At 65.7% G+C, this 54,725-nt stretch carries 61 protein-coding genes and 1 pseudogene; 21 read left to right on the forward strand and 41 right to left on the reverse strand.

Features of this window, described 5'->3' with window-relative positions; all coding sequences use genetic code 11:
• Positions 1-30: 30 nt before the first annotated feature.
• From MFM001_RS01070 to MFM001_RS01085, 4 genes are all read left to right on the forward strand, one after another.
• On the forward strand, positions 31-846 hold the full coding sequence (locus tag MFM001_RS01070) for a MarR family transcriptional regulator (protein ID WP_116372694.1): 816 nt from the start codon (positions 31-33) through the stop codon (positions 844-846).
• A gap of 6 nt (positions 847-852) precedes the next feature.
• Positions 853-1,593, forward strand: a complete 741-nt coding sequence (locus tag MFM001_RS01075; RefSeq protein WP_116372696.1) for a glucose 1-dehydrogenase — start codon at positions 853-855, stop codon at positions 1,591-1,593.
• An 80-nt stretch (positions 1,594-1,673) separates the two neighbouring features.
• Positions 1,674-2,798, forward strand: a complete 1,125-nt coding sequence (locus MFM001_RS01080; protein WP_116372698.1) for an NDMA-dependent alcohol dehydrogenase — start codon at positions 1,674-1,676, stop codon at positions 2,796-2,798.
• 13 nt (positions 2,799-2,811) lie between these two features.
• Positions 2,812-3,528, forward strand: coding sequence for a pirin-like bicupin family protein (locus tag MFM001_RS01085; protein WP_116372700.1), 717 nt, complete (start codon positions 2,812-2,814; stop codon positions 3,526-3,528).
• Between the two features lie 7 nt (positions 3,529-3,535).
• Here the strand turns inward: MFM001_RS01085 and MFM001_RS01090 are convergent, their stop codons facing one another.
• Positions 3,536-3,814, reverse strand: a complete 279-nt coding sequence (locus tag MFM001_RS01090; protein ID WP_116372702.1) for a GlsB/YeaQ/YmgE family stress response membrane protein — start codon at positions 3,812-3,814, stop codon at positions 3,536-3,538.
• A gap of 115 nt (positions 3,815-3,929) precedes the next feature.
• Here MFM001_RS01090 and MFM001_RS01095 point away from each other — a divergent pair, with 115 nt between their 5' ends.
• Together MFM001_RS01095 and MFM001_RS01100 are read left to right on the forward strand one after the other, a co-directional pair.
• On the forward strand, positions 3,930-5,237 hold the full coding sequence (locus MFM001_RS01095) for a YhgE/Pip domain-containing protein (protein WP_116372704.1): 1,308 nt from the start codon (positions 3,930-3,932) through the stop codon (positions 5,235-5,237).
• A 112-nt stretch (positions 5,238-5,349) separates the two neighbouring features.
• Positions 5,350-6,441, forward strand: a complete 1,092-nt coding sequence (locus MFM001_RS01100) for a phosphodiester glycosidase family protein (protein ID WP_116372706.1) — start codon at positions 5,350-5,352, stop codon at positions 6,439-6,441.
• A gap of 95 nt (positions 6,442-6,536) precedes the next feature.
• On the opposite strand, the gene MFM001_RS01105 is transcribed toward MFM001_RS01100, so the two are convergent.
• The 6 genes from MFM001_RS01105 to ltaE all read right to left on the reverse strand — a co-directional run bounded on the left by MFM001_RS01105 (position 6,537) and on the right by ltaE (position 9,473).
• Entirely contained in the window at positions 6,537-7,076 is a 540-nt protein-coding gene (locus MFM001_RS01105; protein ID WP_116372707.1) for a GNAT family N-acetyltransferase, read from the reverse strand.
• Positions 7,077-7,218: 142 nt separating this feature from the next.
• On the reverse strand, positions 7,219-7,455 hold the full coding sequence (gene brnA / locus MFM001_RS01110) for a type II toxin-antitoxin system BrnA family antitoxin (RefSeq protein WP_116372709.1): 237 nt from the start codon (positions 7,453-7,455) through the stop codon (positions 7,219-7,221).
• Complete coding sequence (locus MFM001_RS01115; protein WP_238158878.1) at positions 7,445-7,627, reverse strand: BrnT family toxin; 183 nt, start codon at positions 7,625-7,627, stop codon at positions 7,445-7,447. The genes brnA and MFM001_RS01115 overlap by 11 nt, the downstream gene beginning before the upstream one ends.
• Positions 7,578-7,709: a hypothetical protein gene (locus MFM001_RS25065; protein WP_255421927.1), complete on the reverse strand. Its 132-nt coding sequence runs from the start codon at positions 7,707-7,709 to the stop codon at positions 7,578-7,580. The genes MFM001_RS01115 and MFM001_RS25065 overlap by 50 nt, the downstream gene beginning before the upstream one ends.
• Positions 7,710-7,810: 101 nt before the next feature.
• Entirely contained in the window at positions 7,811-8,332 is a 522-nt protein-coding gene (locus tag MFM001_RS01120) for a DinB family protein (protein WP_116373537.1), read from the reverse strand.
• 136 nt (positions 8,333-8,468) lie between these two features.
• On the reverse strand, positions 8,469-9,473 hold the full coding sequence (gene ltaE, locus MFM001_RS01125; RefSeq protein WP_116372711.1) for a low-specificity L-threonine aldolase: 1,005 nt from the start codon (positions 9,471-9,473) through the stop codon (positions 8,469-8,471).
• A 27-nt stretch (positions 9,474-9,500) separates the two neighbouring features.
• Here ltaE and MFM001_RS01130 point away from each other — a divergent pair, with 27 nt between their 5' ends.
• Complete coding sequence (locus MFM001_RS01130; RefSeq protein ID WP_116372713.1) at positions 9,501-9,977, forward strand: PPOX class F420-dependent oxidoreductase; 477 nt, start codon at positions 9,501-9,503, stop codon at positions 9,975-9,977.
• Here the strand turns inward: MFM001_RS01130 and MFM001_RS01135 are convergent.
• Positions 9,974-10,783: a helix-turn-helix domain-containing protein gene (locus MFM001_RS01135; protein ID WP_116372715.1), complete on the reverse strand. Its 810-nt coding sequence runs from the start codon at positions 10,781-10,783 to the stop codon at positions 9,974-9,976. The two genes, MFM001_RS01130 and MFM001_RS01135, sit on opposite strands and share 4 nt — an antisense overlap.
• A gap of 155 nt (positions 10,784-10,938) precedes the next feature.
• On the opposite strand from MFM001_RS01135, the gene MFM001_RS01140 reads away from it, so the two are divergent.
• Both MFM001_RS01140 and MFM001_RS01145 read left to right on the forward strand, forming a co-directional pair.
• The gene (locus MFM001_RS01140) at positions 10,939-11,340 is read left to right on the forward strand and encodes a hypothetical protein (RefSeq protein ID WP_116372717.1); all 402 of its coding nucleotides are present in this window, start codon (positions 10,939-10,941) and stop codon (positions 11,338-11,340) included.
• Positions 11,337-12,710 carry an NAD(P)/FAD-dependent oxidoreductase gene (locus MFM001_RS01145; protein ID WP_116372719.1) on the forward strand — a complete coding sequence of 458 codons (1,374 nt, stop codon included), beginning with the start codon at positions 11,337-11,339 and terminating at the stop codon, positions 12,708-12,710. Before MFM001_RS01140 ends, MFM001_RS01145 begins: the two co-directional genes overlap by 4 nt.
• An 80-nt stretch (positions 12,711-12,790) precedes the next feature.
• Here MFM001_RS01145 and MFM001_RS01150 read toward each other — a convergent pair whose 3' ends face one another.
• The 16 genes from MFM001_RS01150 to fadD5 all read right to left on the reverse strand — a co-directional run bounded on the left by MFM001_RS01150 (position 12,791) and on the right by fadD5 (position 30,416).
• Complete coding sequence (locus tag MFM001_RS01150) at positions 12,791-13,462, reverse strand: class I SAM-dependent methyltransferase (protein WP_116372721.1); 672 nt, start codon at positions 13,460-13,462, stop codon at positions 12,791-12,793.
• A gap of 29 nt (positions 13,463-13,491) precedes the next feature.
• Positions 13,492-14,796, reverse strand: coding sequence for a cytochrome P450 (locus MFM001_RS01155; protein ID WP_116372723.1), 1,305 nt, complete (start codon positions 14,794-14,796; stop codon positions 13,492-13,494).
• A gap of 60 nt (positions 14,797-14,856) precedes the next feature.
• Complete coding sequence (locus MFM001_RS01160; protein ID WP_116372725.1) at positions 14,857-15,546, reverse strand: YoaK family protein; 690 nt, start codon at positions 15,544-15,546, stop codon at positions 14,857-14,859.
• A gap of 13 nt (positions 15,547-15,559) precedes the next feature.
• On the reverse strand, positions 15,560-16,387 hold the full coding sequence (locus tag MFM001_RS01165; RefSeq protein WP_116372727.1) for a mammalian cell entry protein: 828 nt from the start codon (positions 16,385-16,387) through the stop codon (positions 15,560-15,562).
• On the reverse strand, positions 16,354-16,968 hold the full coding sequence (locus tag MFM001_RS01170) for a mammalian cell entry protein (protein ID WP_116372729.1): 615 nt from the start codon (positions 16,966-16,968) through the stop codon (positions 16,354-16,356). The genes MFM001_RS01165 and MFM001_RS01170 overlap by 34 nt, the downstream gene beginning before the upstream one ends.
• Positions 16,965-17,942, reverse strand: a complete 978-nt coding sequence (locus MFM001_RS01175; protein WP_116372731.1) for an RDD family protein — start codon at positions 17,940-17,942, stop codon at positions 16,965-16,967. The genes MFM001_RS01170 and MFM001_RS01175 overlap by 4 nt, the downstream gene beginning before the upstream one ends.
• Positions 17,939-18,598: a hypothetical protein gene (locus MFM001_RS01180; RefSeq protein WP_116372733.1), complete on the reverse strand. Its 660-nt coding sequence runs from the start codon at positions 18,596-18,598 to the stop codon at positions 17,939-17,941. Before MFM001_RS01180 ends, MFM001_RS01175 begins: the two co-directional genes overlap by 4 nt.
• Positions 18,568-20,133 (reverse strand): virulence factor Mce family protein, encoded by a 1,566-nt coding sequence (locus MFM001_RS01185; protein ID WP_116372735.1) that lies wholly within the window; start codon positions 20,131-20,133, stop codon positions 18,568-18,570. Before MFM001_RS01185 ends, MFM001_RS01180 begins: the two co-directional genes overlap by 31 nt.
• Entirely contained in the window at positions 20,127-21,272 is a 1,146-nt protein-coding gene (locus tag MFM001_RS01190) for a virulence factor Mce family protein (RefSeq protein ID WP_116373539.1), read from the reverse strand. Before MFM001_RS01190 ends, MFM001_RS01185 begins: the two co-directional genes overlap by 7 nt.
• Positions 21,273-21,280: 8 nt before the next feature.
• On the reverse strand, positions 21,281-22,930 hold the full coding sequence (locus MFM001_RS01195) for a virulence factor Mce family protein (RefSeq protein WP_116372737.1): 1,650 nt from the start codon (positions 22,928-22,930) through the stop codon (positions 21,281-21,283).
• Positions 22,927-24,528: a virulence factor Mce family protein gene (locus MFM001_RS01200; RefSeq protein ID WP_116372739.1), complete on the reverse strand. Its 1,602-nt coding sequence runs from the start codon at positions 24,526-24,528 to the stop codon at positions 22,927-22,929. The genes MFM001_RS01195 and MFM001_RS01200 overlap by 4 nt, the downstream gene beginning before the upstream one ends.
• Positions 24,525-25,565 (reverse strand): virulence factor Mce family protein, encoded by a 1,041-nt coding sequence (locus tag MFM001_RS01205; protein ID WP_116372741.1) that lies wholly within the window; start codon positions 25,563-25,565, stop codon positions 24,525-24,527. The genes MFM001_RS01200 and MFM001_RS01205 overlap by 4 nt, the downstream gene beginning before the upstream one ends.
• Positions 25,562-26,872 carry an MCE family protein gene (locus tag MFM001_RS01210; RefSeq protein WP_116372743.1) on the reverse strand — a complete coding sequence of 437 codons (1,311 nt, stop codon included), beginning with the start codon at positions 26,870-26,872 and terminating at the stop codon, positions 25,562-25,564. Before MFM001_RS01210 ends, MFM001_RS01205 begins: the two co-directional genes overlap by 4 nt.
• A gap of 17 nt (positions 26,873-26,889) precedes the next feature.
• Complete coding sequence (locus MFM001_RS01215; RefSeq protein ID WP_116372745.1) at positions 26,890-27,759, reverse strand: ABC transporter permease; 870 nt, start codon at positions 27,757-27,759, stop codon at positions 26,890-26,892.
• On the reverse strand, positions 27,756-28,562 hold the full coding sequence (locus MFM001_RS01220; protein ID WP_116372747.1) for an ABC transporter permease: 807 nt from the start codon (positions 28,560-28,562) through the stop codon (positions 27,756-27,758). The genes MFM001_RS01215 and MFM001_RS01220 overlap by 4 nt, the downstream gene beginning before the upstream one ends.
• A gap of 213 nt (positions 28,563-28,775) precedes the next feature.
• Positions 28,776-30,416, reverse strand: coding sequence for a fatty-acid--CoA ligase FadD5 (gene fadD5 / locus MFM001_RS01225; RefSeq protein ID WP_116372749.1), 1,641 nt, complete (start codon positions 30,414-30,416; stop codon positions 28,776-28,778).
• A gap of 97 nt (positions 30,417-30,513) precedes the next feature.
• Between fadD5 and MFM001_RS01230 the strand changes: the two genes are divergently transcribed.
• On the forward strand, positions 30,514-31,206 hold the full coding sequence (locus tag MFM001_RS01230) for a GntR family transcriptional regulator (protein ID WP_116372751.1): 693 nt from the start codon (positions 30,514-30,516) through the stop codon (positions 31,204-31,206).
• On the opposite strand, the gene MFM001_RS01235 is transcribed toward MFM001_RS01230, so the two are convergent.
• Positions 31,203-31,646 (reverse strand): SRPBCC family protein, encoded by a 444-nt coding sequence (locus tag MFM001_RS01235; protein WP_116372753.1) that lies wholly within the window; start codon positions 31,644-31,646, stop codon positions 31,203-31,205. The two genes, MFM001_RS01230 and MFM001_RS01235, sit on opposite strands and share 4 nt — an antisense overlap.
• 82 nt (positions 31,647-31,728) lie before the next feature.
• A complete protein-coding gene (locus MFM001_RS01240) occupies positions 31,729-32,199 on the reverse strand; it encodes a thioesterase family protein (RefSeq protein WP_116372755.1) in 471 nt (156 codons plus the stop codon).
• 14 nt (positions 32,200-32,213) lie between these two features.
• Here MFM001_RS01240 and MFM001_RS01245 point away from each other — a divergent pair, with 14 nt between their 5' ends.
• The gene (locus MFM001_RS01245; protein WP_116373541.1) at positions 32,214-33,314 is read left to right on the forward strand and encodes an alcohol dehydrogenase catalytic domain-containing protein; all 1,101 of its coding nucleotides are present in this window, start codon (positions 32,214-32,216) and stop codon (positions 33,312-33,314) included.
• Here MFM001_RS01245 and MFM001_RS01250 read toward each other — a convergent pair.
• The 9 genes and pseudogenes from MFM001_RS01250 to MFM001_RS01290 all read right to left on the reverse strand — a co-directional run bounded on the left by MFM001_RS01250 (position 33,304) and on the right by MFM001_RS01290 (position 41,246).
• Positions 33,304-34,191 (reverse strand): alpha/beta hydrolase, encoded by an 888-nt coding sequence (locus MFM001_RS01250; RefSeq protein WP_116372757.1) that lies wholly within the window; start codon positions 34,189-34,191, stop codon positions 33,304-33,306. The genes MFM001_RS01245 and MFM001_RS01250 overlap by 11 nt on opposite strands.
• The gene (locus MFM001_RS01255; RefSeq protein ID WP_116372759.1) at positions 34,188-35,651 is read right to left on the reverse strand and encodes an NAD(P)/FAD-dependent oxidoreductase; all 1,464 of its coding nucleotides are present in this window, start codon (positions 35,649-35,651) and stop codon (positions 34,188-34,190) included. Before MFM001_RS01255 ends, MFM001_RS01250 begins: the two co-directional genes overlap by 4 nt.
• Complete coding sequence (locus MFM001_RS01260; RefSeq protein WP_116372761.1) at positions 35,633-36,361, reverse strand: SDR family NAD(P)-dependent oxidoreductase; 729 nt, start codon at positions 36,359-36,361, stop codon at positions 35,633-35,635. The genes MFM001_RS01255 and MFM001_RS01260 overlap by 19 nt, the downstream gene beginning before the upstream one ends.
• Positions 36,358-37,107, reverse strand: a complete 750-nt coding sequence (locus MFM001_RS01265; RefSeq protein WP_116372763.1) for an HpcH/HpaI aldolase/citrate lyase family protein — start codon at positions 37,105-37,107, stop codon at positions 36,358-36,360. Before MFM001_RS01265 ends, MFM001_RS01260 begins: the two co-directional genes overlap by 4 nt.
• Complete coding sequence (locus tag MFM001_RS01270; RefSeq protein WP_116372765.1) at positions 37,104-38,072, reverse strand: zinc-binding dehydrogenase; 969 nt, start codon at positions 38,070-38,072, stop codon at positions 37,104-37,106. Before MFM001_RS01270 ends, MFM001_RS01265 begins: the two co-directional genes overlap by 4 nt.
• A gap of 1 nt (position 38,073) precedes the next feature.
• The gene (locus tag MFM001_RS01275; protein ID WP_116372767.1) at positions 38,074-39,285 is read right to left on the reverse strand and encodes a cytochrome P450; all 1,212 of its coding nucleotides are present in this window, start codon (positions 39,283-39,285) and stop codon (positions 38,074-38,076) included.
• A 41-nt stretch (positions 39,286-39,326) separates the two neighbouring features.
• Positions 39,327-39,488: pseudogene (locus MFM001_RS01280) on the reverse strand (NIPSNAP family protein); the annotation flags it as partial.
• Positions 39,488-40,006, reverse strand: a complete 519-nt coding sequence (locus MFM001_RS01285) for a hypothetical protein (protein WP_116372769.1) — start codon at positions 40,004-40,006, stop codon at positions 39,488-39,490. The gene MFM001_RS01285 and the pseudogene MFM001_RS01280, both read right to left, overlap by 1 nt.
• A gap of 70 nt (positions 40,007-40,076) precedes the next feature.
• Complete coding sequence (locus MFM001_RS01290; RefSeq protein WP_116372771.1) at positions 40,077-41,246, reverse strand: CaiB/BaiF CoA-transferase family protein; 1,170 nt, start codon at positions 41,244-41,246, stop codon at positions 40,077-40,079.
• A gap of 83 nt (positions 41,247-41,329) precedes the next feature.
• Between MFM001_RS01290 and MFM001_RS01295 the strand changes: the two genes are divergently transcribed.
• From MFM001_RS01295 to MFM001_RS01305, 3 genes are read left to right on the forward strand one after another with little or no spacing between them, the layout of a single operon-like run.
• The gene (locus tag MFM001_RS01295) at positions 41,330-42,433 is read left to right on the forward strand and encodes an ecdysteroid 22-kinase family protein (RefSeq protein WP_238158831.1); all 1,104 of its coding nucleotides are present in this window, start codon (positions 41,330-41,332) and stop codon (positions 42,431-42,433) included.
• Positions 42,430-42,930 carry a TetR/AcrR family transcriptional regulator gene (locus MFM001_RS01300; protein WP_116372773.1) on the forward strand — a complete coding sequence of 167 codons (501 nt, stop codon included), beginning with the start codon at positions 42,430-42,432 and terminating at the stop codon, positions 42,928-42,930. The genes MFM001_RS01295 and MFM001_RS01300 overlap by 4 nt, the downstream gene beginning before the upstream one ends.
• Positions 42,927-43,607 carry a DUF427 domain-containing protein gene (locus MFM001_RS01305; RefSeq protein WP_116372775.1) on the forward strand — a complete coding sequence of 227 codons (681 nt, stop codon included), beginning with the start codon at positions 42,927-42,929 and terminating at the stop codon, positions 43,605-43,607. Before MFM001_RS01300 ends, MFM001_RS01305 begins: the two co-directional genes overlap by 4 nt.
• Here the strand turns inward: MFM001_RS01305 and MFM001_RS01310 are convergent.
• A complete protein-coding gene (locus tag MFM001_RS01310) occupies positions 43,596-44,477 on the reverse strand; it encodes an acyl-CoA thioesterase II (protein ID WP_116372777.1) in 882 nt (293 codons plus the stop codon). The genes MFM001_RS01305 and MFM001_RS01310 overlap by 12 nt on opposite strands.
• A gap of 68 nt (positions 44,478-44,545) precedes the next feature.
• Here MFM001_RS01310 and MFM001_RS01315 point away from each other — a divergent pair, with 68 nt between their 5' ends.
• From MFM001_RS01315 to MFM001_RS01325, 3 genes are read left to right on the forward strand one after another with little or no spacing between them, the layout of a single operon-like run.
• Positions 44,546-45,010, forward strand: coding sequence for an SRPBCC family protein (locus MFM001_RS01315; RefSeq protein ID WP_116372779.1), 465 nt, complete (start codon positions 44,546-44,548; stop codon positions 45,008-45,010).
• A complete protein-coding gene (locus MFM001_RS01320) occupies positions 45,007-45,819 on the forward strand; it encodes an SMP-30/gluconolactonase/LRE family protein (RefSeq protein ID WP_116372781.1) in 813 nt (270 codons plus the stop codon). Before MFM001_RS01315 ends, MFM001_RS01320 begins: the two co-directional genes overlap by 4 nt.
• Positions 45,820-45,829: 10 nt before the next feature.
• On the forward strand, positions 45,830-46,642 hold the full coding sequence (locus tag MFM001_RS01325; RefSeq protein ID WP_116372783.1) for a thioesterase family protein: 813 nt from the start codon (positions 45,830-45,832) through the stop codon (positions 46,640-46,642).
• Here the strand turns inward: MFM001_RS01325 and MFM001_RS01330 are convergent.
• On the reverse strand, positions 46,639-47,247 hold the full coding sequence (locus MFM001_RS01330; protein WP_160117982.1) for an SDR family NAD(P)-dependent oxidoreductase: 609 nt from the start codon (positions 47,245-47,247) through the stop codon (positions 46,639-46,641). The two genes, MFM001_RS01325 and MFM001_RS01330, sit on opposite strands and share 4 nt — an antisense overlap.
• 96 nt (positions 47,248-47,343) lie before the next feature.
• Between MFM001_RS01330 and MFM001_RS01335 the strand changes: the two genes are divergently transcribed.
• Positions 47,344-47,874 carry a TetR/AcrR family transcriptional regulator gene (locus tag MFM001_RS01335; protein WP_238158833.1) on the forward strand — a complete coding sequence of 177 codons (531 nt, stop codon included), beginning with the start codon at positions 47,344-47,346 and terminating at the stop codon, positions 47,872-47,874.
• Here the strand turns inward: MFM001_RS01335 and MFM001_RS01340 are convergent.
• Together MFM001_RS01340 and MFM001_RS01345 are read right to left on the reverse strand one after the other, a co-directional pair.
• Entirely contained in the window at positions 47,858-49,186 is a 1,329-nt protein-coding gene (locus tag MFM001_RS01340) for an FAD-binding oxidoreductase (protein ID WP_116372789.1), read from the reverse strand. The genes MFM001_RS01335 and MFM001_RS01340 overlap by 17 nt on opposite strands.
• Entirely contained in the window at positions 49,177-50,973 is a 1,797-nt protein-coding gene (locus MFM001_RS01345; RefSeq protein WP_116372791.1) for an acyl-CoA dehydrogenase, read from the reverse strand. Before MFM001_RS01345 ends, MFM001_RS01340 begins: the two co-directional genes overlap by 10 nt.
• Positions 50,974-51,030: 57 nt before the next feature.
• Between MFM001_RS01345 and MFM001_RS01350 the strand changes: the two genes are divergently transcribed.
• Entirely contained in the window at positions 51,031-51,921 is an 891-nt protein-coding gene (locus MFM001_RS01350) for an alpha/beta hydrolase (protein WP_116373545.1), read from the forward strand.
• Here MFM001_RS01350 and MFM001_RS01355 read toward each other — a convergent pair.
• On the reverse strand, positions 51,918-52,694 hold the full coding sequence (locus MFM001_RS01355; protein ID WP_116372793.1) for an SDR family oxidoreductase: 777 nt from the start codon (positions 52,692-52,694) through the stop codon (positions 51,918-51,920). The genes MFM001_RS01350 and MFM001_RS01355 overlap by 4 nt on opposite strands.
• An 89-nt stretch (positions 52,695-52,783) precedes the next feature.
• Here MFM001_RS01355 and MFM001_RS01360 point away from each other — a divergent pair, with 89 nt between their 5' ends.
• Positions 52,784-53,254, forward strand: a complete 471-nt coding sequence (locus MFM001_RS01360; protein ID WP_116372795.1) for a GbsR/MarR family transcriptional regulator — start codon at positions 52,784-52,786, stop codon at positions 53,252-53,254.
• Positions 53,251-54,060 (forward strand): class I SAM-dependent methyltransferase, encoded by an 810-nt coding sequence (locus MFM001_RS01365; RefSeq protein ID WP_116372797.1) that lies wholly within the window; start codon positions 53,251-53,253, stop codon positions 54,058-54,060. The genes MFM001_RS01360 and MFM001_RS01365 overlap by 4 nt, the downstream gene beginning before the upstream one ends.
• On the opposite strand, the gene MFM001_RS01370 is transcribed toward MFM001_RS01365, so the two are convergent.
• Positions 54,023-54,679 (reverse strand): TetR/AcrR family transcriptional regulator, encoded by a 657-nt coding sequence (locus MFM001_RS01370; RefSeq protein WP_116372799.1) that lies wholly within the window; start codon positions 54,677-54,679, stop codon positions 54,023-54,025. The two genes, MFM001_RS01365 and MFM001_RS01370, sit on opposite strands and share 38 nt — an antisense overlap.
• Positions 54,680-54,725: the final 46 nt, after the last annotated feature.

A 54,725-nucleotide genomic window follows, 5' to 3' on the forward strand; every position in this document is an offset into this window, starting at 1 on the left:
ACGGTCAAATCGCCGCCGACCGGCCGCGTCATGGATGTCCTTGCCGCACTGGCAGATTCGCCCGATGGGCGCACCTCGGCGGGACTGGCGAAGTGTTGCGGCATCAGCACGTCGACGTGTGCGCTGGTGCTGGCCGAATTGGAGCGGCGCAGCTGGGTGGCCCGCCGCGACGACCGCCGCTACGTGCTGGGTAGCGGCCTGTTCGGCCTGGTCCACGGACTGCGCACACAATTCCCCCTGCTGGACCGCGGCCGCGACGCGCTCACATTTCTGCACCAAACCCTGGGCGCCGGCTGCTCGATGTCGAAGATCGGCGAGCGGCATCTGACCACCGTGGACACGGTGGGCCACGGCACCGACGGCGAACACGCTGTCGGCCAACGCTTTCCAATCGACCCGCCGTTCGGCCTGGTGGCGATGGCATGGCGCGACGACGACGCCGTCGACGCGTGGCTAAAGCGGGTCATGCCGCGGCTGACCCCGACCGATATCGCGGCGCATCGACGGGTGCTCGCCGACATCCGCCGGCGCGGCTACGGCGCCTGGCGGTTCGACGACGCCCACGCCTCGCTGCACGATCGGCTGACCAAGGTGCTGGCATCGCTGGAACCGACCGCCCAAGTGACCCGTCAGCTCAGCACACTGATGACGATGGTCACGCTGCACTCCGTGACCGACACGCTCGAAACCGAATTGGCCTCAACGGAATTCGTCGTCTTGCCGATCTTCGGCAGCGACGGCCAGCCGGCGTACCAGATCGAAATCCACCTGAGCCGGCCGGAAAAGCTGACGCTCGCCCAACTCGACAAGGCGCTCAAGCATGCGCAAACGCTGCTGTTAGCGTGACCGGCCATGGGACGCGTAGACGGAAAAGTTGCACTGATCAGCGGTGGCGCCCGCGGTATGGGCGCCGCACATGCGAGGGCATTGATCGCCGAAGGGGCCAAGGTGGTTCTCGGCGACATCCTTGACGACGACGGCAACGCGCTGGCTGAAGAACTCGGGAATGCGGCCCGCTTCGTGCATCTCGACGTCACCCAGCCCGATCAGTGGAAGGCCGCCGTGCAGAGCGCGGTCACCCAGTTCGGCACGCTGAACGTGCTGGTCAACAATGCCGGCATCGTCAACGGCAACACGCTGCAGAATTTCCCGCTCGCCGACTGGCAGCAGATCATCGACATCAACCTCACCGGCACGTTTCTGGGCATGCAGGCCGCGGTCGAACCGATGATCGCCGCCGGCGGCGGTTCGATCATCAACATCTCCTCGGTCGAAGGTCTGCGCGGCAGCCCCGGGCTCTACGGCTACGTCGCATCGAAGTTCGGGGTGCGGGGCCTGGCCAAGGCCGCGGCGCTGGAGCTGGCGCCGCACAACATCCGAGTCAACTCCATCCATCCGGGCATGATCCGCACCCCGATGACGGCGGGCATTCCGGAGGACTTCTTGCAGATCCCGCTGGGCCGGGCCGCGGAAGCCGGCGAGGTGTCGGCTTGCGTCGTCTACCTGGCTTCCGACGAGTCGTCGTACTCCACCGGAGGAGAGTTCGTCGTGGACGGCGGGCTGACGGTGGGCGTGCCGCACAAGAGTGCATAGGCACACATACCGGCAGGTCACATCACTAGCGACGGCCCGTTTTGTAACGCGTTACCGCAGGGTGGTTAAGATCGCGAGGCATGAAGACCAAGGGCGCTCTGCTGTGGGAGCTGAACTCGCCGTTCCGCGTCGACGAGATCGAGGTGGGCGATCCCGTCCAGGACGAAGTCCAAATCCAGGTGCATGCCGCCGGCATGTGCCACTCCGACTACCACCTGACCACCGGGGCCACCCCGATCGGGCTGCCGGCGCTGGGCGGCCACGAGGGCGCCGGCGTCGTGACCAAGGTCGGTAAGGGCGTCACCGGACTGCAAGAGGGCGACCACGTCATCCTGGCGTTCATCCCGGCCTGCGGGCAGTGCCCGCCGTGTCTGAAGGGCTTCCGCTCGCTGTGTGACCGGGGTGCCGTGCTGCTCGGCGGCAAGGCGATCGCCGACGGAACCAGCCGAGTGCGCGCCGGCTCGCACGACGTCTCGCCGATGAACCTGCTCGGCACGTTCGCGCCCTACATGACCGTGCACAAGGATTCCGTCGTCAAGATCGACCCCGACGTCCCGTTCGAGTCGGCGGCCATCATGGGCTGCGCGGTGCCTACCGGCTTCGGCTCGGCCACCAACGTCGCTGAGGTCCAGCCCGGCGACACCGTGGCGATCGTCGGCGTGGGCGGCATCGGGATGAGCGCGCTGCAGGGCGCGGTGCTCTCCGGCGCCAAGCACGTCATCGCAATCGACCCGGTGGACTTCAAGCGTGAGCAGGCCGTCAAATTCGGCGCCACCCACGTCTACCCGTCGACGGCGGAGGCCATCGCGCCGATGATCGACCTGACCTACGGGCTGATGGCCGACAAGACCATCATCGCGGTCGGCGAGATGCGCGGGGAGATGATCGAAGAGGCGATGGCGCTGACTGCCAAGACCGGCACCTGCGTGGTCACCGGCATGGGCGCGATGACCGACGTCGACGTCAAGCTCAACCTGTTCTTGTTCACCATGTTGCAGAAGACGTTGAAGGGCAACATCTTCGGCGGCGGCAGCTCACACGTGGAGACACCGCGGCTGGTGGGCCTGTACAAGTCCGGTCTGCTCAAGGTCGACGAGATGGTGACCAACACCTACCGGCTCGAAGACATCAACGACGGCTACCAGGACATGCTCGACGGCAAGAACATCCGCGGCGTCATAAAATACACAGACGCCGACTGGTAGCTACTCTGGAGTCATGGGTGCTCTCGTCGACGTCCGGCGTGCACAAGACCGGGCCGTCACCACGACGTCGTGGCTGAAGTCCAGGCACTCGTTCTCGTTCGGCGATCACTACGACCCAGACAACACGCATCACGGTGTGCTGTTGGTCAACAACGACGACATCGTCGCGCCCGCTTCGGGTTTTGACACCCATCCGCACCGCGACATGGAGATCGTGACGTGGGTGCTGGACGGGTCGCTGGCGCACCGTGATTCGGCCGGCAACAGCGGCGCAATCTATCCCGGTCTGGCTCAACGGATGTCGGCCGGCAGCGGCATCATGCACTCCGAAAAGAACGACTCCGCCACGGAGCCAGTGCATTTCGTACAGATGTGGGTGGCGCCCGACGAGACCGGGATCACCCCGGGCTACCAGCAGCACGAGATCGGCGACATGCGTGGGCTCGTGCCGATCGCGTCAGGGCGGCCCGGACAGGACGCCGCAATCACGATCCACAACGGCTCCGCCGCGCTGTACGCCGCCCGGCTCGAGCCGGGTGCGGCCGTGGAATTACCGGCGGCGCCCTATCTGCACCTCTTCACGGCGCGAGGCCGGGTCGACGTCGAGGGCATAGGCGATCTGACCGAGGGAGACGCTGTGCGGTTCACCGATTCGGACGGCCAACGCGTCACCGCGACTGCGCCATCCGAGATCCTTGTCTGGGAGATGCACACGGCACTCGGCAGGTAGACCACCGCTACCGCTGGATCTGGCCCCGCCGTCCGGTCAGCCCCAGGTAGATCGCGATCAGGACGACGGCGACGATGATGCCCACCAGGAACGGGATCACCGCCCAGCCGCCGTTCGCGTTCTTGTAGCCCACGCTGTACGTCAGCCACGACCCGAGAAATGAACCGAGCGCGCCCAGCACGATCGTCATGATGATGCCGATGTTCTGCTTGCCCGGCATCACCAGTCGGGCAAGCGCCCCGACGATCAGCCCGACGATCAGGGCGCTGAAAATGGTTCCGATCATTGTTTCTCCTGTGTTCGGGAGGCGCCCGCCGGCGCCGTCAATCCTCAGAGTGCCCGCTTAACCGCCGCGCCTAACTTTTTCGCGGTTAGGGTGAGCGCGACGAAGAGGAGCCGGTATGTCTGATACACAACCGCGGCACGCAGCGCCCGACCCCAAGGCCGGCGTCAGAGCCACCCGCACCGTGCGCTTCTGGGTGGTTCCGATTGTCATCACGGTGGCGGTGTTGTCGGCGCTCGCCGCTTTCTACCTCGGCGGCATCTTGAATCCGACGACCAACCTGCGGCATTTTCCGATCGCGGTGGTCAACGAGGATGCGGGGCCGACAGGCGACCAGCTCGTCAACGGTCTGACGTCCGGCTTGGACAAGGACAAGTTCGACGTCCGCGTGCTCTCCCGCCAAGACGCCATGCGTCAGTTGGACACGGCACAGGTGTACGGGGCGGTGGTCATCCCGCCCACCTTTTCGTCGAAGCTGCAGGACTTCGCCCGCAGCGCAGTGGCTTTGGGACCCGTCGATCGGCCGGCCGTCCACGTCATGACGAATCCACGGGCTGGCACGTTGGGGTCCAGCATCGCCGGCCAGACGCTGTCGCAGGCGATGACGGTGGCGAATCACCGTCTGGGCGAACGGCTTTCCCAAGAGGTGGCGGCGCAAACCCAGGGAGCACCGATGGCCGGCGCCGTGACGGCGATGCTGGGCAGCCCCATCGATATCAAGACTGAGGTCTACAAACCCTTGCCCGACGGCACCGGTAACGGCCTGTCCGCGTTCTACTACGCGCTGTTGCTCTTGTTGGCCGGCTTCACCGGCAGCATTGTGGTCAGCACCCTGGTGGACTCGATGCTTGGCTACGTGCCGGCAGAATTCGGCCCGGTCTACCGGTTCGCCGAGCAGGTGAGAATCTCGAGATTTCGCACGCTGCTGATCAAGTGGGCGTTGATGGGGGTGTTGGCGCTGTTGACGTCGGCGGTCTACATGGCGATAGCCAGTGGGCTCGGCATGCCCATCGACCGTAGTTGGCCGCTGTGGCTCTACGGGGTGTTCGCCATTGCCGCGGTGGGTGTCACGTCGACGTCGCTGATCGCGGTGCTGGGCACGTTGGGTCTGCTGGTCAGCATGTTCGTCTTTGTAATTCTCGGATTGCCTTCTGCGGGCGCCACGGTTCCCTTGGAGGCGACGCCGCCGCTGTTCGGCTGGCTGGCCAAATTCGAGCCGATGCACCAGGTCTATTTGGGGGCGCGCGCCTTGCTCTATCTCGATGGGCGGGCCGATGCCGGGCTGTCACACGCGCTGGTGTTGACGGCTATAGGGCTGGTGATCGGGCTGCTGCTCGGTGGCATTGTCACGCGCATCTACGACCGGCGGGGCTATCACCGGATCCCGGCGGCGTCCGCAGCGGAAACTGTAATCGCAAGTAGCTGAACGTAATTCCGCCGCAGCCAAAGCGTCACCCGACCGTTATGTAAGTTGACTGTGTTACTGGCGTGGCTAATGTTGTGCTTGTTGTACTGACTTCCGCGCCGAAAGGTCACCCGTGTCGACTCTGGCTGTCGTCTTCCGGCGCGTGACAGCCTGCTGCGCCGTGCTGGCGTCATGTGTCGCGCTGACGACCGGCATCGGACAGCCGGTTGCGCGCGCCGCCGAGGCTCGCGAGCTGCTAGCTAATGCGATTGCCAACACCCGCGGTTCCTACCTGGTCTACAACTTCGGCGCCGGCCATCCCGCGCCGATGCTCAACGCGGGCGGCAGTTGGTACGACGGGACGAGCGGCGGCCATCTGATGATCATCAAGGCTGCCTCGCAACGACTTTCCCCGCATCTGTTGGTGGACAGCCACCGTGGATACCAGGCCCGGTGTGAACGAAACCCGGGGGCCCGCACGAGCGACGGACTCCTGCAGGCGTCGGAAACCTATGCCCCGGTGCAGGCGTGGCAGGTACTGGGCCAGCCGACCATCGCCATCAACGCCAACTTCTTCGACGTGCGTGGGCAGAAGGGCGGATCGTGGCGGTCGACGGGCTGCAGTTCACCGCTGGGTGCCTATGTCGACAACACCCGAGGGCAGGGCCGCGCCAACCAGGCGATCACCGGCACCATCCCCTACGCCGGCAAGCAGGGCCTCTCCGGTGGGAACGAAAACTGGAGCGCGTTGGCCACGATGATCCTGCCGACTCGCGGCGCACCGTATGTGTTGTGGCCCAACGGAGGTCGTGACGGCAACGACTACAACGCTGCAACCCAAGTGGTCACAGGATTGGTGGACAAGGGTGAGCAGTTCGTCGCGGTGAGCGGGTTGGGGTTGTTGTCGCCCGGGAGCACCGGCCAGCTCAACGACGGCGGCCCCAGCGCCGCCCGGACCGCGCTCGCTTACTCGAAGACCCGCGACGAGATGTATGTGTTCCAGGGCGGCAGCTACACGCCGGACAACATTCAGGACCTGTTCCGCGGATTAGGCAGCGACACAGCCATTTTGCTCGACGGCGGCGGGTCGTCGGCGATTGTGCTTCGCCGCGACACCGGCGGCATGTGGGCCGGCGCCGGGGTGCCGAAGGGATCCTGCGACACCCGTCAGGTGCTCTGCGACTCCCACGAGCGGGCATTGCCAAGCTGGTTGGCGTTCAACTAGGCCGAACAGCTGACAAGTGCGACCGAGTGTGCGGTTTCATACGCGACACGCCGCTGCGGGCGTACGGAATCGCACACTCGACAAAAGGCAGCGGGCTAAATAATTGGAGTTGGCGGTCCGCCGTCTTCAGCCACGCCAAGCAGATCCACCTGCATCCATGCGACATCGTGCCAGCGGCCGTGCTTCCATCCGACGCGCCGGTACAGACCCGCCTGCTCGAACCCGAAAGATTGATGAAACGCGTTGCTGGCTTCGTTCGGCTGGGTGATTCCCGCGAAGGCGCGCCGATAGCCGCGCTCGGTGAGCCGCCCCAGAAGGTGCGTATAGAGTTTTCGGCCGCCGCCGAAGCGGTAATGGTGAGCCGCCACATAGATACTCGTCTCCACCGACCACTGGTATGCGGCGCGGGGGTTGAACGCGTGCGCGTAGGCGTAGCCGACGATCTGGTGATCCTGTTCGAGGACGAGCCATTCGTGGCTCTCCCGAGCCGCGGCGATGCGCGACGCCATCTGCTCGGTCGTCGGGACTTCGGTTTCGAACGTGATTGCCGTGTCCTCGACGTAGGGGCGGTAGATCGCGACGCAAGCCGCCGCATCCACTGACGACGCCGGCCGCACAGTGCTGGTTTCGGTCATACGCATAGCCTTACCCTCGGCGCCATCTACGTCCTCTTATTGAGGTGAGAATTGAGCCGTGGCATTCGAAGACTCGTCGACAGGCGCTGAAGAATAGCCCATAGCAGGTCAGCCGCTGTTGGTCACCAGGACAACCGATCGGTCAGGCGACGGGGGGGTCTCCACGGTCAAGTTTTTCAGCGATCCAGACCTTGATGAGTGACTGGCGAGTGACTCCGAGTCGGGTGGCTTCGCGGTCGAGTTCAGCGATCATCCATGCCGGGAAGTCGACGTTTACACGCCGCGGTTCCTCGCCGGGCCGCCGCGTCCGCGCCGTATCCAGAGTGGCGGCCATGTCCTCACCGGCATCGAACCGCTCGTCGAACTCTTTAGCCTTCATAGATCGCTGCCTCGCTTTCCCGGGAGCGGCGGACCGAGATGATCCGGACGTTTTCGCCGCGATAGGTCACCACTGCCGACCAGCATCGGCCGTCAATCTGACCGATCACCACCCACCTCGGCTCATCTGTCGTGCGTGCCGGAACCTCGATGCGGCGCGGATCCCGCCAAATGGACTGCGCCCGCAGTGAAGTCGATGTCGTGCTTGGCCAGGTTCGCCGCGCTCTTGGCCGGATCAAACTCGAACTCAGGCATGTATAGAAATCATACCATAATTACTCAACTATCTTCTTTGGGTGGGCGCCCTCAATGTCACGCTCCGGGCCGTCATTCATCACCCGCGGTTCTCGCAGTGCTCACTCAGAGGCATCGGCCGACGATTGGACGGCCGCCTGGATCTGCTCGGCGAGGATGTCGGCGTGACCGGCGTGCCGGGCGGCTTCGGCGATCATGCCCAGATAGATGAACCGCAGGCTCACGGTCCCGACCAGGTGGTGTTCGACAGTGTCGTCCAAGTCATGGTCGGCAGCCAATTCGTTAGACCGTCGACACGCCGCAACATATTCCTCGATCACCTCGGCGAGGGTTTCGTCGTCGGCGACGCTGAAGCTACCGTCGCCGCCCGTTGCGTGGCGGTCGCATTCGTCGATGCTCAACCCCGCCAGTGTTCGTTGGAACCAGATGCGTTCGGCCGCGGCGCAGTGCTTGATCAGTGAGATGGGCGTTGTCAACGAGGGGACCAGCTTCTCGCGGGCTTGGGTGTCGGAGAGGTGTTCGACGGCGCGCACAAGCTCCGTCCGGTTCAGTTCGAGGGTGTTCTCCAGCAGCTCGCGTTCGCTGCCTGCAAACGGGCGACCAGGGTCGAGTGCGGCGGTCATGCTGAACTCCTTTGTGTAGCTGGCAGTTTTGGATATTCGGTGATGGCACAGTTCGAAGTCTGTTGGCTCGGTCCACACGGCCGAAATCTCGCTGCGGCGAATGCCAAACGGGTGTACGGCGAATCAGGGCCGCCCCTCAACGCGTGAAGTACTCCTGCACCGCCGCAACGAATGTGTCGACATCCTCAGCGCTCACGTCGAGATGCGTCACGAACCGCGACGAGTACAGCATCTGCGTCAGAATCCCGCGCTCCTTGAGCCACGCCTCCAGAGGCGCGCACTCTGCCTCCGGGAACTCCGCGAAAACCATATTGGTGGCGTGCGATACCGCTTTCACTTCGTCGATCTGCGCCAACCCCTCGGCGAGGCGCGCGGCGTTCGCGTGATCCTCGGCTAGCCGCGCCACGTTGTGATCAAGCGCGTAAAGGCACGCGGCCGCAAGCACTCCCGACTGACGCATGCCACCGCCGAGCACCTTGCGCCAGCGGTGCGCCACCTCGATCAGCTTCTTGCTGCCCAGCAGCACCGAACCCACCGGCGCGCCAAGGCTTTTCGAAAAGCAGATCGAGACCGTATCGAAGCCCTCGGTCAGCGCCGCGAGAGGCTTGTTCGACGCGACCGCCGCATTGAACAGGCGTGCGCCGTCCAGGTGCGTCGTGAGCCCGCGGCTGTGCGCGCACTGCGTGGCTTCAGCGACGTAGTCCGCCGGCAGCACCTTGCCGCCGATAGTGTTTTCAAGGGCCAACAGGCGCGTCCGGGCGAAGTGATCGTCGACCGGCTTGATCACGGCCTCGACGCGCTCGAGCGGAATGGTGCCGTCTTCGGCGTTGTCCAACGGCTGGGGCTGGACGCTGGCGAGCACCGCCGCGCCGCCGCCTTCGTATCTGTACGAGTGCGCCGCCTGGCCGACGATGTATTCATCGCCGCGCCCGCAATGCGCCATCACCGCCGCCAGGTTGCTTTGCGTGCCGCTCGGAAAGAACAGCCCGGCCTCCTTGCCCGCCTCCTCGGCCAGACGCGCCTGTAGCCGCAATACGGTCGGGTCGTCACCCCAGACGTCGTCGCCGGTCTCGGCGCGGGCCATCGCCTCGAGCATGCCCGGGCTGGGACGGGTGACGGTGTCGCTGCGCAGGTCAATCATGCGAAGGAGTCCTCATAGACTCGGTACATGGCAACGTCCTCCAAGTCGGCTGTCACCAAAGTTACCGACTTCTTCTACGAGAAGATGCGGCACAAGGCCGCCTGGTCGGCAGCAGATGCCGAACCGACTTCTGGCTTCGCTTCGCTCGCGGGTCACAAATACGCCCTTCTGATCACCTACCGCAAGAACGGCCAAGGTGTTCCGTCACCGGTGTGGTTCGGCTGCGACGACGCAGATCGGGTGTATTTCGACACCGAGGAGGCGGCCGGCAAGGTCAAGCGCATCCGCAAGAATCCAGAGGTACGCCTCGCCGCATGCGACGTGCGTGGCAAGCCGCTCGGTCCTCCGGCAGTGGGCATCGCGCGCGTCCTTGACCCCACCGAAACGGACCACGCGGAGCGCACGATCGCCGCCAATTACGGTCTCGGACGCAAGCTTTACCACGGTGCGTCAAACAGGCTGCCCGTACCGACTGTCTACGTTGAAGTGCAGCCTAAGCCCTAGTCCTCGTCGCGATCTCGAGCCAGGGATTCAAACACGTCCGCAGTCGTGCGATCGGCGGGAAAGAGCAACTCGATCGCCAGTTCGGAGATCGTGACTTCGAACGGCATCTCGAAGGTGCCGAATATGCCAAAGAACGACCATTCGCCGCCGTCAGGCGCCCGCACTCTGACCGGACCGAGGTTCTGCGCGAAGTCGGATTTGCTTGCCGTATCGAGCTCCTCGTAGCGGCGTAGGTAGTTCTCAAACTCCTCAAGGAGTTGTGCGAGCTGCTCGTCGGCGGTGGCAGCGAGCTGGCGCTCAACGCGATCACGAAAGTAGGTCATGACCTCGCGGGCGTTGATGATCTGCGGAATCAGTTCCAGGCCGACGCGCAGGACGTTCACAGGCGGGTTTAGCAAGGCGGGATCAATGGTCGCGACGAGAGGTTGTATGGCCTCGTTCGCGGCCACCAGGTTCCAGTGGCGGTCGAAGACGACCGCCGGATAGGGCTCGTGACTTTTCAAAATCCGCTCCAGTGTCTCGCGGACCGGGGCGAGTTCGGGTGCGCCGAACGGGTGCTCGGGGAATGCGGGCGCGTGCCCAGCGGTCAGCAGCAGCCGGTTGCGCTCACGGAATGGAATATCGAGCCGTTCACCAATCCGAATCAGCATGTCTCGCCCGGGTTTTGAGCGGCCAGTCTCGACGAAACTGAGATGGCGCGCCGATACGCCCGCATCGAGCGCGAGCTCTAGCTGGGTTAGCCGCCGCCGCTGACGCCACTCCCGCAGCAGCGGCCCGACCTGAGAAGCGGAGCTGGTGGTCGCCATCCGCACTGACTGTAGCTGCACACGGTTCGTGACTCGATTACCTCGAGGTAATCGACAGTACGACCCCTGACCGGGACGATCCCTGGTAGGACCGTTAGGAGGACGAGATGACTACATTGCTACGACGGCTGGTCTGCGGCGCAGCTGGCGCCTCGATGATCGTCGCATTGTTCTTGCCGTGGGCCCAGGCTCAGGACGCCGATCGCGGTGGGTGGGACTTGTGGAAGCTAACTTTTCCGCTCTGCGTAGTCGTCGCCGTGTGTGCGTTGACCACCGCGATCACCGGCGGACAGTTCGGCCTGAACAGGCCGGATGTTTCGATTATCGGCGCGACCGACCTTCTTGGTGTAATCACCACAATAACGCTGGCGTGGCTGCTGTTTTACGACTTCCCTGCCCACGCCAGCCGTCAGCCAGCCCTCATCCTGGCGTTGATATCGGCAGCTGCCGCAGCCTTTGCAGCCGCTGACTACCGCCCGCTGCGGGGAGCACCGCTATTTCCGCAAATGGTCGATCAGGGCAGCGATTACAGGGAGCGTGTTAGAGGTCCTGCATGAGCCAGCGTCGGGAAAACGCGGTTGTCTGCGGTGCCAGTATGGGCGGGTTACTCGCCGCCCGAGTGTTGTCGGAATTCTATGGGTCCATCACGCTCGTGGAGCGTGATGTGTTGCCCAAGGCAGCGATTCAGCGACGAGGTGTATCACAGGGGCGCCATTTGCACGGATTGTCAAGCCGCGGTTATTTGGTGTTGGCCGAGTTGTTTCCGAAGCTGTTCGACGAGCTCATGGCTTCGGGCGCGAGCGTCGTCGACTTCGCCGATCCCTCGCTGATCTATGTGCGGGTCGGCGACCACCAGCTCAACCAGGCGGGAGAAATGTCGCAGCCTGAAGCATTGGTCACTTGTGTCGCTAGCCGGCCCCTGCTGGAAGCTCATGTGCGCCGGCGGGTGCGTGCGATCGAGAATGTAGCGTTTCTTGAGGATCACGATGTCATCGAGCCGGTCTTTGGACAACCCGACCGCGTCACCGCGGTGCGTGTAGTCAACCGCACGACCAACCAGGAGCGGGTACTGGGCGCTGACTTGGTGATTGACGCGACAGGTCCTTCGGCGCGCACGCCAACCTTCCTTGAAACACATGGCTACGCCCGTCCGCCCGAGCAAAAGTATGCCGTGAAGCTGAACTACTCGAGCCAATTCTTTCGTGTGCCGGATGGCACTCTGGCCGAGAAAATCGTTCTCGTCGCCCCGACAATCCAAAGATCCACCGGCGCGGGCCTCTTGGCATACGAAAACAGCACTGCAATCCTCACCCTGATTGGCGTGGCCGGACACAAGCTACCCACGGATCTACCGAACGTAATCGCGCTTGCGGCCGAACTGCTCCCCAGCCAGATCACCGCCGCGTTGCGCGCAGCCGAACCGCTTGGCGATGTCTCAGCACGGCACTATCCCGCGAGTGCGTGGCATCGATACGACAAGTTGAATCGATTCCCCAAGGGGCTTCTCGTCATTGGCGATGCAGTCTGCAGCTTCAACCCTATCTACGGTCAGGGCATGTCGTCGGCAGCGCTGCAAGCGCAAGCCCTGCGTGACTCTTTGGCCGACGGCGACACCGATGGCTTGAGTCGGCGCTATTTTCGCAGCGCAGCCAAGAGGCTTACGCCGATTTGGCAGGTCAACCGACTCAATGACTTCGCCGTCAGTCCTGTCGACGGTTGGCGTTCGATACCGCAACGGCTCCTCAACTGGCAGATCGACAAGCTGATGGCCGCGGTGGCCAACGATATGGTGCTGAACGAGGCGTTCTTTCGCTCGCTGCAGCTCCTTGACCCTCCCGGTGAGCTGCTGCGGCCCTCCAAATTGATTCGCGTCATAAAGGGAAAACGCCGAAGCAGCTCAACGACCGTCCCAAGCTCGTTGAGCTGATTCGGATAACTCGAGGGCAGTGAGGGATGCACGACCGGAAGGCGGAAGCGGTCGCGCGCCGCCGCCGAAGGTGCTGAGAGTCAAGTCGCTTTGCGGCCATGGAACTGCAGAATGGGAAGGCCGGGCAGACGACTGACTTCGACGTCGGTGAGCGGCAGTGCAGCTACCAGGGCCCTGGCGTCCTCCAAATCGATCGACAAGCCGCTGACATAGGTGCGGAACAGCATCACTCGGACGGGCCCCAGGAATCGTAACCCGTTGCGCAGAGCGAAGAATCGCTTGACGTCGTCGATGGTGCATCCCCGGTCTACCTCGCCCACAGCCAGGAGACCGCCGGGTCGCAGAACCCTCACCATTTCGGCCAAGCCGCCGGCTTGATCCTGCCAGTGTTTGATCGCGCCGCCGCTCATGACGGCAGCGAACGTGTTGTCTGCGAAAGGTAGGTTCTCCGCCGGCGCGTGGTGGATTTGGACGCGTTCACCGAATTGCGCGAGCCGTGCCTTCGCCCGCTGGACTTGCGCCGCAGAATAGTCGATGCCGTGTAGGGATGCCTCGGGGCGGCTGCGAGCGAGCGCCTCGAGGAATTGTCCACCGCCGCAACCAACATCGAGGAGAGGGCCGTTTGCCGACTCGGCGCCGATAACGTCGACGAGATGGGCGGACGCCTGTGCCGCCACCTCGGCAATGAAGGTGTCATAGAACCAGGACTCCAGGCGTGTATAGCCTCCCGTGAAGCCGCTGAGGAGTGACATGGTTGGGTCCCTTCTGGTCACGGCGGTTATTAACTCCCGATGCCAAGTGACACCGGTAGATGTTTGACTCCGTGCAATCCGATGGTGTCGTTGAAGGTCGGTTCACCGGCCAGAGCTAGCTGCGGGAAGCGCTCGAACAGCGACTGCAGGCCGACGTGTAGTTCCATGCGCGCCAGCGCCGCGCCGAGGCAGGCGTGCATCCCGGTACCGAAGCTGATGTGCTCGCGAGCATTGGCGCGGGTGACGTCGAAGATGTCCGGGTGTTCGAACACCGCCGGGTCGCGGTTGGCGCCACCCACCAGAAGTAACATCGCGTCCCCCGCCCGTACCGGATAGCTTTGGAGCTCAAGGTCTTCGGTGGCGACCCGCGGCACTATTTGAGCGGTGGCGTCATAGCGCAGGATCTCCTCGATCGCGTTGGGCCACCCGTCGGGGTGGGCAGCGAGCGTCGCCAGTTGATCCGGGTGGCGAACGAGCGCCACGAGGCCCTTGCCCAAGACGTGTGTCGTGGTGACGAACCCCGCGCCAAGCAGCAGCCCCGCCAGCATCCTGATCTCAACATCGGTGAGATCGCCGTTGCGTACGACGTTGGAGAGAATGCTGTCGGCGGCATCGTCGTGGCGTAGCCGCTCGATATGCTGCGCGAGGTACTGGTCGAACTCGCGCAGCACGCTCATCGCCGCCCGAAAATCGCGCCAGGAAGCGGCGCTGGTGCCGATCATTTTCGTTGTCGTCTCGCCGATGACAAGAAGTCGGCGAGTCTCATCGCTTGGAACTCCCATCATCTCGGCGATGACCGCGACGGGGATTCGGGACGTGTACTCCGCGACCAGATCGCACTCGGTCCTGCCCTCCAGACCACGGAGCAGTTCGTCGACGACTTCGTGAATGCGGATGCGGAGTCCCTCGATTGCCCGCGGCGTGAACGCCCGCGAGACCAGGCGGCGTAGCCGTGTGTGCTCGGGCGGATCGGTGACCAACATCGAGGGTGGTTCGATGGGGCTCAGTACACCGGGGTCAGTTTTGGCCAGTATCCACTGGACGATACGAAACGGTGAGCGGTCCCGCTGTTTGATGGTCCTGAACCGGCCGTCGCGCAGTACGTCACGAACAATCTGCGCGTCAGCGGTGACCCAGCCGGTCATGGTGACGCGACACATGCGTCCGCGCTTGCGAATTTCCTCGATGATCGGATAGATATCAGCGCCCGGATCGATGTCGATTCTGACCAACCGCGCCAACGGATCGCCCCGCCGGGCTTGCAGTTTCCACACCGGACGCAGCACTCCATAGCCTGCCGCCCAATGCGTCCATTCCCGGACGAGCAGCGCCATGTGCCCACACTCCCTGGCAATCGGCTCACCATCAGCCTAATGCCATGCCGCCGCGTCGACCTACCCCCTAGCCGGCTCTCTCGGCTTGCCGAAGCGGAAGATCAGCATGCTGACCCCGATCACCGCGGCCGCCAGTGCGATCACCGGCGCCACGGTAATCCGCGACAACGTCGCGCCGACAATGGCGCCGCCGCACATCGCCGCAATCACGCTGTAGCGCAGCTTTTCCCGCTCACCGGTGCCGCCGGCCAGCCTGCTGTCGAACCCGATGCCGACGATCGTCGAAGTCAGCACCGTCGTGCTGAGCTCCTGGATACCGAACTGGCGTGCCGCAACGTTCTGCGCACCGAAAGTCATTGCCAGCCCGGCGATCAGGATGAGCTTCGTGTTGTCGTGATAGCCCAGCACACCGGTGCCGGCCAGGACCGACAGCACTACCAGCATGCCGACCTCCAAACTCAGCGCCACGGTGAGCCACCATCGGGTCTGCTCGCCGAGCATCCGGGTCAGTCGGCCGCCGAGCACCGTGCCGCATAGGAAGCCCAGGAACGCGACGACGGCGGCAGTCAGGTCGATCCCCGCGCCGGGGACGAACCAGAACCCGAGGAAGATGACGTTGCCTGTCATGTTGGCGACGAACACGTGGCCGAGTACCAGTACGCTGATCGCGTCGACCAAACCGGTCGCAAACGTCAGCAGCAGCAACGCCACGACAGTGAGCCGATCGGACACCGGCGAGGCAACTGCCATGGGGCCCAATACCTTACATCTGTGGTGTCAAATCCAAGGACGTGATGGTCGTCATCTTGGTCACCAGCCAGCGGGCATGATCGCGTTTCATGGTCAGCCGGTAGGACAAATACCTCAGCGCCGGAACATTTTTCGACAGCGGGCTGGTCGACGTCGTGTTGGTGTACACGATCGCGGTGGCGTCGTTCGCATTCAGCGATTCCACCGCCGCCCCGGTGACTTCGGTGGTGTTGGTGATCTGGGCCTGCTTGTTGGGCGCCACGATCGCGTCAATGTACTTGCGGTACTGCGCTTCGAAGTCACCGCTGAGGTATTGCGCCGCCCGGTCGGCCAGCTTGTCCATGTTGTCCGGGTTGTAGGTCCACAAGGTCGTGATCGCGTTGGCTGCGGTGCTCGCGATTCGCAACTTGGTTACCACGGTGGCCCGGTCCTTCACATAGGGCTGCACCATCGCGCCGGCGAACGCCGCGGAGCCTACGAACAGGACGGCCGCGACCGCAACCGCGATGGCCAGCCGCCGGCCCACCGGTTTCCTGCCGGCGTCGGCCTCGGTCTCCTCGGCATCCTGCGCCTCGTCGACGACGGTCTCGGCAGGCTCGGGAGCTTCGTCAGACTCGCTGGATTCGGCTGTGTCCGTGTCACTTTCAACAGCGTCTTCTGCAGGCGATTCAGACGCCTCGGGTTGCTCTTCGGCGGTCTCAGGCTCGTCGGAGGCCGCCTCGACAGCCTCGGCTGGCGCAGCCGCGGATTTGTTGCGCGCACGGCTCGGCCACCAGCGGCGCTTCCGCGCTGGCTGCTCGGCCTCGGTCAGATCACCTGTTGCAGGCTGCTGATCTTCCACTGGTCGCCTTCCCGCTGAGCGGTTAACACCCAACGATTTGTGCTCTCGATTGTCTGCTTGCCGTCGGGAGTCTTGTAGGTGACTTCGGTTGCCACCAGCACGCTTGCGCTGCCGTCGTCGTTCCACCTTTCCACCCCAGCGTCGAGAGCGGTGCCTTTGGTAGGCTCCGCCTGCGCGACGTTGAGGAGGACCTCGTTCACCTTGTCGCGGTATTGCTTGGCGAAATCGCCTGTGCCATTAGCCAATATCCGATCGACATAGGCGTTGGCGTGAAATGGATCCAACGACGTGAACGTCGTCATGAACGATCGAGCGAACCCGAGCACGTCGACTTCCTTCATCGCCAACTCGTGATGTTTGCGATGGTTGACCAGGATGAACGACGACGCCGTAATCGCGCCGGCGGCGACCAGCACCGCGATGGTCATCGCGATCGGCATCACCCACTGCCGTGACGGTTTCCACCACTGACGCGGTAACTTCAATCGCCGCAACGACATCCGCGACCACAGCGACGATTTCGGTATCCGCTCGGATAGCAGCGGCTGCTCACCAGGCTGGACTCGACGGCGGGGGCTCATTTTTGTCCCTGCGCTGGTTTGGGTTTGGTCACCACGGTCAGGTCGTCGACGAGCCAGCGCGAGTCCGGCCCCTTGACGAACGCAACCCGGACGGTGGCGGTGATGAACCGTTGCTGGTTCTCCCCGCCGCGATGGCCCTGCAGAAACAGCAGCATCTCCGCCGTATCGGGTGTCGCGGACTTGACCGCGCTGTTGGTCACCCAGTACTCGTTGACCACCGGCTGGCCCTTTTGCACGACCTCCTGTTGTTTGGCGAGTTGGTCACGGTATTTATCCGTCGTCAGCGACCGGGCTCGCGCGAAATCGTCCTTCAGCGTCTTCGGGTCGTAGGTGAGCATCTCGGCGACGATCTTCGGGCCTTGCGTTTGAATTGCGGTGCGCGTCTGGTCGGTGGCGCGCTCGTGCAAGAACACCACCGTGAAGCTCAGCGCAGCACCGGCGGCGCACAGCACCGCCGCGGTCGCCACGACGATTGCGGTGAGTCGGCGTGCGATCGCGGGCCGTTGATCCGCTTCGACGCGGCGCACCTCGGTGCGCAACAGCATGTCGGCGAAGGTCCGGCGATGCGAATCCCACAGCGGCCAAAGCCAACCCACAAATACAGCGATGGTGTCCAGCAGGTGGGCGAGGTCTCTCAGTAGCAATCGCCCCACGCCGGCGGACGTCCCGTCGCGGCGTACGACGGTAATTCCCATCAGCGCACGGCCGAGGCTCCAGCCGCGGTTCGCCGGCCACACCGTCCGGTTGATCAAGGTCAGCAGTATCACGGTCGCCATAACCGCGATGCAGAGCGACCACCACGCGCTGCCCACCGGCACCGCCAACCAGCCCAAAATCATCGTCGCCACCACGGCGACGCTGGGCACCACGTCGACCACGAACGCGGCCGCGCGGATGTGCCAGCGCGCCAGGCTATCCGGCGCTGCCGTTTCGACTGCTGGCGTGGTGTCGGTCTCGGCGACCACTGCCGTCACTTGGCCACCTGGTCGAGCTTGGCAATCCGGTACTGCCCTTCATCGGGTGCCATCTTTGCCCGCAATCGGTAGCCGATTTCTCGGTTCTGCGTTTCGGTATTGGACATCTTGACGCGCAGTGCCACCAGGACATCGAATGACCCGTCCGGATTGTGCCGTTCCGCCGCCGCACGCAGATCGGACACCTGGACCTGGACGTTGGCCACCTGATAGGCCTGGACGAACAGGCTGCTGTAGAGCACTGCTTGGGAACGGAAATCTCCGGTGCTGCAGTCGATGATCTTCTGGGCTCCGGCGGCCATCGCCTCGACGTCTGGCGCCTGGGTTGCCGCGATGCAGTCCTTCGCGGCCGCCACGGCCTGCGCTTCGTGGCGCGCAATGGCCTGGCTCTCTTGATTGGAACGCAGGGCGAGATAGCCGCCGGTACCGATGCCCGCGGCCACCAGCAGAAGCGCCGCGGCGATGCCGATCCACCATTTGCGGCCCAGGCGCGACGGGCGCCGTTCGCCAACAGGAGCGTCTTCCGCTGCGGCCTCGTCCTCGACTTCAACCTCCGAAGAGGAATCTTCGGCCGTCACCTCGGTATCGGTCTGGTCTGACGACGAATCGTCTGTTTCGGCGGGGTTCAGCCGGCTGGCGCCAGCATCTCCTTCCATCCGTCGTCTCCTGTGTTGCTCGAGTTGTTGACGGAGTATTTAACGCCGTCTGGGCCCGTCACCTCACCGCTCTGCGGACTATAGACCGCGGTGGGCGGTCCGCCCGGGGTGTAGATGCACGGGTTGGGCTGTTGCCCGTTGCACTGGACGGTACCCGACCCCGGCCGCTGCAGCGGGTCGCTGATGGGCGGCGGTGTCTGCCCTCCGGGCGGGAGCTTACTGGCGGGCAGCGGGTTCAGTCCGTTGTTGATCGACGGTGCCTGTCTCACCTGACCCGGGTTCACCGGCTGGTCGCAGCGGGCACCGGGCGCCGGGCAGTTGAGGATCTGGTTCGGGTCCCCGTACCAGGGGTTGGTACCGGCTGGCTCGTAGGGCTTGTTGCTGCGGCACTCCTTCGGCGTCGCCGCGCGCTTGCCCGGGACGTCGACACACGGAATGTTGCGCGCTCCGCGAACCACGTTGGCGGGGGTCTCCTGCGGGATCTTGCAGTACGCGCCTTCCGGCAGGGGCGCAAGGCTGACGTCTGCCGGCGACCGCCACTCAGCTGCAGCAGGCCATCCGGTCAAACATGGCGGCGGCTGGTTGATCGCCACGCCGAGGTCCAGCACCGCGTTGTGCTCTTTCTCGTACGGAGTGGAGATCGTCTGGATGATGGAACCGGCCTGCGGCAACAGCACCAGCACCTGCTCGACGCCCGCGTGGTAGCGCTTGAGCATCTCGATCACGACCGACAGATTGGCCAGAGTCTGCGGCAGCGAATCCCGGACGTCGTTGAACACCGCGTTGAGATCGTCGGCCGTCGGCGCCGCCTTCGGGAGCAGGTCCCTGAGGTTCTGGTCCTTCTCGGCGGCTTGGGCGCCCAGGACATTCAGGTTGCGTGCCCAGCGCTCGATCTGCGGGCTGGATGTGGCCTGGCTGTCCAGGATCGGCGCGGAGTTCTGGATGATGTCGTCGACGTCGCGGATGTTCGTCCTGAAATCACCGACGATCGCCTGAGTCGAGTCGACCAGCCGCTGCAGCGCCGGGCCTAATCCGCCGACGGATTGCGCTGTCTCGTCGAGCAGCTGACCGATCTTCTCCTTCGGCAGGGCTTCCAACCCGCGGTAGGCGGTGTCCAGAGCCGGCCCGATCTCGCTGGGCACCGTGCCCTTGGTGATGGTCTGCCCGGGCGAGAAGAACTTGCCCGGATTGCCCGGCGACACCAAGTCCAGGTATTGCTCACCGACCGCCGACACCGAATGCACGTTCGCCGACGCATCGGCCGGGATCTTGTAGCGGCTGTCGATGCTCATCGTCGCCTGCGCGCCGTGCTCGGTCGGCTCGACGTCGGTGACCTTGCCGATCGTGATGCCGCGATAGGTGACGTTGGCCGTGGGGTACAAGCCGCCCGACGCCGGCAGGTCCGCCTTCAGTTGGTACTGGCCGATACCGACCAACGTCGGAATACGCAGGTAGTACCAGCCCAGCACCACCAGCGCGACCACGGTGATGATGCTGAAGAGGACCAGCTGGCGCTTGATGAACCGAGTTAGCATGTCGCCCTCTCCACCAGTGGTCCGCCGGGGGCGTCGTTCGGGTTCGGCGTGTAGCGAACGTCGGGAATCATCGTTGCCGGATCACGACCGTATGACTGCTCGAGTGCCCGCAACCAGCCGGACAGCCCGGTTCCGGTGAGGAACGCGTTGTCGACGGTCGACAACGTCGTGTCCAGGTTGAGCGACGCGTTCATGAAGTCGCCTCGAATCAGCTTGGGCGCCGTGTCGATGTCGAACGGGATGGTGGCGAGAATCTTCAGCGTGCCGAGCAGGTACGGCGCGGCGCGGCCCAATTCCTTCAACGGGCACTGCAGCAGCTGCAGGTTCTGATGCAGCGGGCCCCGCGTTTCCGAGAGGTACTGGTCGGCGGCCAGGCTGAGCCGGCCCAGCGCGTTGGTGGCGTCGATCAGCAGTTGCTGCTTTTCGGCGAAATGCTTGATCAGAGGCGGGAATTCGGTCAGCACCCGATCCAGGACGTCCGCTCGGTTGCCCACGTATGCCAGCAGCCGGTTGGTGGAATCGATGGCGTGGGTGATGTCGTCGCGCTGTTGGTTGAGTTCACGGGTGAAGGTGTCCAGCTTGCCGAGGAACGCGCGGATCTGCGGCCCGCGACCGCTCAGGATGTTGTTGACCTCGTTCTGGATCACCTCGAGGTTCGAGATACCGCCGCCGCGCAAAATCATTGCGAGGCTGGCCAACGTGCGCTCGATGTTGGGCCACGCCGACGAGTTCTTCAGCGGAATGGTGTCGCCGTCCTTCAGCAGTTGCGGCGACGGGTTGGGCGGCGCGGCCAGCTCGATGTGCTGGGTACCCAGCAAGCTGGTCTGCCCGATCTTGGCGGTGGCGTTCTTCGGTAGCTTGACGTTTCCGTCCACCCCCAGCGTCAGCGTGGCCACCCAGTTCTTCAGCTGGATGTCGCGAATCTTGCCGACGAACACGTCGGCCACCATCACCTTGCTGTTGCCGTTGATGGCCAGCGTGTCCGGCACCTGCACGTAGAGCGTGTAGGCGCCGGCTCCGCTGCCCGGGCCACCGGGCAGCGCCACGTTCGCGATGCCGCGCCAGCCACACGAGCTCAGCATCACCGCAGCCACCAGCAGCACCAGCCCTTGCCAGGACCGGTGGCGGACCAAGTGCATCACGCGGCTCACGAGCCCCCTCCTGTCGAAGAGGCTGCCTCAGCGGGCAGCGGTGGTCCGCCAGGCACCTGCGGGCTGACCGGACCGGAGACCGGTGCCGGCGTCGGCGCGACCGGGCCGGGGACCACCTCGGGTCCCGGCGGTGGCGGTGCTATCGGCTGGGGATTGCCGGGCACCCCGACGAACGGCAGCGGACCGGGCTCCTCGTTGTACGCATTGGGCGGACCCGGCGGGGTTTGGTACTGGGATTGGACCGGCTCGATGTTCGGGCCACCCATCAACTCGGCCAGCGATTCCGGAGTCAGCAAGCCTTCCGTGATCGGACCCACCTTCGTTCCTTGCATTCCGGGCGCGACGATCCAGCCCGGCTGCGTGTTGCGGTGCGAGGTCGGTGTGTCGGGCACCCAGATCCCCGGCACGGTGGTGTCCTTGTATCCCGGTGGCGGCTGCAGCCGCGGCTCGGAGTAGGCGACCTCCTTGGGCAGCGTCGCGGCGGTGCTGAAGAAGTTCAACCCGAACGGGATGTAGTTGAACTTGATCGCGTCCAGAATCGGCGCCAGATACTGCGCACACAGTTCGGCGGATTCCTGGTAGCCCGCCCGGCTGAAGGCCTGAATCGTGCTACAGATCAACTGCATTGGGTTCGCGAAGCCGATGCCGCCGAGCAGTGACACCGGCTGGCTGACCACGGCGCCGATCGCCGGGTGATAGATCTGGTTGAGGTTCGCCAATGCCGTCGGCGCCACGTGCAGCACGGTTTCCAAACCGTTCAGTGGATCGGGCTGCAGCAGCGTGTTCGTCGCAGTCGCGAGGTTGTTGACGTCGTGCGTCAGCACCTCACGGTTCTTGGCCAGGAACGGCCGCAGCGTCGTCAGCAAACTGTCGAACTGCTGGATGGCGTTGGCCAAGTCGCGGTCCGAGCTGGCCAGGCTGTCGGTGAACTGTGCCAGGTTCTTGTTGAGCGCGACGAACTTCTGGTCGTCTTCGTGCAGCGCGTTGACGAACAGCGCCAGGCTGCGCACCACGGCGAAGAAGTCGCCGCGGCCCTCGTTGAGCGCGTTCAACGATCGCGACAGGGCGTCCAGGGTGGTGTTGATCTTCTTGCCCTTGCCGGCCAGCCCGTTGGCGAACGACTCGATGATGTCGCCGAACGGTCCCTTGGGCTGCTCCTTGGTGGGGCCCAGTTTCGAGATGATGTTGGTGACCGTGTTGCGCAACTGGTCCCACTCGGTCGGCACCTGGGTGCGCTCGATCGGGATCACCGCGTTGTCGCCCAGCACCGGGCCGCCCTTGTAGGGCGGGTCCAACTGGATGTAGCGCGACGCCACCAGCGTCGGGTTGAGGATCTCCGCCGAGGCGTTGGCCGGCACCTTGTACTTGTTGGCGTAGTGGAAGGTCACCTTCATCTTGTCGCCGGCCGGCTCGATCTTGTCGATCGAGCCCACCGGCACACCCATGATCCGGACCTCGTCGCCTTTGTATAGCGCGTTGGCCTCGGGGAAGTACGCGACGACGGTGTTGTTGGTCAGCTTCTTGAAGAGCTGGATCCCCACGTACCCGGCGACCAAGGCAAGCACGATCACCAGCGAGCCGATGATGACCGCCGCCCGCGACAGCTTGGGTAGCCGCAGGTTGCGGATGTCGAAGACGGTGCTCAACCTTCTCTACCTCCCAAGCTTCCTCCCCCACCGCCGGGCTGGCTGTTGCCGCCTTCACCCGGCGGGATGAACGGCGCCGGCAACTGGTTTCCAGGTCCAGGCGGTGCGGGCGGGACAGCCATCGGTGGCGGTGGAGGCGCCGCCGCGGGATTCGCCGGAGCCGGACCCGCCACGGGTCCGGGCGGCTCGCTGCGTCCCCCGGGCGGACCCGGTGCGATCGGCACCGGTGTGCCCGGCACGTCGGGTGCGACCTCGCCCGGTCGTCCGCCGATCGAGATCCCCGGAGTCGGCGGCAGGCCGTTGGGGTTCGGCGGCGACGACAACACGTCGGGCAGCGCCGGGTACGGCCCGTTGGGCCCGAACGGACCCATGTTCTGGTCGACGCCCGCGCACGGCATCGGGTTCCACGGCCGCGGCAGCAGGTCCGGCGTCGGCGCGTACGAACACGGCGAGCCGGGCGCCACGGCCGGTCCCGGATGATCCGGGGTGCCCTCCAACACCGGCGGCGCGGGCGGCGGCGCGCCGTTGGGGAACCGGGTGCCGTTGGGGTCGGGGAACCGGAACGCCGGCAGCCCCGCGCTGCGCCAGAAGTCCTCCGGATCGAGGCCGCGCTTCTTGAACGCCGCATCCACCCACGGCTGCAGGATCCAGCCGGGCGTCAGCAACCAGTTGGCCAGCGACACCTTGAAGTACGGTCCCGACGCGACGGTTTCGTTGAACGCGGCGATGGTCTTGGAGAGCAGGGTGACTGCGGTAGCCAGGTCGTCCTTGCGCGCCACCAGCAGGTCGCTCACGGTGCGCAGCTGCTCCAGCACGTGGTTCAGGTTGGGGTTGTCGTTGATGACGCCCTGCAACTGCGTCGAGAGCGCGGAGACGTTGCCCAGCAGCGCGCCGATCGCCCGGCTTCGCTGGTTGAACGCGGCCAGCAGCGTGTTCGAGTTCACGAACAGGCGGTCGATCTGATCGCTGCGGTCACCGAGCACACTGGCCACCTGGTTGGCCTGCTTGAGTAGGTGCGTGATCTGTTCGTCGCGCTTGCCGATGGTGTCGGAGAACTTGGCCACGCCATCCAGGGCCGCACTCAGGTGCGGGTAAGTCTCGTCGATGGTCTCCGACAACACGTTCAGCGACCGCTTGACGGTGTCGATGTCCCAGCCGGCGGCGGCCTTGGTGACGTCGAAGAACGCATCGTAAATCTGGTACGGGGTGGTGCTTTGGCCCAGGGGCAGTGTGCCGTTCGGGCGCAGCTGCTGGGTGCCTCGCGGGTCGATCTCGAGCACCTTGCGGCCGAGGATGGTGTCGGTCTTGATCGCGAGTCGGCTCTCGGTGCCGATGGTTTGGGTGCCGGTCGAGAACTTCATCACGACGTGGTCGCCGTCGATCTTGATTCCCTCGACCTTGCCGACGTTCATGCCGGCGATGCGCACCTTGTCCCCCTTGTTCAATCCACCCGAATCGGGGAACTGCGCAAAGTAGATGGGGCTGGCGAAGATCATCGGGACACTGGTCAAGGTCTGGCCCACGCCGACGACGAGCAGCGTGACCACGATGCCCATCAGGCCGATCCGAAGCCGGTTGGCAGGTTCGAGCGTTCTCATTGCGGCGTGCACCTACCCGTCGGCTGCTGCCAGATCTTGACCGTGCGAACCGGCCCGCCAGGCTGTAACCCGTTGGTCTTCAGCGTCAGATCACACAAGTAGAAGTTCACCCAGTCTCCGTAGCTGCCGACGGCGCGGCCCACTGTGTTCACCCCGACCGGCGCGCGGCGCAGCAGGTCGTCGTACTGGTCGCGCTGATCGATGATCGCTTGCTGGATCGGATCCAGGTAGTTGATGGTGTCGTGCAACAGCGACCGGTTCTCGGCCAACAGGTCGGCCACCGTCCCCGCGGCGTCACTGATGTGCGCGGTGTTGGCGGCCAGCGCATCACCGTGGTTGTTCAACCCGCTGATCAGTTTCTCGAAGTTGTCGACGGTCTCGTCGAACTGCTTGCGATGCCGGACGGTGGTGTCCAGCACGATGTTGAGGTTCTTGACCACCTCGCCGATGGCCTGGTCCCGCTCGGCGATGTGAGAGGTCAATTGTGCGGTCTGGTCGAGGATGTCGTTGATGGTGCCGCCCTGACCCTGGAAGACCGTGATGATCGACGACGCAATGTTGTTGACCTTGTCCGGGTCCAGCGCCCGGAACAGCGGCTTGAAACCACCGATCAACGCGTCAAGGTCCAGGGCCGGCTGGGTGCGCGACAGCGGGATGAATCCACCGGGCGGCAGCACCCGATCGGAACCTTCGCCCTCGCCGCGCTTGAGCTCCAGGTAACGGTCACCGATCAGGTTCAGGTAGCGGATCTGAGCGGTCGTGGACTGGTACAGCGGCACCCCGCGGTCGACGTCGAAGTCCACATGCACCTTGTGGCCGTTGTCGACCAGCTTGATCTTCTTGACCTTGCCGATCTCCACCCCGGAGGCGCGGACGAACTGCCCGTTGCGTAATCCGCTGGCGTTGCTGAATTCCGCCGAGTAGCTGTAGGTCCGGTCGAAGCGCATCTGTCCGAACACCACAACGAGGAGCGCCGTGAATGCCAGCAGCACCGAACCGATGATGCCGAGCTTGATGACAGTGCCTCTGATACTCATGGGTTGATCGTGTTGTCCCCTACTTGGCGGCCCCAGACGTACTCGATTGCGTACGGCGAGCCGACGTCCACATGGTTGTACGGCGCCAGGCTGACACCGGTGTCCACCACCAGATACGGCGCCGGCCACAGCTCACGGGTGATCTTCTGCCAGCAACCCGGCGCACCGCCCGGCCCACCGCGAGCGTTGATGCGCGGCAGGTTCTCCGGGTAGATATAAGGGTTCGGCGACCCGCCGACGAGTCCGGCCAACCCTGCGAGTCCCATCGTGGCCGCCGTGATGCCCGCCCCCGGAAGAGACGCCAACATTCCCAACCCGGACAGCAGTGCGACGTTGGTGCGCAGCTCGTAGCCGCCGAAGCCACCGGTGAACGCGGCAACCTTCGGTTCCGCCTCGCTGATGTTGCGGACGGCGCAGTAAACCTCCGGGGCGTAGGTGTGCAGCAACTCGGCGCTGGGCACCAGATCGGCGGCGCCGCGTGCCAGATACGGCCCGCCCCGGTTGACGACGTCGGCGCCGGTGTCGCCGAAGCCCGTCGCCGCCAACAACGCTTGATCCAGGTTCTTTTCGTTTTCGTGCAGGGTGCGTGCCGTGACGACCGCGTTGTTGAGGAAGTCGAACAGGTCCGGCGAGGCGTTGGCGTAGGTGTCGCCGAGTGTGGCGAGCTGTTGAATGTCGTGGCGGATGGTCGGCATCCGCGGATTGACGTCGTCGAGGATGGCGTTGCCGTTGACGATCGACTGACCGAACTTGTCGCCCAACCCGTTCAATGCCTCCGCGGCCGCGGAGAGCGTCAGGTTCACCTTGACCGGATCGACCTTCTCGGAGAGAGACATGATCGTCTGGAACAGGGTGTTGAATTCGGTGGTCACGGACCTCGCGTCGATTACATTGTGCGGCGTAATCCGTTGCGGCATCGGGTTTTTCGGCGACGTGAGCGCCACGTACTTCTGGCCGAACACGGTGGTCGCCTTGATGTTGGCGTCCACGTTGGCCGGGATCAGCCGCAGATAGCGCGGGTAGACGTCCAAGGTGAACTTGGCTGCCGGCCGACCGTCTTTTTGGATCTCCGAGATGCTGCCCACCCGGCCGATCTGCACGCCGTTGTAGGTGACCTTCGCGCCGGGATCCATCACCAAGCCCGCCCGGCCCGACAGCATTGTCAGCTGTGTCTTCGGCGTGAAATTCCCCTTGTACTGCATGTACACCAGCCACAGCACCAGCGCAGCGACCAACGCCACCACCACACCGGCCACCCGGTACGGCTGGGCCGGTGGTTTGTTGACCTTGCCCCGCGGAGTCGTCATTGGTGTATCCCCTTGCCTTACACCGTGAATGCGAAGTTCGGGTCGACGCCGTAGAGCGCCATTTCGGCCAACAACATGACGACGGGCGTCGAGACCAGCGAGAAACGCATCGAGCGGCCGACCGCCTCACCGACCCCGACCGGACCGCCGCTGGCGTTGTACCCGTAATAGCAATGGGTGAGCATCACGACCCCCGCGATGATGATGACCTCCACGAATGACCAAAACACGTCGTTGGGGCGCAAGAACGTTCGGAAATAGTGCTCGTAAGTACCCGAAGACTGTCCGTACAACACCGTCGTCAGCGCCTGCGGAGACAGGAACGACAGGATCAGGCCCACCGAGTAGAGCGGGATGATCACGACCAGTCCGGCCAGCGCCCGGGTGGACACCAGGTACGCCATCGACTTGATGCCCATGACCTCCAGCGCGTCGATCTCTTCACTGATGCGCATGGCGCCGAGTTCCGCGGTGGCGCCGGCGCCGACCGTGGCCGCCAGCGCGATGCCCGTGACGATGGGGGCGACGAGACGCACGTTGATGAACGCGGCGAGGAATCCGAGCAGGGTCTGAAGGCCGATGTGGCCCAGCGACGCGAGACCTTGAATGGCGACCAGCGAGCCGGCGGACAGCGACACGAACGCGATGATGACCGCGGTCCCGCCGACGACGGCCATGGCGCCGGTGCCCATGCCGATCTCGGCGATGAGCCGCAGGATCTCCTTGCGGTAACGCGTGACGGCCCAGGCCATGTCGCGCCCGCCGATGACCGCGAACCAGCCCAGCCTGCCGGCTTCGTCGAGTGGTCGAGTGACACTGCCGCTGTAGCGACGAAGATTCGCGGATGCCCGCGGGAAACGGGTCCGCAGCACTTGGGCCATGCTCATCCCAGGGCCCCCGTTCCGAATCGAACACCGATGGTGGTCAGCACCACGTTGACCGCGAACAGCGCGACCACGCACAGGACCACGGTCTCGTTGACCGCGGTGCCAAGGCCCTTGGAACCGCCGCGCACCGTCAGCCCGCGATAGCAACCCACTAGTCCCGCAATGAGTCCGAACGTCAAGGCCTTCACCGTGGCGATGACGACCTCCGGCAGACCGGTCACCAGGGTCAGCGAGGACAGGTAGGCGCCAGCCGAGATGTTTTGCATGTAAACGCCGAAAAGGAAGCCGCCGACCAGGCCGACCATGCACACCAGGGCGTTGAGCAGCATCGAGGCCAAGGCGCAGGCCAGCACGCGGGGCACCACCAACCGGTGAATGGGGTCGATGCCCAGCACCTCCATCGCGTCGATCTCTTCGCGGATGGTGCGCGCCCCCAGGTCGGCGCAGATTGCCGTCGACACCGCACCCGCGACCACCAGCACCGTGTTGATCGGACCGATCTGAGTGATCACCGCGATTCCGGCGCCCGCGCCCGAGATGTCGGCGGCGCCAACCTGAATCAGCAGGATGTTGAACGTGAAGATGAAAAGCGCCGTCACCGGGATAGAGACGGCCATTGTGGGCAGCAGCGCGACCCTCATGATGAACCAGCACTGCAGGATGAACTCACGCCACTGAAATGGCGTGCGGAACAAAGCTTTTCCGGTTAGCGTGCACATCCGGAAGAAACCGCCGACAAGCACCAGCGGTGGACCGAGTTGGTCGCGAACATAATCGTGGAGCCGTGGCTGAGTCGTCGTCATCGGAGCCCCCTCACGACGGAACCGCGTGCCTTGCGACGTCGCGGCGGATCATGTCGCACGCCTCCTCCTTGCCCCATCCACGTGTGTGACCGCCGCCTCGTTACCCAGGGGTAGTAAGCGAGACCACAGGACCATACCCGATGGCGCGCTCCCTGCGCACCGCATCCGCACTATTGACCTTTCGTCAGTTTGACCTGGGACCTTATTGTTATGTCAGCCTCCTGCGCCGGTCGCAGAATCTCTTGATTCAGACGCGGTTTCGGAGGCTATCGTGGCGCCGTATCGGGCCCGCAGTTCCGTCTTGAGCACCTTGCCCGCGGGGTTGCGCGGCAGCGCGTCGACGATCTCGAGACCTTTCGGGTGCTTGTAGCGCGCGAGTCGTTCGGTGAGGAACTCGTCGAGGTCCTTGAGGCTCAAGTTGTTTTGCGGACCCTCCGCCGCGACCGCGGCCACCGCGATCGGCACCTCTCCCCACTTCTCGTCCGGGCGGCCGATCACGGCGACTTCGACGATGGCGGGATGACTCGCAAGGACGTTCTCCACCTCGGCGCAGTAAATGTTCTCGCCGCCGGAGATGATCATGTCCTTCTTGCGGTCGACTACCCAGACGTAGCCGTCCTCGTCCATCCGGACGAGGTCACCGGAGTGGAACCAGCCGCCGGCAAACGCCTCCGCCGTGGCCTGCGGGTTGTTCCAGTAGCCGCTCATCAACGTCGGTGCGCGGTAGACAATTTCACCGACTTCGCCTGTCGCCACGTCGTGCATGTTGTCGTCGACCACCCGCGCGGCAACGGTCGGGATCACTTTGCCGACCGATCCTCGCTTACGAATCGCGTCGTCACCGAGCAGCATGCAGGTGACCGGGGACATCTCGGTCTGGCCGAACGCGGCCAGTATCTGGGTTCCCGGGAACGTTTCCGACATCTGGCGCAGCAAAGTGTCCGACGCAGGCGCAGCACCCCACGACATCACCCGTAATCGAACGTCGCGCGGATTCGCCTGCTGCGCAGCGCAAACCGCTTGCCATTGGGCCGGCACCAGGAAAATCCCGGTCACCTTCTCTGCGGCCAGGACGTCGAGCAGTTGCCCTGGATCGAATGCGCCCAGTGGATGGATCACCGTGGGAATGCCGAGCAGCATCCCGGTCAGCATGTTGCCGACCCCGGCGATGTGAAAGAACGGCACCCCGATGAATCCGACGTCGTTGTTGAGGTCTGCGCCGCTGGTATACAGGGCCGTCATCGTCTGCCCGGTGAGATTGGTGTGGGTCAGCACCGCGCCCTTCGGTCGCCCGGTGGTGCCGGATGTGTACATGATCAGCGCCGGCGAGTCGTTGGGAATGTCGACCGGTTCGTGTGGATCGCCGGTCTCGTCGATCAGCTCTTCGTAGCCGACGACGCCGTCGTCACCGGCCGCCTCGGCCACGACGATCATGTCGAGCACCGGCGTGACGTTGCGGACGCCGGTGGCCACGGCGGCCAGCACCGGTTCGGTGATCATCACCCGCGCCTCGCAGTCCTCGACCAGGAATGCGAGCTCGGTCGGCGTGAGCCGGAAGTTCACCGGCACCGCGATGGCGCCGAGCATGTTGGCCGCCAGCACCGACTCGACGAACTCGGGCCGGTTGAGCATCAAGATCATCACCCGGTCCCCGAAGCCGAGCCCGCGGCGGCTCAGGGCGCCGGCCAGCGCGGTGACGCGGCGGTGAAGGTCGGCCCAGGTGATCGTGCGGCCGAGGAACCGCAACGCCGTCGCGCCCGGTTGCATCAGCGCGTGGCGCTCGAGTTGATTCACCCAGTTCTGCCGGCGGGACAGGTAGGGCTGCTCGGTGGTGGCGGTCAACTGCGCGGTCAACTAGCGGTTCCCTTCGTCTGGTGGCGAAGTTGATATTTGATAAAACTTGGTGTTGTCTGGGTCACATTATGGTCTTGGTGCCGCGAAGACAAGCCCCGTGAACGCGCCCACTTCCGCGCATCCGCGCAGTCGGCTGCCGCTGCGACGTGCCCAGTTATCCGACGAGGTCGCAGGTCATTTGCGGGCCGCGATCATGTCGGGCGCACTGGCGCCCGGGACGTTCATCCGGCTCGACGAGACCGCTGCCAAACTCGGCGTCAGCATCACCCCGGTGCGGGAGGCGCTGCTGAAGCTCAGCGGCGAGGGCATGGTGCAGCTCGAGCCGCATCGCGGTCATGTGGTGGTACCGCTGACCCGCCAGGACATCGACGACATTTTCTGGCTGCAGGCCACGATCGCCAAGGAGCTCGCCGCGACGGCCGCACAGCAGATCACCGATGCGGAAATCGACGAACTCGAACGGATCAACCAGTCGTTGGCGGCGGTCGTCGCGGCCGCCGACGTCGAGGCGATCGCAACCACTGAGTTCGCGTTCCACCGGGCCTTCAACCGCGCCACCGGCCGGATCAAGCTGGCGTGGTTTCTGTTGCATGCCGCGCGCTATATGCCCCTGCGGGTGTACGCGGCGGATCGGAGTTGGGGTGAGGCAGCGGTCGAGAACCACCGGCGGCTGATTGACGCGTTGCGCCGTCGCGACGCCGCAGCCGTCATCGAGCACACCAACTGGCAGTTCGTCGACGGCGCGCGTCGGCTGAGCGAGAAGTTGGACGAGAGCGGGATCTGGGGTTAGCGGTTGGCGGCCAGTTGCTCGGCGCGCTTTTTGAGGTTCTCCGCCAGATAGTCCAGCACGTTGTTGGCCATCGACTTGACCATCGGTTTGGGCACCGACATCTCGGTCTCGACATCCATATCGACCGTCAGCAGCGACGTCGAGCCCATCTCGACCACGGAAAACAACTGCTCTTGTTTGGTGAACAGGTTGCCCTGCTGCATGACGGTCTGAATCTGGTTGGGACTCGGGTAATACACCGCCTGGATATAGGTGCCCTCGATGCCTTGCCATGCGGCGTCGAGCCGTAGCTGGCTGGGCCGGCCGTCGTCGTAGCGGGCCAACACCCACAGACCTTTGATCTCCTCGTTCCACTGGGGATACGACTCGAAGTCGGCGACGATGCTCATGATCGAGGCCGCATCGGCGGCGACTTCGACGGTCTTGCTCACGATCGGCATTGGGCTAGGTTATCCGACGCGAAACAGAAGCCATGGTCGTGATTTCGCAGGGTGTACAGCCGTGGCTTCTGCTTGGCGGTGGCTACTCGACGCAGGCCGTCGACAGCAATGTCCGAATGGAGTCGGGAATCGGGTGCGGTTTGCGGCTGGTCCGGTCGACGTAGACGTGCACCCAGTGGCCGAGCGCGGCGACCGCCTGATCTTCGCCGTCGGCGAGTTCTTCGCCGGCGCGGAAGATGCCCAGCCGATAGGTGACGCTGCTGCGGCCCAGTCGAGTCACCGCCAGGCCGACGACCAGACGCTGCGGGAAGTGTAGTTCGGAGAAGTAGCGGCAGCCTGACTCCGCGACGATGCCTTGCACCGGGGTGGCGACGGGATCCACGTTGACGTTGGTGTTGATCCAGGCGTTGATCGCGGTGTCGAAGAGTTGGTAATAGACGGCGTTGTTGAGGTGGCCGAACATGTCGTTGTCGGCCCATCGGGTAAGCACCGGCCAGAGCACCGGAAAGTCGCGGCTGGTCAGGTTGTCCGGTGTGGGCGGGACTGGCGTCATGGTTGTATTCGAACATGCTGCAAATCCGGGGCGCCGTGCTGGAGCGCATCGGATCGCCACGCCCTTACGCGCAATCCCGGCCGATCAGTGTCACCGAGGTGGACCTGGCACCGCCCGGCGCCGGCGAACTGCAGGTGCGCATCGAGGCCGCCGGCGTATGCCACTCCGACCTGTCGGTGGTCGACGGCAATCGGGTGCGGCCGGTGCCGATGCTACTGGGGCACGAGGCGGCCGGGATCGTCGAACGTGTCGGCGACGGCGTTGGCGACGTGAGCGTCGGCCAGCGGGTGGTGATGGCGTTCCTGCCGCGCTGCGGTCGCTGCGCGGCGTGCGCCACCGAGGGCCTGACGCCGTGTGAACCGGGCAGTGCCGCCAACACCGCCGGGACCCTGCTGGGCGGCGGCATGCGGCTGCGCCGCGGTGGCCAGCCGGTGTATCACCACCTGGGTGTGTCGGGGTTTGCGACGCATGCGGTGGTCCATCGCGCCAGTGTCGTTCCGGTGCCGGATGATGTGCCGCCCGATGTGGCGGCGCTGCTGGGGTGCGCGGTGCTGACCGGTGGCGGGGCCGTTTTGAATGTCGGTGTGCCGCAACCCGGCCAGACCGTGGCCGTCGTCGGTCTCGGCGGCGTCGGCATGGCTGCGGTGCTGACCGCGCTGGCGCACGACGACGTCCGCGTGGTCGCCGTCGACCAGGTGCCCGAGAAGCTCACGGCTGCACGGGATCTCGGCGCCCACGAGACGTACACCCCGGAGCAGGCAGTCGGGGTCAAGGCGCCGATCGTGGTCGAGGCAGTCGGCAACCCCGCCGCGCTACAGACGGCTATCGAGTTGACCGCCCCGGGCGGCCGGACCATCACGGTCGGGCTGCCGCCGCCGGATGCCCGAATTACTGTGTCGCCGTTGGGTTTTGTCGCCGAGGGCCGGTCGCTGATCGGCAGCTACCTGGGCTCGGCGGTGCCGTCGCGTGACATTCCGCGGTTCGTGGAGCTGTGGCGGGCGGGCCGGCTGCCGGTGGAGGCGCTGGTGTCATCGCAGATCACCTTGGACGACATCAACGAGGCGATGGATCGGCTTGCCGACGGCACCGCGGTGCGTCAGCTGATCACCTTTTGAACGCGCGGCCCAACGCCGCGCCTTGCAACTCGAACAACCGCTGCGCCACGTCCCAGTCGGGCAACAGCGAATCGAAGCCATGGCACGTTCCGGGAAAGACGTGCAATTCGGTGGCGACGCCGGCCCTTAACAGACGCGCGGCGTAGTCGAGCGCTTCGTCGCGAAGCGGGTCGACCTCCGAGCAGGTGATGAAAGCCGCTGGCAGCCCGCCTAATTCGGTGTGTCGGGCGGGCACGGCATCGGCCGACGGCGGCGTCGGCCCCAGATAGTGCCGCCACATCAGCTCGGTGGCGGGGCCGTCGAACGCCGGCGTCGTTGCGAATTCGTCCTTCGACGGGGTGGGCCGGTCATCGAGTACCGGCTGGTGCAGCAATTGGAACATCACCACGTCTCCGGCTCGTTGCGCGAGGCACGCCGCCAGCGCGGCACCCGCGCTGTTGCCGGCGACCGCAACACGCGACGGGTCGACATCCAGTTCGGCCGCATTGCCGATCACCCACTTCAGCACTGCGACCGCGTCGTCGAGCGCAGCCGGGTACGGATGCTCCGGGGCCAGCCGATAGTCGGCCGACACCACCGTGCAGCTGCCGCGCCTGGCCAGCTCCACACACTGCCGGTGGTCGATGTCGAGGTTGCCCAGCACGAACGCGCCGGCGTGGCAGTAGACAACGGCGGGCGCGGGCGACAGTCCGCCGCGGTAGATCCGCACCGGAACCGACCCGGCGACGGCGTCGCAGATCCGCAGACCCGTGGTGTCTAGAGTTTGGGCGGCCGCGCGCCGGCGCTCGTTCAGCGATTCGCGGGCCGGCCCAATCGCGGACAGGTCGGTGCGGGTCAGCGGCAGCATGCGCAGAACCGGGTCGAGCCGGTCCATCATGGCGGCTCGAAGGTGAAGTCGCCGGGCTTGAATCGGCGCGTCATGCCCCAGAACGCGCGGGCGCTGCGTGGCCACTGCGTGACGACGCGTCCGTTGGCGGCACGAAAGTAGTTGCTGCACTGGGTGGTCCACACCGTCCCCTGCATCCACTGATCGATCTTGGCGAGAAACCGCGCCATCGCCTCGGGCCGCACCGACACATACCGTTTGCGTGTGCGCCGCAGGTATTTCACAGCCCGGACGATGTAGCGTGCCTGGGCTTCCAGTACGAAGATCACGCTGTTGGACCCGACGTTGGTGTTGGGGCCGTAGAGCATGAAGAAATTCGGGAATCCGGGCACCGCCATCCCCAGATACGCGTGGGCGCCGTCGCGCCACACGTCGCGCAGCGCTACCCCGCCCTCGCCGATCACGTCGATCTCGCCGAGGTAGTCGGCGGCCGCATACCCGGTCGCGCAGACCACCACGTCGACGTCGCGTTCGGTGCCGTCCTCGGTGACCAACGAGTGGGCGCGCAGGGCACGTGCGGGGCTGCTCAGCACCTCGACGTTGGGCTGTGTCAATGCCTGCAGGTAGTCCGAGGAGAAGACCAGCCGTTTGCAGCCCATCGGATGGTCCGGGGTCAACGTGCGGCGAAGCTGCTCGTCGTCGACGGTGTTTTCCAACAGCCGCAGCGCAATCGAAGTGAACTCGTGGGTCTTGTCACTGCCGTGCTCGATCACCGAGATGTTGGCCTCACTGCGCAGCCACAGCCGGGTGCGGTACAGCTTACGTGCCAGCGGGACGTGGGCGAAAATCCAACGCTCCCAGGGGGTATACGGCCTGTCCGGCTTGGGCAGTATCCACGTCGGCGAGCGCTGCACCGAGTAGACCTTGGCGGCGGCCTTGGCCAGCTCGGGCACCAGCTGCGAGGCTGTCGACCCGGTTCCCAGGACGGCGACCCGCGCACCGGCGACATCGACAGAATGATCCCAGCGCGCCGAGTGCATCACCGTTCCGCTGAACGGCTCCTCCTCTACCAGGCGCGGCATCACCGGCCGGGTGAACAACCCGACCGCCGACACCACGACGTCGAAGCAATGCTGCTCCCCCGCCGTAGTGGTCAGCCGCCACTGCTGTGTGCCGGCGTCCCAGTGGGCGCAGCGAATCTCGGTGCCCAGCCGCAGATGTGGATCTAGCCCGTACCGTTCGGCGCAACGTTCGAAGTAGCCCAAGATTTCGGGCTGGCCCGACCAGAGCCGCGACCAGTGCGGGTTCAGCTCAAACGAGTAGGAATACAGATGTGACTTCACGTCGCAGGCCAGCCCGGGATAGGTGTTGATCCGCCAGGTTCCGCCGACGCCGTCCTCGCGGTCGAAGATGGTGAAGTCGCGAAAGCCGGCCCGTCGCAGCAATATTCCCAGGGCGAGGCCGCCCGGTCCGGCACCGATGATGCCGACGTTCATGCAAGCTGCAGGCATTGCCCACCGTCGACGACGAGTTCGGCACCGGTGATGAATGACGCCTGGTCCGAGACCAGAAAGGCCACGGCGTCGGCGACTTCGGTTGGCTGCCCGATGCGGCCGGCTATCGAGGTCGCGACGAGCCGCGCTTGGGTGGCCTCGTCGAGCATTGGTGTCGCGATCGGGCCAGGGAAGACGGCGTTGACGCGGATCTTGTCGGGTGCGAGCTCGGCGGCGGCGATCTGGGTGAGTCCTCGCAGGGCCCACTTCGCCGAACCGTATGCGCTGTGCTGCGGGAAGGGGCGCAGCGCCCCGGTGCTGCAGGTGTTGACGACCGCCGCGCCCTCGGCCGCACGCAACTGGGCCAGCGCTGCCTGGATGCCCAGAAAGGGGCCCAGACAGTTGACGCGCCACGCGGTTTCGAATCCCTCGACGGTCTCGTCGGCGATCGGCGCACGGTGCAGAAGACCGGCGTTGTTGACCAGCGTGGTCAGCCCGCCGAACCGGTCGACAACGGTGGTCACTGCTTGCTCCCATTGCGGCTCCGAGGTGACGTCGAGCGGGACGGCGATTACCGCGTCATCGTCAAGCCCGTCGACCACGGCCGACAGTTCGGCGGTGTTCACATCGCACGCTGCGACGTGAAAGTCGTTGGTGCGCAGCCGTTGCACAATGGCCCAGCCCTGCCCGCGGGCGGCCCCGGTCACCAGAGCGATCCGCCGGCTCACGACGATGCCTCCTTGAGGAATTCCGCCGCGCCGCGGCGCAGCGCCTGGGATTCCGCTGCCAGCGTGATCATCTGGTAGCCCAGCCCGGCCATCGCACGGCCGTTGGTCCCGGTCCCGGCGTGAATGCCGGTGACCAGGTTCGCGGCCGCAGCCGTGCGCTGAATGCGCGCGATGGCGTCCAGCACCTCCGGGTGACTGGTGGACTTGCGTACGTCGACACCCATCGAGATCGCCAAATCGGCCGGTCCGACGTAGATGCCGGAAAGCCCTGGCACGGCGCAGATTTGGTCGAGGTCGATCAGCGCAGCAGCGGTTTCGATCATTGCGAAGACGCTCACCCGCTGCTCCAGCGCGGCGGTGTCGTAGCCGAGGCTTGGCCGTAGCGGACCGAAGCTGCGCACACCGGCCGGCGGGTATCGGGTGGCGGCCACGGCGGCCGCCGCCTGCTCGGCCGATTCGATCATCGCGACGACGATGCCGTCGGCTCCGGCGTCGAGCACACGGCCGATCGGCGCCGGGTCGGCCGACGACAGGCGCACCACGGTGGCGATGGGCACATGTTCGAGGCGACGCAGCATGCCGGCGATGTCGGCGTCGTCGAGATAGCTGTGCTGGGCGTCGAAACCGACGTAGTCGTAACCGGCTCGGGCGAATTCCTCGGGACCCATCAGGGTCGGCCCGGTGATCCAGCCACCCCAGATCGGTCCGCCACGACCGAGTCCTTCCTGCAAGTGGCTGGGAGTCATGCGGCGTCCATGATCGCGATCTTGACCCGCTCAGGTGCCGGACGACACGCCAAGTCGAAAGCTGCTTGCACGTCGTCGATGCCGAAGGTGTGCGTCAGATAGGTTCCGAGCAGCTTCGGGTGCTCGGCGGCGAATTTCCCGGCGAGGTCGAGCATTCGCCGACGATCCAGTGTCACACCGGATTTCAGTGTCAAATTGTTGCGCAGCATCGTACGCATGCTGATCGGATAGCTGTCGTCGTCGGCGACGCCGAAGTAGAACACGATGCCGCCCGGCGCTGCGGCTGCGATGGCGTGGTTCAACGTGGCGACCTGATGGCCGACCGCTTCGATGACGACGTCCGGCCGGTCGGTCAGTTGGCTGACCCACCGGTCGCTCGTGGCACGGACCATGGTGTCGACACCGAATATTGGTGCTACTCCGGACCTATCGACCGGGTCGACACCGGTGACCTGCTCGGCGCCAGCCGCTTTGGCCACGTAGGAGAACAGCAGCCCGATCGAACCCTGGCCCAGGATCGCGACGTGGCGGCCGCCCAGTGCGGGCAGCTGCTCGACGGCGTAGAGCACACACGCCAACGGCTGCAGACCGATCGCCAACGCAGGTGTGAGCGCCGGGTCGTAGGGCGCAAGCCCGTCGCCGTCGCTGATGACCCGTTCCATCAGGCCGTCGAATCCGGACGCCCAGCCCACCACGCGATCGCCCGGCCGATGCTCAGGATGGCGGCTGGCGATCACTTCGCCGGCTATTTCGTGGATCGGGTAACCGTCTTTCTCGGCGGCGCTGCGGCCGTCGTCGCCTGGAAGTCGGCCCCGCACACCGCGAAACGCTGGCAGGTCGCTGCCGCAGACTCCGGCCGCCAGGAAGCGCAGCAGCACCTGGCCCTCGCCCAGCTGATCTGGCGTCTTTTCGGGAATCGAGGTCCGCTCGAACTGATACGGCGCTGTGATCCGGTACGACCACACGTCAGACCTCCACTGGGACGCTGCTCCAGCCCCACTGGAAGCTGGACGGGGGCCGGAACGCGTTCTCGCCGTCGACGCGGTAGTCGGGAACCCGCCGCAGCCATTCTGTGACCATCACCGAGATCTCTAGGCGGGCAAGGTGATAGCCCAGGCAGAAGTGCTGGCCGCGGCCGAAGGCAAGCGACCGCTTGATCGGCCGGTTCCAGATGAAGTCGTCGGGCGCAGGGTATTCCCGCTCGTCGCGGTTGGCCGATGCCAGCAGCGTGATGATCCGCTGCCCGGGCCGGATCGTGGTGTCGTGAATCGCGAACGGTTTCCGCGCTGTGCGCGCAAACCATTGCGCCGGAGCGCAATAGCGCACCATTTCCTCGCGAGCGATGGGGACGTTGGTGTCCGGATCCGCGCGCACCGCGGCCAGCTGCTCGGGACGCCGGCTGAGTTCCCACAGTCCCTGGGCGACGATCTTGGGCACGGTCTCGGTCCCACCGATCAGGATGCACAGCAGCTGGGTGGCGGTCTCGACGTCATCGAGTTCGCTGCCGTCGGGCAGCCGGTAGCCGAGGAGCCCGTCGACCACCGGAAGCTCGCCGTCGGCGGGGTTGGCGCGTCGCCGCGTGACCACCGGGGTGAGGTATTCCAGGTAGCCGGGCCGGGCCTGGGCGGTGTCGACACCGGTGTCGGGCGCAGGCAGGCTGCCGGCGTTGACCGCGGCGAGGATGTCGGCCGCGAGATCGGTTGGCAGGCCAAGCAAGTCGCAGACCATCGAGGCCGCCACGATGCCGCCGTAGTCCTGGGTCAGGTCGAAACTGCCCCGCGGTAACAGCAGGTCGAGCCGCTCGTTGGCCAGCTGCCGGATCCGTTCTTCCAGTTGGGCGACCGGCCTTGGCCGCAGCGGCTGGCTGTGGGCGCGGCGGACGCCGTTGTAGATCGGCGCGTCGAACACTGCGTGAAACGGCAACGGATGCCACGGCGGATCAGGCACCGGTCCGTCGTTGTGCCGGGCCAAAACCGTTGCGGCGGGCAGGGTTCCCTCCGAGGCGACGAATGTCCCGTCGTTGACTTCCAGCACCCGCCAGATGTCGTCGAAGCGCGACAGCGCGTAGGTGTCCCACTTCGGCAGGTAGTACAGCGGATACTCATCGCGCAGCACGCGGTAGAAGGGCAGCGGATCGGCCATCACCGCCGGGTCGAACGGGTCGTAGGCGAAACTCATTGCAGCGGCGAGGGGGGCAGGGCCTGCAGGATCGAGTCCTCATAAGGCGTGGTCTCCCACATCGCGAACAACCGGGCGCCCAGTTCGACCATCATCGGGTGGTAGGTGTCGCCGAACACCTCGGTGAACCGGTCGCTGCGTCCGGAGCCCAGCGTGACGGTCTCGTGCAGGTAGAGCAGCGTGTGGCTGTAGTACTTGCGCATCAGACCGATAGCCACGTGTTCTGGTCGCTGCGCAATGTTTCGGTCGGGCCCACCGTCGCCGCAACCCCCGCCGCGGCCAACGCGTGGCGTTTGAACACGCGCGCCGCAGCACTCAACCGATGGTGCACCGCCGTCGTCGCGCGATCGACGCCGAGCGGCCACTCGTCGCCCCACAGCACCACTTCGGTCAGGCTGTGGTCCAGCGCCTTGAGCACCATGTCGCGAATGCCCGCATCGGATGCGAAAGCCTCTGCGCCGACAGCCAATCCGGCGCCGCCGACATCTGCGTGACACTCCAGCGTCCGCACCCCCAGGATCTGCAACGGCCGCGCATCGAACGACGCGGGAAGCAGGACGCTGACCTCCCAGCCGGCCATCGCCCGGTCGAACAGCCACCCTCCGGCCGAGCGCACGACGTCGACGACGTCGGAAGCCACCACATCGAGCCGATAGTTCAGTTCACGACTGCGCGAACGGTTGGCCGGTGCGCCGCCGAATGCCACGGTCGACGTCGTCATCGCATCATCCTTGGTGCGTAGCGGGCAGAGCGACTACAGCGTGACACTTTCAGGCGAATCTGTAAAGCCTCTATCTGCCCCGGCGGGCCGCAAGCTCGGCCAGAATTTCGTCGGTGTGCTCGCCGAGAGCGGGCGCGGTCGAGCGCGGCTCCCAGGGCGTGCCGTGAAAGTCGACGGGCGTCGCGACCATCGGCACACCGCCGTCGCCGTCGGGTACATGAACCAGGCCGCCGCCGGCGTGGAACTGCTCGTCGGCAATCACATCCTCGACTGTGTTGATCGGCGACCAGAAGAAATCCGGTTCGCGCGCAAAGGTTTCCGCCCACTCGTCCAGCGATTTGGTCGCGAAGATCTCGTCCAGTTCGGCGATGAGCTCGGCGGCGTTGGCGGCACGCGCCCGTGGCCGCGCGAAGCGGGGATCGGTCAGCCATTCGGGGCGGCCGACCGCCCGGCACAGCGGCGGCCAATGCCGCTCACCTTCGAGCCCCACGATCCAGAACCGCCGTCCGTCGCCAGCGGTGTAGTTGTTCATGCACGGGTTGCCCATCGACTCGCGCTGCCCGATCGCGATCGGGTGGCCGGTGAGCAGAAAGGTGTTGAGGTCGAAGCTGACGGTGTAGGCACCCTGCCGGTACAACGACGTGGTCACCAGTTGCCCGGCGCCGGTGCGGGCGCGCGCGATCAGCGCCGCACAGATCGCCGCGGCCAGGGTCATGCCCGCGGTGTGGTCACCCATCCCGCCGCGCTGAAACGGCGGCGTGTCGCCGGGACGGGTGAGCAGATGCGCCACCCCGGCGCGAGCCCAAAACGCCGCGATGTCATAGGCAGCGCGGTCGGCGTCCGGGCCGGTCAGCCCGTAGCCGGTGATCAAGCCGTAAACCAGGCCGGGGTTGCCGGCCGCCACGCTCTCGTAGTCCAGACCGAGGCGGCGCAGCGCGCCGGGCCGCACGTTGGTGACGAAAACATCGGCGTCGCTGAGCAATTCGAGCGCAGTGGCGCGACCGTCGTCGGTGGTGAGATCCAGCACCACGCTGCGTTTGGATCGGTTGTCCATCTCGAACGGCGGGCTCGACCCGTCCTCGACCCCCAGCATCCGGCCGAACATCCGGGCCGGGTCACCGGTCGGCGGTTCGATCTTGACGACGTCGGCGCCCCAGTCGGCGAGGATGCCGCCGGTGGCCGGAGCCGCGACCCAGACGCCGAGCTCGACGACCCTCATGCCTTCCAGCGGTCCCGCCACGGAGCCCTCCAATCATGTTTACACTTTTGCTTTGATTTGTAAGCTAGCCGGGTAGGCTGGCGGAATTAGGAGGCTATCGACCGGTGGCGGGCAATGTGGCGGGTCTGGCCGGACACCTCGGCCGGGGCTTGCAGCGCGTCGTCACCGATGCCGTGCTCGGTGGCCTGCGATCGTTTCCGCGGCGGGTCGCCGATCTCGACGAAACCGTTTTGTCGCGGCTGCTGGGCCGGACCGTGACCTCGGTGTCAGTCCTCGACGGCGACGCGGGCACGTCGTCGCGGGCCCGGTTAAAGCTCACCGGCGACGGCGTGCCGGCCTCGGTTTTCGTCAAGATGCCGGCCGAAACCGCGGCAACGCGGCTGATGGGCGAACTGGGCCGGCTCGCACACACCGAAGTCCGCTTCTACAGCCAACTTTCACCACTATTGTCCGGGGTGCCGGCGTGCCATGGCAGCGCGTTCGATCCGCTCACCGGTCGGTATGTGCTGGTGCTGGAGGACCTGGCGGTCGACCGGTGCGACTTCCCCGACACGTTGCACCCGCTCGACACGGACCGGGCCGGTCTGATCGTCGAGCTGCTCGCGCGGCTGCACGCGACGTTCTGGGAGCGGCCGCCCGGCTGGGTCTACAGCGCGTCGGGCGATCACACTTCGCTGCTGACCGGTCCGCTGCTCAAGGTCTCCGCGCGCCGGCTGGCCGAGCGCACGTCGATCCCGGTGCACTCCGGCCGCTTCATCGACGACAACTATCGCGCCGTGGCGCAGCTGATCGACACACCGCCGCACACCGTGATGCACGGAGATGCCCACCCGGGCAACGTCTACTTCCGCAACGGCGAGGCGGGTCTGCTGGACTGGCAGGCGGTGCGCCGCGGCCACCCCAGCCGCGAACTGTCGTACTCCCTGATCACCGGCATGACCACGTCGGATCGGCAGGCCGCCGAGCGTGACCTGCTCGACGAGTATCGGCGGGCGCTCGCCGCGGCGGGCGGGCCACGCCTCGACCGCGACGAGTTGTGGGAGCGGTACCGGACGGCGGCGCTGTATGCCTATGTGGCATCGGTGATCACCGCGGGGATGGGCGGTATGCAAGCCGAGGGCGTCGCGCTGGAAGGGGTGCGCCGCGCCGTCGCCGCGCTCGAGGACTTGGACACTGTGGCCCTGCTCGAGAAGTCGCTGTCGGGATGAGCACCCGCGACCGGATCCTGATGGCCACCACCGACGTGCTCAGCCGTAACGGCAGGACCAAACTCAACCTGTCCGATGTCGCTGCGCAGGCGGGGGTTTCGCGGCCGACACTTTATCGGTGGTTTGCCTCCAAGGAGGAGCTGCTCGACGCCTTCGGTATCCACGAGCGCCAGATGTTCGACACCGGCATCAGCCGGGCGACCGCCGGCTTACACGGGACCGACAAACTCGACGCCGCACTGCGGTTCATCGTCGAGTACCAGCAGTCCTATTCGGGTGTGCGCCTTGTCGATGTCGAGCCCGAAGTCACCATTGCCCAACTGTCCGAAGTGATTCCGGTGATGCGGGCACGCCTGCAGCGGCTGCTTCCCGGGCCCAACGGCGCGGTCAAGGCCGCGACCGCCATCCGGGTGGCGGTATCGCATTACCTGGTCCGCAGTGACGACGGCGACCAGTTCCTGGCACAGCTTCGCCACGCGGTGGGGCTGAAGCCATGAGCCTCGTCGCCGGCAGAGGACCGCTGAGTCCTGATCCGGCCGGCCGGTTCTCCACGCCGTTGCCGAACGACCTGGTGTACGTCGAGCCACATCCTCGGCGCGTCCAGGCTGTTCGTAACGGGCGGACCGTCATCGACACCGAGCGGACGTTGCTGGTCCATCGCGCCAATTGCCCACTGTCCTATGCGTTTCCGGCCGAGGTGGTCGGCGACTTGCCCAGCACGCCCGAGCCCGCGGCGCCCGGCTATGTGCAGGTGCCCTGGGATGCGGTCGACACCTGGATCGAGGAAGGCCGCGCGCTCGTGCACTATCCCCCGAACCCGTATCACCGGGTGGACTGCCGGCCCACGCGGCGCCGGCTGCGCGTGGAGGTAGCCGGCACGACGCTGGTGGACACCGACGACACGGTGATCGTGTTCGAAACGGCGCTGCCGCCACGGCTCTACGTCGACCCGTCATTGGTCCGCACCGATCTGCTGCGGCGTACCGACACGTCGACCTACTGCAATTACAAAGGGACAGCCACGTATTGGGCCGCGATCGTCGGCGACACAGTGGTCGACGACGTCGCATGGAGCTACCCGGACCCGCCGCCGGAAAGCCTGCCGATCAAGGGGTTTCTCAGTTTCGACGCCACCCGCGCCGACGTCGTCGCGGAGCTGCCTTCACAGCCGTGACTGGACCGCGATCGTGGTGTCGGTCTGCCGCATGGGACGGATCAACGCCTCCTGGGTGAACGACGCCAGCAGCTCACCCTCCTCGGTGTGCACCGTGCCGCGGATGTACGACATTCCGGCACCGACCTGAGTGCTTTCGTGCGAATACAACAGCCAGCCGTCCCAGCGCACCGGCTCGTGGAAGCTCACCGTGAGGGTCATCGGCGCCGTCGACACCGTCAGGTGTGACTGGGCGGTGCCGATGCCGGCGTGCGCCCGCATCGTGGTCGAGATGCCCAGGTGGCCGGTGAAGTACGCGAGCAACGCCTTGGCCAAATCGTCGCGCGCCGGGATCGGGTCGTAGTGCAGCCACGCGTACAGCTCCGGCGGGCCCACCTCGTCGGGACTGTTGACGTCGACGACGTCCACCAGACGCAGCTCCCGCCCGATCATCGGCATCGGCGAGACGTTGGCCTCGGCGGGCCCGACGACCTCCGGTCGCGGGATGTGGTGGCGGATGACGTCCGGCGAGGGGACGTCGGCCAGCACGGTCACCGTCACGCACCGCCGCCCGTTCTGCATGGCCGCCACGACGGCGGTGGCTGTCGACCGGCCCTCGTGCACGACGTCGATCTCGAACTCGACAGGCGGCCCGACGACGACGGCACGGACGAACACCGCGTGCGCGGACCGCACCGACTTGTCCGGAAACCGTTTGGCCACAGCCACAATCACCTGCGCGAGCACCTGGGAGCCTTCCACCACCTGACGCTCGTCGGCGCCGGCGAGCCCGGTGTCGGCGCTGAACCGGTTGTCACCGTCGGCGCGCGCGTCGAACAAATCAAGCAGGCCCGCCACGGACCACTGGGTCTGATCGGCATCGGTGGTCATGTCCTACAGCGTGACACTTTCGGACATATATGTAAAGCTAACCCAGGCCCCGCACGAGAGGTAAGAGATTGGGCATCGTCACCACCAGTTCCGAGACGGCATTCAGCCACCCCGCCGAAACCGTCTACGACTTCGTCACCAACCCGGCCAACTGGACCAAGACCTACCCCGGCAGCGCACATATCGGCGACCTGCCGCAGGTTCCGCTGAAGGTCGGCGACACCTGGGTTGAGGCGGGTCCGGCCGGCGACAAGCTGTTCACCTGGCATCTGGCCATCGCCATGCGGCCCCAGCTGTTCGTGTTCAACTCGGTCGGCCGACTGGGCCACGACCGCGACGGCAACGGCGGACTCGACGGCCGCATGACGATCGAGTACCACTTCACCAGCCCGGGCCAGGGCGTCACGCTGTTCCGTCGGACGATGACGATCGAGGCCTACAAAGACGCCCCACTGCCCGACGCCTTCTTCCGCATCGTCAACCCCGCCAACATCGACGCCTACCACGCCGCGGTCGCGCGAGAACTCGCATGAAGCCCTTGGCCAAGGGCTTCTGCTTCGGGGAAGGCCCGCGGTGGTTCGAGGGCCTGCTGTGGTTCTCCGACATGCTCGACGAGGCCGTGCACACCGTCACGCTGGGCGGCGCGGTCACGACATTGCCGCTGCCCGGCCATACACCGTCCGGACTGGGATTCCGCCCGGACGGCTCGCTGCTGATCGTCTCGGCCGAAGACCGGCAGGTGCTGCGCTACGACGGCGAAACCGTCACTCCTGTCGCAGATCTCGCCGACGCGGTGCCGGCGAACCTCGGGGACATGGTCGTCGACGACGTCGGGCGCGCCTATATCGGATCCCAAGCGTTCGAGGGCGGCGTGATCGTGCGCCTCGACCCCGACGACTCGGTCACCGTCGTCGCCGAAGGCCTCGACTTCCCCAACGGGATGGTGATCACGCCGGACCGCACCACGTTGATCGTCGCCGAGTCGACCGGCCGGCGGCTCACCTCTTACACCATCGACGCCCAAGGCGCCCTGCATGACCGCCGCGTTTTCGCCGACGGACTCGACGGCCCGCCGGACGGCATCGCGCTCGACGCGCAGGGCGGGGTGTGGACGTCGATGACGCTGGCGCATCAGTTCGAGCGAATCACGTTAGGCGGCACCGTAACTGATCGCATCGACATCGGCGAGCGCGCCGCAATCGCCTGCACACTCGGCGGGTCCGAACGCCGCACCCTGTTCCTGCTGTCGACCGCCGACGCCTACCCCGACCGGCTCAAAGGAACCCGGCTCTGCCAGCTCGACGTCGTGACTGTCGACGTCCCGGGCGCCGGGCTGCCATGAAAGGCACACCATGACCGACTCGTACTACGAGCTGATCGACCCCGACGACCAGCTCGGCGAAAAGTTCAGAGCCACCGATCTGGTGCGAAGCACTTGGTCGGCGGCCATCCAGCACGCCGCACCGGTGTCGGCGCTGTTGGTGCGAGCCCTCGAGCGCTGCGCGCAGCGCGACGACACCCGGCTGAGCCGGGTGGTGATCGACCTGCTGGGTCCCGTACCGGCCGAGGGCGACATCTGGGTGCGCGCGCAACTCGACCGCGCCGGCAAGCAGATCGAGTTGGTCGGCGCCGAAATGCTCGGCCCCGGACCGGACGGGCAGCCGCGGCCCGTCGCGCGCGCCAGCGGCTGGCGGCTGCAGCACCTCGACACCGCCACGCTGGTCCGCGCCGGAGCGCTGCCGCTGCGCCCGCTGAGCGAAGCCAAAAGCCGTGACCTCGCGAAGGATTGGGATCCCAACTACGTGCACAGCCTGGACTGGCGATGGCTGACCGAACCGCTGAACGACGGCCCCGGCGAATCCTGGATCAGCCCCACCGTCGACCTCGTCAAGGGTGAGACGATGACGGCGCTCGAGCGGCTTTTCGCGGTGGCCGACGACGCCAACGGCATCGGCTCCAAACTCGACATCACCAAATGGACGTTCCTCAACACCGACCTCGTCGTGCACATCCACCGGGTTCCCGACGGGCAGTGGATCGGTATCCGCGCCGAAACCAACTACGGGCCCGACGGGATCGGTACGACGATCGGCACCCTCTTCGACGAGCAGGGCCCGGTCGGCGGCATCCAGCAGTCGGTGCTGGTACGCCGACGCCCTGGCTAACCGACGAAGGCGGCCACAGGCGGGACGATTTCGACGTGCCGCAAGTGCATTCGGCCGCAGGCGTCCACCATGGCGGCGACCAGGCGTCCGACGTCGTCCGGCACCACAGGGCTACCGACCGGTGCCGATCGGATCAGCGACGCCCGCACGCCGGTACCGATGAATTCGGCGTCCAACGCCGACATCCAGGTGTCCAGGTGTCGCCGCGAACCGCGCGGCGGCGGCCCGAAGAGCTCGGGGCTGATCAGGATCACGTCGCCGTGCCCCGCGTCGATCATCGGCGGAACCAGTTGTGCCGCAAGGTGTTGCGCACCGATCCAGGAGCCGTCGGCGAGACCGGCTCCGGTGACCAACACGTCGACCTCGCCGACCAGATAGCGCGCGGCGTCGACGAACCGGTCGATCGAGGAGGTGTCGGTCAGATCCAGGTGGGCCGCGAACGCCGCAGCACCCGACGCCCGCAGCCGGGTGGCGAGCCGCTCGCAGATGTCGACGCGGCGGGCGCCCATCAGCACGAGGTCGCCGCGGCGGGCCAGTCGGGCAGCGGTCGCCAGCGCGACGGACGACGCGGCCTCGGTGACCACTGCGGCGCGAAACTCGGTCATGACCTGCTTGTCGTGGCTAAAATCTGGGGATCGACGGCCCTTGACGGTGGCACCCAGACAGCGGGACATTTCGACGTTATTTTGTAAAGGTTGGATGTGGAGACGACGTTCGCGGAAGACACCTCGACGCAGCAGCGCATCCTTGCCGCCACCGCCGAGGTGCTCGGCCGCAACGGCAAACGCAAGCTCAGCCTGTCCGACGTGGCGACCCAGGCCGGCGTCTCCCGCCCGACGCTGTATCGCTGGTTTCCCTCCAAAGAGGAACTGCTCTCGGCGTTTTCGCGCTACGAACGGCAAGTGTTCGACCGGGGCCTGGCCCGGGCGACGGCTGGCCTGAAGGGTGTCGACAAGCTGGACGCCGCGCTGCGCTTCATGGTCGAGTACCAGTACTCCTACACCGGTGTGCGGATGGTCGACATCGAGCCCGAGCACGTGATCGCCGAATTGTCACGGATCATGCCGGTGATGCGGGGAGGGCTGGAGCAATTGATGCCCGGGCCCGGCGGCGCGGTGAAGGCTGCGACGGCGATCCGGGTGGCGATCTCGCACTACATCGTGCGCAGCGACGACGCTGACCAATTCCTCGCCCAGCTGCGGCACGCGGTCGGGATTACCCGTCGCGACTGAACAGCACTGCGGCGTTGAGGTAACCCGTCGGGTCGAAAGCCGCTTTGATCCGCCGCATCGCCGCGATGTCGGCCGGCTCGCGCGACATGCCGACGTAGCCGCGTTTGCGGCTGCCGACACCGTGTTCGGAGCTGACGTTGCCGCCGCAGTCGGCGATCAGCTCCATCATCGCCGCGTAGAGCGCGGCTTCCGCCTCAGATGTGCAGCGCAATACGTTGAGATGCAGATTGCCCTCGCCGATATGCCCGAACAGCACCGGAATCGCGTCGGGCGCACGCTGGCCGATCAGCGCATCGGCCTTCGCGGCGAACCCGTCGATCGCCGAAAGCGGAAGGGACACATCGAATTTCAGCGGTGGGCCATACGCGCCCAGTAGCTCGACTACCGATTCCCGCACCTGCCACAGCCGCTGCTGTGCGGCCACATCGACGCCGACGGCCGGCTCGCTGCACATCGCGACGCCCGCGAGCGCGTCGGCCAGCCGATCAGTCTGGTCGTGGTCGGATGCCAGCTCCACCAGCAGCAGCCAGTCACCGTCCACTGGTGCCGTGACCCCGGACCGCCTGTCGATCAGCTCCAGCGCGGCAATGCCGTCGAGATCGCGGAACAGCCTGCCGGCCTCGACCAATGCGGCCAGGTCGGCAAACCCGCACACCGCAGTCACCCGATGCGCCGGGTTGGGATGCAGCCGCAGATCCAGCCCGGTGATGACGCCCAGCGTGCCTTCGGCCCCGACGAACAGCGACGGCAGGTCGTAGCCGGTGTTGTCGGCCCGCACCCGGCTGTGCCGGCGCAGCACCGAGCCGTCCGGCAACGCGATGTCCAAACCGACGACCTGCTGCCCCATGTTGCCGTAGCGCACGGTGCGCAGTCCGCCGGCGTTGGTGGACGCCATGCCGCCGACGGTGGCGGTGTCGCGGGCGGCGAGGTCCACACCGAACACCAGGCCGGCGGTGGCCGCGGCGCGCTGCACCGCGGCCAGCGTCGCGCCGGCACCCACGTCGATGCGGCGTTCGACGGTGTCGACTTCGCCGATGGCAGTGAGTCTTTCGGTGGACAGCAGCACGTCGTCGTGTTCGGGGACGGTGCCGGCCACCAGCGAGGTCCGGCCGCCCTGGATCGTGACGTGCGCTCCGGCGTCGCGGCAGATCCGCAGCACCTCGGCTACCTCGTCGGCCGATCCGGGCCGCACCAGCGCGCTGGCCCGTCCGCGGTAGCGGCCGGTGTGGTCGACAATGCGGCCGGCAAGCACGTCGGGGTCGGCGCTGACGTGGCGGGCGCCCACCACACCGGCCAGGCTCGCTAGAACCACTGGGGCTGCATCTCCAGCGTGGTGCGGTCCAGGCTCTGCAGCAGGTCGAGTTGCGGTGCGGTCCTGGGCAATTCGTAGTGAAAGAAGTAGCGGGCCGCCTGGCGTTTGCCGTCGTAGAAGTCGCCGCTCTTGCCGTTGGCGGCCAGCAGTTGCGCCAGCCACATCCAGGCGACGACGAGATGGCCGAACGCCTCGAGGTAGATCGCGCTGTTGGCCATCGCCGCCTCGATGTCGCCCGACGAGAACATCGCCGTGGTCACTTCCGCCAATCGTCGGGTCACCGCGTCGAGCTGTGCGGCGAAGTCGGCCAGGTCGCCGCCCACGGCCTCGGCAGCGGAAATGGTCTGCTTCACCGCGTCGTTCAACGCGAGAAGGCTGGCACCGTTACGTTGAGTGACCTTGCGGCCCAACAGGTCCAGGCTCTGAATGCCGTGGGTGCCCTCGTGAATCGGGTTGAGTCGGTTGTCGCGGTAGTGCTGCTCGACGTCGTATTCGCGGGTGTAGCCGTAGCCGCCGTGTACTTGGATGGCCAAGTCGTTGGCGGCCAGACACCACTGTGACGGCCAGCTTTTGGCGACCGGCGTCAGGATATCCAGTAACAGCGTGGCGTTGTCGCTCTCTTCGTCGGACTCCGCGCTGTGCTGGATGTCGACGAGCCTGGCGCAATACAGCGCCAACGCCAGCGCGCCCTCCACGTAGGACTTCTGCGCCAGCAGCATCCGTTTGACATCCGCGTGCTCGATGATCGGAATCTGCGGCACGGCCGGGTCTTTCGACGTCACCGGCCGGCCCTGTGGCCGTTCCTGCGCGTATTGCAGCGACTTGAGGTAGCCGGTATAGCCCAGCGCGATTGCGCCCATGCCTACCCCGAGGCGGGCTTCGTTCATCATCGTAAACATGTAGGTGATGCCGCGGTGCGGTTCGCCGACCAGGTAGCCGACGGCCCCCGCCTCCCCGCCGGGCCGGAAGGCCCCTTCACCGAAGTTCAGGACGGTGTTGGTGATTCCGCGATAGCCCATCTTGTGGTTGAGGCCGGCCAGCACCACGTCGTTGCGTTCCCCGATCGACCCGTCCGGGCCGACCAGAAACTTGGGCACGATGAACAGCGAGATCCCTTTGGTACCCGGTGGTCCGCCCGGGATCTTGGCCAGCACCAGATGCACGATGTTGTCGGTCAGTTCGTGTTCGCCACCGGATATCCACATCTTCGAGCCGAACAACCGGTAGCTGCCGTCATCGTGAGGCTCGGCGCGGGTGGCGATATCGGCCAGCGACGATCCCGCCTGGGTTTCGGACAGGCACATGGTTCCAAAGAACCGGCCGGCCAGCATCGGCTTGACAAAGGTCGAGACCTGTTCGGCGGTACCGAATTTCGCGATCAGGTTGGCGTTCGCCATCGTCAGCATGACATAGCCGGCGGTGCTGACGTTGGCCGCCGCCAGCCAGGCGAACCCGGCTTGCGCGACGGTCGCGGGTAGTTGCGCTCCGCCGAGTTCGGAGTCCATGGCCATGCCGAGCAGATCGGCGGCCGCGAAGGCGTCCAACGCCTCCTTCACCTCAGGAATGATCGTGACCGTCGTGCCGTCGAAGCTGGGCTCGTGCGCGTCGCTCTTCTTGTTGTGCGGAGCGAAGTATCGGGTCGCCAACTGTTCGCACAACTCGAGCACGTCGCCGAACGTCTCCCGGGAGTGCTCGGCGAAGCGTTCTCGCTTGGTCAGTTCCTCGACCCGCAACCACTCGAAGAGCAAGAAGTCCAGGTCTCGCCGCGAGAGCAATGTCGACTTCACCCGCGTCCTCCGCCGTCGGTCTTTCGTGTCAGTTCACCGTACGGAATGATGCGGCACATGGCGCAACGGGAGGACGTTTGGTTCAACTCCGGTCACGACCGGATCAGCGCGTGGCTCTACCGGCCGGACAGCACCGGCGATGCGCCGTTGCTGGTGATGGCTCACGGGTTGGGCGCGGTGCGCACCATGCGGCTGGATGCCTACGCCGAACGGTTCAGCGCCGCCGGATATGCCTGCCTGGTGTTCGATTACCGCAACTTCGGCGACAGCGAGGGCCAACCGAGGCAGTTGCTCGATGTGGGTATGCAATTGCAGGACTGGACCGCTGCCGTCGCCTACGCCCGCACCCTGCCCGGGATCGACGACAGCCGAATCGGCCTGTGGGGCACGTCGTTTGGCGGCGGGCACGTGATCGCCACCGCGGCACAGCTGCCCGGCATCGCGGCCGTCGTCGCGCAATGTCCGTTCACCGACGGGATCGCCTCGGCGCTGACCCTCAGTCCGGTCGTGAGCGCACGCATTACTGCGCTGGCGATCCGCGACCTCGTCGCGGCGCGGCTCGGCAGAGACCCGGTGATGGTGACGACGGCGGGCGAGCCGGGCGAGGTGGCGCTGATGAATGCCCCCGACGCGTATGCCGGCTATCAGCGGCTGATGCCCGATGGAGCCCAGCCGCCCAACGAGGTGGCGGCCCGGATCGGCGTGAAGATCCTGGCGTATCGCCCAGGGCGGCAGGCGGCAAAGATCCCGTGTCCAATCCTGTTCTGCGTCTGCGAAACCGACTCCGTGGCACCGGCGGGTCCGACGCTGCGCTACGCCGCCAAGGCGCCCAAAGGTGAGGTCAAGGTCTATCCCGAAGGCCATTTCGCGATCTATGTCGACGATGCCTTCGAGCGCGTCGTCACCGACCAGATCGCCTTCCTCGACAAGCACCTGAAGGCGGGTTAGCGGATGGTGCTCACCCCGCCGTCGACCGGGATCACCGCGCCGGTGATGTACGCGCTGGCCCGGCTGGCGAGGAATACCGCGATGCCGGCCATGTCGTCGGCCTGACCGATCCGGCCTAGCGGCAGCTGAGCGCCGACCGCGTCGGGCCCGGCCACCAGGAGTTCCTTGGTCATCCGGGACTGGAACAGCCCAGGTGCAATCGCGTTGACGAGAATCTCCGGGGCCAGCTCGCCGGCCAGGTGGCGGGTCAGCATGTGCACGGCGGCCTTGCTGGCACTGTAGGAAAAGTTGTTCATCCCCTTCACCGGTGCGCGCAGGCCGTCGACGCTGCCGGTGTTGACCACCCGCGTCGGGTCGTCGGGCGTCGCGGCCGCCCGCAGCATCGGCACCAGAGCGCGCGTCAGCAGAAACACACCTTTGACGTTGACGTCGAGCACCTTGTCGAAGCCGGATTCGGGGAACTCGTCGAATGGCGCACCCCAGGCGGCGCCGGCATTGTTGAACAGCGCATGGATCGCATCCTCCCGATCGGCCAGCCCCGCGGTCAGTGCCTGCACACCTTCGGCGGTACCGAGGTCGGCGGGGATGGCATGCACCGGGCCATGGGCGGACAACTCCGCGACGGCGGCTTCGAGCTCGGCTTCCTTGCGGCTGGACAGGTACACGCTCGCGCCAGCCTGCAGCAGCCCGCGCGCGATCATCAGTCCGATGCCGCGGCCGCCGCCGGTGACCACCGCGACCTTGCCGTCCAGCCGGAACATGTCAGTGCTCATCCGAACAGTGTGGGCGCTAGCCGACAACACGCCGGCATCCGGTCTGTGTATAGTACGTTCAGTTTGTACTTAACGTACTAGGGAGAGCGATGCGCGCCGAAGAGGCCGAGTTCGTCGACCGCATCGGGCTGTTCTTCGAGAGCATGGGCGGGCCGCGGACAATGGGCCGGGTCTACGGCTGGCTGATGATCTGCGAGCCACTCCACCAATCGTTGGCCGAGTTGGCGACCGAGCTGTCGGTGAGTAAGGCGTCCGTCAGCACAGTCGCTCGCCAGCTGCAAGCGGCCGGAATGATCGAGCGGCTGCCGTCGGCGTCTCGCGAACACCGCTACCGCGTCACTCCCGGCGGCTTCACCCAGGTGCTGACTGTGCAATTCAGCCTTATGCAACCGGGTGTGCACGCCGCCGACTTCGGCTTGAAGCTGCTCGGCGAGGACCGTGCCGAGCAACGGGAGCTACTGCAGGACTTCAGGGATTTCTGCGAGTTCTGCAACAACGCCTACCGCGACAAATTGATGCAGTTGTGGGCGGAGTACCGGGACGAGCGGAGGAAGCGGTGACGGGCAAGGTGGATTTTTCCGGCGTGCGCTGGGGCTCGGTGGAGTGGACGAACCTGTGCACGCTGTACCTGCGCGCGTACGAAAGCCGTTTGGCGCAACCGATTCTCGGCGACCGCGCGGCCGCCGACGCCGTCGACCGGATCGACTACGACTTCGCCCGCGTGCACCGCAGAGTCCAGCCGTCGATCTACCAGTTTCTGGTTGCGTTGCGCGCCAAGCAACTTGACGACTGGGCTGCCGACTTCCTGAACCGCAATCCGGACGCCGTGGTGCTGCACCTGGGCTGCGGGCTGGACACCCGATATTTCCGGCTGCAGCCGGCGCAACAGTGGTTCGACATTGACGTCCCGCAAGTGATCAGCTTGCGTCGCCAGTTGTACGACGACACCGACCGCTACCGGATGATCGGGTCGTCGGTGACAGATCCGCAATGGCTAGACCAGATTCCGGCGGGCCGCTCGGGGTTGATCATCGCCGAAGGACTGCTGATGTATCTGAGCGAAGCCGAGATACGCGACCTGCTGCAGCGGCTGCTCGATCGGTTCGACCACGGTGAACTGCTGGCTGATCTCGGGGCGTGGTGGGGTCCGCGACTGTCCAAGATGCTCACGTCGGGAATCACCAAATCCGGCACGCGCGACGGCCGCGAATTCAGCGAGTGGAACCCGCGGCTGAAACTCGTCGAGATATCACCGATCATCGACGCGACGAAAATCCCGTTGCGACCGCAACGTGCGCTCTACCGGATACTCGGCGCGATCCCGGTCGTCAGGAACTCTGACCGGCTGTTTCGATTTCGGTTTTGACGCCCAGCGGTGACTCCGCGCGGATCGTCTCGTCGCGGATCAACCCGCGCAGCAGCGCGGTGCTGAACTCGGCGGCAATCTCCTGTGCCGAGCGACGGCCGTGGGGCCGCAGCCACCGGTAGGCGCCCAGCGTCATCCCGATGTAGCCGAGCGCAAGCACGTGCGAGTCGCATTCGTAGAACTCGCCGCTGGCGATGCCGCGGTCGATGAGGCCGTGCACGTGCTCGTAGACCTGGATCTCTTTCTCGCGGACCGCGGCGACCTGCTCTTCGGTGAACCACTCGGTGATGTACGGCTGCTCCTGGAAGTACACGGCCGCCCCTTCGGGGTTGGCGGCGATCTGGTTGAGCAGCCGCACCGTGTACTGATACAGCGCCTCACGCGCGGAGATCGACGGATCGTCGTGGACTGCCGCCAACGTGCGCTCGGCAGCCTGCTGATAGATGTCGTAGAGGATCAGCGACTTGCTGGCGTAGTAGTGGTAGACCGTGGCCTTGTTCAGCCCGACCACGTCGGCGACGTCGTCCATCCGGGTACCGTGGTAGCCGCGCGCGGCGAACAGCTTGGTGGCGACGGTCAGCAGCTCTTCACGGCGGGAGAGCCCGTTCTCGGATGGCATGTGTACTCCCTGTCGGCCGGCCGGGTCCACGTGCCGGTATCAATCA

Origin of the sequence: Mycobacterium sp. MFM001, from assembly GCF_003402475.1 — a bacterium.
GTDB lineage: Bacteria > Actinomycetota > Actinomycetes > Mycobacteriales > Mycobacteriaceae > Mycobacterium.

Bases quoted from the DNA above. Each gene is read 5' to 3' on its own strand.
- MFM001_RS01355 (WP_116372793.1), bottom strand. From the start codon at position 52,694: ATGAGCACTGACATGTTCCGGCTGGACGGCAAGGTCGCGGTGGTCACC.
- MFM001_RS01120 (WP_116373537.1), bottom strand. From the start codon at position 8,332: ATGACCGCCGCACTCGACCCTGGTCGCCCGTTTGCAGGCAGCGAACGC.
- MFM001_RS01250 (WP_116372757.1), bottom strand. From the start codon at position 34,191: ATGATGGACCGGCTCGACCCGGTTCTGCGCATGCTGCCGCTGACCCGC.
- MFM001_RS01145 (WP_116372719.1), top strand. From the start codon at position 11,337: ATGAGCCAGCGTCGGGAAAACGCGGTTGTCTGCGGTGCCAGTATGGGC.
- MFM001_RS01140 (WP_116372717.1), top strand. From the start codon at position 10,939: ATGATCGTCGCATTGTTCTTGCCGTGGGCCCAGGCTCAGGACGCCGAT.
- ltaE (WP_116372711.1), bottom strand. From the start codon at position 9,473: ATGATTGACCTGCGCAGCGACACCGTCACCCGTCCCAGCCCGGGCATG.
- MFM001_RS01255 (WP_116372759.1), bottom strand. From the start codon at position 35,651: ATGCCTGCAGCTTGCATGAACGTCGGCATCATCGGTGCCGGACCGGGC.
- MFM001_RS01305 (WP_116372775.1), top strand. From the start codon at position 42,927: ATGAGCCTCGTCGCCGGCAGAGGACCGCTGAGTCCTGATCCGGCCGGC.
- MFM001_RS01130 (WP_116372713.1), top strand. From the start codon at position 9,501: ATGGCAACGTCCTCCAAGTCGGCTGTCACCAAAGTTACCGACTTCTTC.
- MFM001_RS01285 (WP_116372769.1), bottom strand. From the start codon at position 40,006: ATGACGACGTCGACCGTGGCATTCGGCGGCGCACCGGCCAACCGTTCG.
- MFM001_RS01330 (WP_160117982.1), bottom strand. From the start codon at position 47,247: ATGACCGAGTTTCGCGCCGCAGTGGTCACCGAGGCCGCGTCGTCCGTC.
- MFM001_RS01105 (WP_116372707.1), bottom strand. From the start codon at position 7,076: ATGACCGAAACCAGCACTGTGCGGCCGGCGTCGTCAGTGGATGCGGCG.
- MFM001_RS01245 (WP_116373541.1), top strand. From the start codon at position 32,214: ATGCTGCAAATCCGGGGCGCCGTGCTGGAGCGCATCGGATCGCCACGC.
- MFM001_RS01265 (WP_116372763.1), bottom strand. From the start codon at position 37,107: ATGACTCCCAGCCACTTGCAGGAAGGACTCGGTCGTGGCGGACCGATC.
- MFM001_RS01320 (WP_116372781.1), top strand. From the start codon at position 45,007: ATGAAGCCCTTGGCCAAGGGCTTCTGCTTCGGGGAAGGCCCGCGGTGG.
- MFM001_RS01300 (WP_116372773.1), top strand. From the start codon at position 42,430: ATGAGCACCCGCGACCGGATCCTGATGGCCACCACCGACGTGCTCAGC.
- MFM001_RS01235 (WP_116372753.1), bottom strand. From the start codon at position 31,646: ATGCCGATCGTGAGCAAGACCGTCGAAGTCGCCGCCGATGCGGCCTCG.
- MFM001_RS01090 (WP_116372702.1), bottom strand. From the start codon at position 3,814: ATGATCGGAACCATTTTCAGCGCCCTGATCGTCGGGCTGATCGTCGGG.
- MFM001_RS01190 (WP_116373539.1), bottom strand. From the start codon at position 21,272: ATGCACTTGGTCCGCCACCGGTCCTGGCAAGGGCTGGTGCTGCTGGTG.
- MFM001_RS01205 (WP_116372741.1), bottom strand. From the start codon at position 25,565: ATGAGTATCAGAGGCACTGTCATCAAGCTCGGCATCATCGGTTCGGTG.
- MFM001_RS01220 (WP_116372747.1), bottom strand. From the start codon at position 28,562: ATGACGACGACTCAGCCACGGCTCCACGATTATGTTCGCGACCAACTC.
- brnA (WP_116372709.1), bottom strand. From the start codon at position 7,455: ATGAAGGCTAAAGAGTTCGACGAGCGGTTCGATGCCGGTGAGGACATG.
- MFM001_RS01370 (WP_116372799.1), bottom strand. From the start codon at position 54,679: ATGCCATCCGAGAACGGGCTCTCCCGCCGTGAAGAGCTGCTGACCGTC.
- MFM001_RS01180 (WP_116372733.1), bottom strand. From the start codon at position 18,598: ATGGAAGGAGATGCTGGCGCCAGCCGGCTGAACCCCGCCGAAACAGAC.
- MFM001_RS01085 (WP_116372700.1), top strand. From the start codon at position 2,812: ATGGGTGCTCTCGTCGACGTCCGGCGTGCACAAGACCGGGCCGTCACC.
- MFM001_RS01310 (WP_116372777.1), bottom strand. From the start codon at position 44,477: ATGACCACCGATGCCGATCAGACCCAGTGGTCCGTGGCGGGCCTGCTT.
- MFM001_RS01215 (WP_116372745.1), bottom strand. From the start codon at position 27,759: ATGAGCATGGCCCAAGTGCTGCGGACCCGTTTCCCGCGGGCATCCGCG.
- MFM001_RS01325 (WP_116372783.1), top strand. From the start codon at position 45,830: ATGACCGACTCGTACTACGAGCTGATCGACCCCGACGACCAGCTCGGC.
- MFM001_RS01170 (WP_116372729.1), bottom strand. From the start codon at position 16,968: ATGAGCCCCCGCCGTCGAGTCCAGCCTGGTGAGCAGCCGCTGCTATCC.
- MFM001_RS01350 (WP_116373545.1), top strand. From the start codon at position 51,031: ATGGCGCAACGGGAGGACGTTTGGTTCAACTCCGGTCACGACCGGATC.
- MFM001_RS01160 (WP_116372725.1), bottom strand. From the start codon at position 15,546: ATGGCAGTTGCCTCGCCGGTGTCCGATCGGCTCACTGTCGTGGCGTTG.
- MFM001_RS01135 (WP_116372715.1), bottom strand. From the start codon at position 10,783: ATGGCGACCACCAGCTCCGCTTCTCAGGTCGGGCCGCTGCTGCGGGAG.
- MFM001_RS01360 (WP_116372795.1), top strand. From the start codon at position 52,784: ATGCGCGCCGAAGAGGCCGAGTTCGTCGACCGCATCGGGCTGTTCTTC.
- MFM001_RS01070 (WP_116372694.1), top strand. From the start codon at position 31: ATGGATGTCCTTGCCGCACTGGCAGATTCGCCCGATGGGCGCACCTCG.
- MFM001_RS01240 (WP_116372755.1), bottom strand. From the start codon at position 32,199: ATGACGCCAGTCCCGCCCACACCGGACAACCTGACCAGCCGCGACTTT.
- MFM001_RS01150 (WP_116372721.1), bottom strand. From the start codon at position 13,462: ATGTCACTCCTCAGCGGCTTCACGGGAGGCTATACACGCCTGGAGTCC.
- MFM001_RS01075 (WP_116372696.1), top strand. From the start codon at position 853: ATGGGACGCGTAGACGGAAAAGTTGCACTGATCAGCGGTGGCGCCCGC.
- MFM001_RS01155 (WP_116372723.1), bottom strand. From the start codon at position 14,796: ATGGCGCTGCTCGTCCGGGAATGGACGCATTGGGCGGCAGGCTATGGA.
- MFM001_RS01210 (WP_116372743.1), bottom strand. From the start codon at position 26,872: ATGACGACTCCGCGGGGCAAGGTCAACAAACCACCGGCCCAGCCGTAC.
- MFM001_RS01080 (WP_116372698.1), top strand. From the start codon at position 1,674: ATGAAGACCAAGGGCGCTCTGCTGTGGGAGCTGAACTCGCCGTTCCGC.
- MFM001_RS01185 (WP_116372735.1), bottom strand. From the start codon at position 20,133: ATGCTAACTCGGTTCATCAAGCGCCAGCTGGTCCTCTTCAGCATCATC.
- MFM001_RS25065 (WP_255421927.1), bottom strand. From the start codon at position 7,709: ATGCCTGAGTTCGAGTTTGATCCGGCCAAGAGCGCGGCGAACCTGGCC.
- MFM001_RS01095 (WP_116372704.1), top strand. From the start codon at position 3,930: ATGTCTGATACACAACCGCGGCACGCAGCGCCCGACCCCAAGGCCGGC.
- MFM001_RS01275 (WP_116372767.1), bottom strand. From the start codon at position 39,285: ATGAGTTTCGCCTACGACCCGTTCGACCCGGCGGTGATGGCCGATCCG.
- MFM001_RS01200 (WP_116372739.1), bottom strand. From the start codon at position 24,528: ATGAGAACGCTCGAACCTGCCAACCGGCTTCGGATCGGCCTGATGGGC.